This is a genomic window from Marinoscillum sp., from assembly GCF_040222955.1.
Lineage (GTDB): Bacteria > Bacteroidota > Bacteroidia > Cytophagales > Cyclobacteriaceae > Marinoscillum.
Genome location: NZ_JAVKCA010000008.1, coordinates 344,438 through 398,753, shown reverse-complemented (window position 1 = coordinate 398,753; position 54,316 = coordinate 344,438). Strand labels below are relative to the sequence as shown.

General features: G+C 43.8%; 70 protein-coding genes and 4 tRNA genes (1 of these 74 only partly in view). 60 read left to right on the top strand and 14 right to left on the bottom strand.

The features are described from left to right. The first annotated feature begins 19 nt into the window (after positions 1 to 19). Positions 20 to 1,093, top strand: a complete 1,074-nt coding sequence (locus RIH33_RS07765; RefSeq protein WP_406654564.1) for a glycosyltransferase family 4 protein — start codon at positions 20 to 22, stop codon at positions 1,091 to 1,093. Here RIH33_RS07765 and RIH33_RS07760 read toward each other — a convergent pair. Further along, positions 1,074 to 1,847, bottom strand: a complete 774-nt coding sequence (locus tag RIH33_RS07760; RefSeq protein WP_406654563.1) for a glycosyltransferase family 2 protein — start codon at positions 1,845 to 1,847, stop codon at positions 1,074 to 1,076. The two genes, RIH33_RS07765 and RIH33_RS07760, sit on opposite strands and share 20 nt — an antisense overlap. A 237-nt stretch (positions 1,848 to 2,084) precedes the next feature. Between RIH33_RS07760 and RIH33_RS07755 the strand changes: the two genes are divergently transcribed. Genes RIH33_RS07755 through nadD form a run of 4 tightly spaced genes read left to right on the top strand, consistent with a single transcriptional unit; the run spans position 2,085 to position 4,116 of the window. Further along, positions 2,085 to 2,669 carry a sigma-70 family RNA polymerase sigma factor gene (locus RIH33_RS07755; protein ID WP_406654562.1) on the top strand — a complete coding sequence of 195 codons (585 nt, stop codon included), beginning with the start codon at positions 2,085 to 2,087 and terminating at the stop codon, positions 2,667 to 2,669. Between the two features lie 37 nt (positions 2,670 to 2,706). Beyond that, positions 2,707 to 2,973, top strand: coding sequence for an anti-sigma factor (locus tag RIH33_RS07750; protein WP_406654561.1), 267 nt, complete (start codon positions 2,707 to 2,709; stop codon positions 2,971 to 2,973). 4 nt (positions 2,974 to 2,977) lie between these two features. Beyond that, positions 2,978 to 3,547, top strand: coding sequence for a guanylate kinase (gene gmk / locus RIH33_RS07745; RefSeq protein WP_406654560.1), 570 nt, complete (start codon positions 2,978 to 2,980; stop codon positions 3,545 to 3,547). Continuing rightward, complete coding sequence (gene nadD / locus RIH33_RS07740; RefSeq protein ID WP_406654558.1) at positions 3,544 to 4,116, top strand: nicotinate (nicotinamide) nucleotide adenylyltransferase; 573 nt, start codon at positions 3,544 to 3,546, stop codon at positions 4,114 to 4,116. Before gmk ends, nadD begins: the two co-directional genes overlap by 4 nt. 8 nt (positions 4,117 to 4,124) lie before the next feature. Here nadD and frr read toward each other — a convergent pair whose 3' ends face one another. The 3 genes from frr to RIH33_RS07725 all read right to left on the bottom strand — a co-directional run bounded on the left by frr (position 4,125) and on the right by RIH33_RS07725 (position 5,967). Further along, positions 4,125 to 4,685: a ribosome recycling factor gene (frr, locus tag RIH33_RS07735; RefSeq protein ID WP_406654557.1), complete on the bottom strand. Its 561-nt coding sequence runs from the start codon at positions 4,683 to 4,685 to the stop codon at positions 4,125 to 4,127. A gap of 4 nt (positions 4,686 to 4,689) precedes the next feature. Continuing rightward, the gene (gene pyrH / locus RIH33_RS07730) at positions 4,690 to 5,394 is read right to left on the bottom strand and encodes a UMP kinase (protein WP_159585209.1); all 705 of its coding nucleotides are present in this window, start codon (positions 5,392 to 5,394) and stop codon (positions 4,690 to 4,692) included. 75 nt (positions 5,395 to 5,469) lie between these two features. Beyond that, positions 5,470 to 5,967, bottom strand: coding sequence for a biotin/lipoyl-containing protein (locus RIH33_RS07725; protein WP_406654555.1), 498 nt, complete (start codon positions 5,965 to 5,967; stop codon positions 5,470 to 5,472). A gap of 216 nt (positions 5,968 to 6,183) precedes the next feature. Here RIH33_RS07725 and RIH33_RS07720 point away from each other — a divergent pair. The 50 genes from RIH33_RS07720 (at position 6,184) to RIH33_RS07475 (ending at position 40,061) form a co-directional block, all read left to right on the top strand. Further along, positions 6,184 to 6,266, top strand: a tRNA-Tyr gene (locus tag RIH33_RS07720). 14 nt (positions 6,267 to 6,280) lie between these two features. Then, positions 6,281 to 6,353 (top strand) — tRNA-Gly (locus RIH33_RS07715). 29 nt (positions 6,354 to 6,382) lie between these two features. Further along, positions 6,383 to 6,454, top strand: a tRNA-Thr gene (locus tag RIH33_RS07710). A 95-nt stretch (positions 6,455 to 6,549) separates the two neighbouring features. Beyond that, positions 6,550 to 7,737, top strand: coding sequence for an elongation factor Tu (gene tuf / locus RIH33_RS07705; protein ID WP_159585207.1), 1,188 nt, complete (start codon positions 6,550 to 6,552; stop codon positions 7,735 to 7,737). Positions 7,738 to 7,843: 106 nt separating this feature from the next. Then, positions 7,844 to 7,916 (top strand) — tRNA-Trp (locus RIH33_RS07700). Positions 7,917 to 7,934: 18 nt separating this feature from the next. Next, positions 7,935 to 8,126: a preprotein translocase subunit SecE gene (secE, locus tag RIH33_RS07695; RefSeq protein ID WP_159585206.1), complete on the top strand. Its 192-nt coding sequence runs from the start codon at positions 7,935 to 7,937 to the stop codon at positions 8,124 to 8,126. Between the two features lie 3 nt (positions 8,127 to 8,129). Beyond that, entirely contained in the window at positions 8,130 to 8,687 is a 558-nt protein-coding gene (nusG, locus tag RIH33_RS07690; RefSeq protein WP_159585205.1) for a transcription termination/antitermination protein NusG, read from the top strand. A gap of 4 nt (positions 8,688 to 8,691) precedes the next feature. Further along, on the top strand, positions 8,692 to 9,135 hold the full coding sequence (rplK, locus tag RIH33_RS07685) for a 50S ribosomal protein L11 (protein ID WP_406654553.1): 444 nt from the start codon (positions 8,692 to 8,694) through the stop codon (positions 9,133 to 9,135). An 8-nt stretch (positions 9,136 to 9,143) separates the two neighbouring features. Beyond that, the gene (gene rplA / locus RIH33_RS07680) at positions 9,144 to 9,842 is read left to right on the top strand and encodes a 50S ribosomal protein L1 (protein WP_406654551.1); all 699 of its coding nucleotides are present in this window, start codon (positions 9,144 to 9,146) and stop codon (positions 9,840 to 9,842) included. 6 nt (positions 9,843 to 9,848) lie between these two features. Further along, a complete protein-coding gene (rplJ, locus tag RIH33_RS07675; protein ID WP_406654550.1) occupies positions 9,849 to 10,376 on the top strand; it encodes a 50S ribosomal protein L10 in 528 nt (175 codons plus the stop codon). Between the two features lie 30 nt (positions 10,377 to 10,406). Next, the gene (rplL, locus tag RIH33_RS07670; RefSeq protein ID WP_159585201.1) at positions 10,407 to 10,784 is read left to right on the top strand and encodes a 50S ribosomal protein L7/L12; all 378 of its coding nucleotides are present in this window, start codon (positions 10,407 to 10,409) and stop codon (positions 10,782 to 10,784) included. 133 nt (positions 10,785 to 10,917) lie between these two features. Continuing rightward, on the top strand, positions 10,918 to 14,787 hold the full coding sequence (gene rpoB / locus RIH33_RS07665; protein WP_406654548.1) for a DNA-directed RNA polymerase subunit beta: 3,870 nt from the start codon (positions 10,918 to 10,920) through the stop codon (positions 14,785 to 14,787). 51 nt (positions 14,788 to 14,838) lie between these two features. Beyond that, complete coding sequence (gene rpoC, locus RIH33_RS07660; RefSeq protein WP_406654547.1) at positions 14,839 to 19,143, top strand: DNA-directed RNA polymerase subunit beta'; 4,305 nt, start codon at positions 14,839 to 14,841, stop codon at positions 19,141 to 19,143. A 3-nt stretch (positions 19,144 to 19,146) separates the two neighbouring features. After that, positions 19,147 to 19,482: a DUF3467 domain-containing protein gene (locus tag RIH33_RS07655; RefSeq protein ID WP_406654545.1), complete on the top strand. Its 336-nt coding sequence runs from the start codon at positions 19,147 to 19,149 to the stop codon at positions 19,480 to 19,482. A 97-nt stretch (positions 19,483 to 19,579) separates the two neighbouring features. Continuing rightward, a complete protein-coding gene (gene rpsL / locus RIH33_RS07650) occupies positions 19,580 to 19,960 on the top strand; it encodes a 30S ribosomal protein S12 (protein ID WP_159585197.1) in 381 nt (126 codons plus the stop codon). Positions 19,961 to 19,970: 10 nt separating this feature from the next. Beyond that, positions 19,971 to 20,438: a 30S ribosomal protein S7 gene (rpsG, locus tag RIH33_RS07645; RefSeq protein WP_159585196.1), complete on the top strand. Its 468-nt coding sequence runs from the start codon at positions 19,971 to 19,973 to the stop codon at positions 20,436 to 20,438. Positions 20,439 to 20,453: 15 nt separating this feature from the next. After that, positions 20,454 to 22,559 carry an elongation factor G gene (gene fusA, locus RIH33_RS07640; RefSeq protein WP_406654544.1) on the top strand — a complete coding sequence of 702 codons (2,106 nt, stop codon included), beginning with the start codon at positions 20,454 to 20,456 and terminating at the stop codon, positions 22,557 to 22,559. A 12-nt stretch (positions 22,560 to 22,571) separates the two neighbouring features. Further along, entirely contained in the window at positions 22,572 to 22,877 is a 306-nt protein-coding gene (rpsJ, locus tag RIH33_RS07635) for a 30S ribosomal protein S10 (protein WP_159585194.1), read from the top strand. A 168-nt stretch (positions 22,878 to 23,045) separates the two neighbouring features. Beyond that, positions 23,046 to 23,678 carry a 50S ribosomal protein L3 gene (gene rplC / locus RIH33_RS07630; RefSeq protein WP_406654543.1) on the top strand — a complete coding sequence of 211 codons (633 nt, stop codon included), beginning with the start codon at positions 23,046 to 23,048 and terminating at the stop codon, positions 23,676 to 23,678. Positions 23,679 to 23,680: 2 nt separating this feature from the next. Beyond that, positions 23,681 to 24,307, top strand: a complete 627-nt coding sequence (gene rplD, locus RIH33_RS07625) for a 50S ribosomal protein L4 (RefSeq protein ID WP_406654542.1) — start codon at positions 23,681 to 23,683, stop codon at positions 24,305 to 24,307. Position 24,308: 1 nt separating this feature from the next. After that, positions 24,309 to 24,596, top strand: a complete 288-nt coding sequence (gene rplW, locus RIH33_RS07620; RefSeq protein ID WP_159585191.1) for a 50S ribosomal protein L23 — start codon at positions 24,309 to 24,311, stop codon at positions 24,594 to 24,596. A gap of 13 nt (positions 24,597 to 24,609) precedes the next feature. Beyond that, positions 24,610 to 25,431: a 50S ribosomal protein L2 gene (rplB, locus tag RIH33_RS07615; RefSeq protein ID WP_406654541.1), complete on the top strand. Its 822-nt coding sequence runs from the start codon at positions 24,610 to 24,612 to the stop codon at positions 25,429 to 25,431. Continuing rightward, the gene (gene rpsS / locus RIH33_RS07610; protein WP_159585189.1) at positions 25,431 to 25,709 is read left to right on the top strand and encodes a 30S ribosomal protein S19; all 279 of its coding nucleotides are present in this window, start codon (positions 25,431 to 25,433) and stop codon (positions 25,707 to 25,709) included. The genes rplB and rpsS overlap by 1 nt, the downstream gene beginning before the upstream one ends. A 119-nt stretch (positions 25,710 to 25,828) precedes the next feature. Beyond that, complete coding sequence (rplV, locus tag RIH33_RS07605; RefSeq protein ID WP_406654596.1) at positions 25,829 to 26,188, top strand: 50S ribosomal protein L22; 360 nt, start codon at positions 25,829 to 25,831, stop codon at positions 26,186 to 26,188. Further along, entirely contained in the window at positions 26,189 to 26,950 is a 762-nt protein-coding gene (gene rpsC / locus RIH33_RS07600; protein ID WP_159585187.1) for a 30S ribosomal protein S3, read from the top strand. Positions 26,951 to 26,971: 21 nt separating this feature from the next. Further along, positions 26,972 to 27,394, top strand: a complete 423-nt coding sequence (gene rplP, locus RIH33_RS07595; RefSeq protein WP_406654539.1) for a 50S ribosomal protein L16 — start codon at positions 26,972 to 26,974, stop codon at positions 27,392 to 27,394. Continuing rightward, the gene (rpmC, locus tag RIH33_RS07590; RefSeq protein WP_406654538.1) at positions 27,391 to 27,585 is read left to right on the top strand and encodes a 50S ribosomal protein L29; all 195 of its coding nucleotides are present in this window, start codon (positions 27,391 to 27,393) and stop codon (positions 27,583 to 27,585) included. Before rplP ends, rpmC begins: the two co-directional genes overlap by 4 nt. Positions 27,586 to 27,592: 7 nt before the next feature. After that, entirely contained in the window at positions 27,593 to 27,847 is a 255-nt protein-coding gene (gene rpsQ, locus RIH33_RS07585) for a 30S ribosomal protein S17 (RefSeq protein WP_159585184.1), read from the top strand. A gap of 1 nt (position 27,848) precedes the next feature. Next, positions 27,849 to 28,217: a 50S ribosomal protein L14 gene (rplN, locus tag RIH33_RS07580; RefSeq protein ID WP_406654536.1), complete on the top strand. Its 369-nt coding sequence runs from the start codon at positions 27,849 to 27,851 to the stop codon at positions 28,215 to 28,217. Beyond that, complete coding sequence (gene rplX, locus RIH33_RS07575; RefSeq protein WP_406654535.1) at positions 28,217 to 28,561, top strand: 50S ribosomal protein L24; 345 nt, start codon at positions 28,217 to 28,219, stop codon at positions 28,559 to 28,561. Before rplN ends, rplX begins: the two co-directional genes overlap by 1 nt. Continuing rightward, positions 28,554 to 29,108: a 50S ribosomal protein L5 gene (rplE, locus tag RIH33_RS07570; protein WP_159585182.1), complete on the top strand. Its 555-nt coding sequence runs from the start codon at positions 28,554 to 28,556 to the stop codon at positions 29,106 to 29,108. The genes rplX and rplE overlap by 8 nt, the downstream gene beginning before the upstream one ends. Positions 29,109 to 29,113: 5 nt before the next feature. Next, a complete protein-coding gene (rpsN, locus tag RIH33_RS07565) occupies positions 29,114 to 29,383 on the top strand; it encodes a 30S ribosomal protein S14 (RefSeq protein ID WP_159585181.1) in 270 nt (89 codons plus the stop codon). Between the two features lie 85 nt (positions 29,384 to 29,468). After that, positions 29,469 to 29,867 carry a 30S ribosomal protein S8 gene (rpsH, locus tag RIH33_RS07560; protein ID WP_159585180.1) on the top strand — a complete coding sequence of 133 codons (399 nt, stop codon included), beginning with the start codon at positions 29,469 to 29,471 and terminating at the stop codon, positions 29,865 to 29,867. 14 nt (positions 29,868 to 29,881) lie between these two features. Continuing rightward, positions 29,882 to 30,433, top strand: a complete 552-nt coding sequence (gene rplF, locus RIH33_RS07555; protein ID WP_406654532.1) for a 50S ribosomal protein L6 — start codon at positions 29,882 to 29,884, stop codon at positions 30,431 to 30,433. Positions 30,434 to 30,441: 8 nt separating this feature from the next. Continuing rightward, on the top strand, positions 30,442 to 30,789 hold the full coding sequence (gene rplR, locus RIH33_RS07550; RefSeq protein WP_159585178.1) for a 50S ribosomal protein L18: 348 nt from the start codon (positions 30,442 to 30,444) through the stop codon (positions 30,787 to 30,789). Between the two features lie 8 nt (positions 30,790 to 30,797). Continuing rightward, positions 30,798 to 31,316, top strand: a complete 519-nt coding sequence (rpsE, locus tag RIH33_RS07545) for a 30S ribosomal protein S5 (RefSeq protein ID WP_159585177.1) — start codon at positions 30,798 to 30,800, stop codon at positions 31,314 to 31,316. A gap of 4 nt (positions 31,317 to 31,320) precedes the next feature. After that, positions 31,321 to 31,500 carry a 50S ribosomal protein L30 gene (gene rpmD, locus RIH33_RS07540; protein WP_159585176.1) on the top strand — a complete coding sequence of 60 codons (180 nt, stop codon included), beginning with the start codon at positions 31,321 to 31,323 and terminating at the stop codon, positions 31,498 to 31,500. Between the two features lies 1 nt (position 31,501). After that, entirely contained in the window at positions 31,502 to 31,951 is a 450-nt protein-coding gene (gene rplO, locus RIH33_RS07535; protein WP_406654530.1) for a 50S ribosomal protein L15, read from the top strand. Positions 31,952 to 31,954: 3 nt separating this feature from the next. Continuing rightward, entirely contained in the window at positions 31,955 to 33,277 is a 1,323-nt protein-coding gene (gene secY / locus RIH33_RS07530) for a preprotein translocase subunit SecY (protein WP_406654529.1), read from the top strand. After that, the gene (infA, locus tag RIH33_RS07525) at positions 33,277 to 33,495 is read left to right on the top strand and encodes a translation initiation factor IF-1 (protein WP_159585173.1); all 219 of its coding nucleotides are present in this window, start codon (positions 33,277 to 33,279) and stop codon (positions 33,493 to 33,495) included. Before secY ends, infA begins: the two co-directional genes overlap by 1 nt. 5 nt (positions 33,496 to 33,500) lie before the next feature. Next, the gene (gene rpmJ, locus RIH33_RS07520; protein WP_009034194.1) at positions 33,501 to 33,617 is read left to right on the top strand and encodes a 50S ribosomal protein L36; all 117 of its coding nucleotides are present in this window, start codon (positions 33,501 to 33,503) and stop codon (positions 33,615 to 33,617) included. Between the two features lie 3 nt (positions 33,618 to 33,620). Further along, the gene (gene rpsM / locus RIH33_RS07515; protein WP_406654526.1) at positions 33,621 to 33,998 is read left to right on the top strand and encodes a 30S ribosomal protein S13; all 378 of its coding nucleotides are present in this window, start codon (positions 33,621 to 33,623) and stop codon (positions 33,996 to 33,998) included. A 9-nt stretch (positions 33,999 to 34,007) separates the two neighbouring features. Beyond that, a complete protein-coding gene (rpsK, locus tag RIH33_RS07510; RefSeq protein ID WP_159585171.1) occupies positions 34,008 to 34,400 on the top strand; it encodes a 30S ribosomal protein S11 in 393 nt (130 codons plus the stop codon). A gap of 22 nt (positions 34,401 to 34,422) precedes the next feature. Next, positions 34,423 to 35,025: a 30S ribosomal protein S4 gene (gene rpsD, locus RIH33_RS07505; RefSeq protein ID WP_159585170.1), complete on the top strand. Its 603-nt coding sequence runs from the start codon at positions 34,423 to 34,425 to the stop codon at positions 35,023 to 35,025. A gap of 27 nt (positions 35,026 to 35,052) precedes the next feature. Continuing rightward, positions 35,053 to 36,042, top strand: a complete 990-nt coding sequence (locus RIH33_RS07500; protein ID WP_159585169.1) for a DNA-directed RNA polymerase subunit alpha — start codon at positions 35,053 to 35,055, stop codon at positions 36,040 to 36,042. Beyond that, a complete protein-coding gene (rplQ, locus tag RIH33_RS07495; RefSeq protein ID WP_406654525.1) occupies positions 36,042 to 36,626 on the top strand; it encodes a 50S ribosomal protein L17 in 585 nt (194 codons plus the stop codon). The genes RIH33_RS07500 and rplQ overlap by 1 nt, the downstream gene beginning before the upstream one ends. Before the next feature lie 93 nt (positions 36,627 to 36,719). After that, on the top strand, positions 36,720 to 37,829 hold the full coding sequence (gene carA / locus RIH33_RS07490) for a glutamine-hydrolyzing carbamoyl-phosphate synthase small subunit (RefSeq protein ID WP_406654523.1): 1,110 nt from the start codon (positions 36,720 to 36,722) through the stop codon (positions 37,827 to 37,829). Next, positions 37,826 to 39,106 carry a phosphopyruvate hydratase gene (gene eno / locus RIH33_RS07485; protein WP_406654521.1) on the top strand — a complete coding sequence of 427 codons (1,281 nt, stop codon included), beginning with the start codon at positions 37,826 to 37,828 and terminating at the stop codon, positions 39,104 to 39,106. The genes carA and eno overlap by 4 nt, the downstream gene beginning before the upstream one ends. A 116-nt stretch (positions 39,107 to 39,222) precedes the next feature. After that, on the top strand, positions 39,223 to 39,525 hold the full coding sequence (locus RIH33_RS07480; RefSeq protein ID WP_159585165.1) for a septum formation initiator family protein: 303 nt from the start codon (positions 39,223 to 39,225) through the stop codon (positions 39,523 to 39,525). Next, on the top strand, positions 39,522 to 40,061 hold the full coding sequence (locus tag RIH33_RS07475) for a hypothetical protein (RefSeq protein WP_406654519.1): 540 nt from the start codon (positions 39,522 to 39,524) through the stop codon (positions 40,059 to 40,061). The genes RIH33_RS07480 and RIH33_RS07475 overlap by 4 nt, the downstream gene beginning before the upstream one ends. Here the strand turns inward: RIH33_RS07475 and RIH33_RS07470 are convergent. Next, positions 40,058 to 41,776 (bottom strand): helix-turn-helix domain-containing protein, encoded by a 1,719-nt coding sequence (locus tag RIH33_RS07470; protein WP_406654518.1) that lies wholly within the window; start codon positions 41,774 to 41,776, stop codon positions 40,058 to 40,060. The two genes, RIH33_RS07475 and RIH33_RS07470, sit on opposite strands and share 4 nt — an antisense overlap. Positions 41,777 to 41,781: 5 nt before the next feature. Then, positions 41,782 to 42,864, bottom strand: a complete 1,083-nt coding sequence (locus tag RIH33_RS07465) for an Ldh family oxidoreductase (protein WP_406654516.1) — start codon at positions 42,862 to 42,864, stop codon at positions 41,782 to 41,784. 136 nt (positions 42,865 to 43,000) lie between these two features. On the opposite strand from RIH33_RS07465, the gene RIH33_RS07460 reads away from it, so the two are divergent. Continuing rightward, positions 43,001 to 44,581: a DUF4139 domain-containing protein gene (locus RIH33_RS07460; protein WP_406654515.1), complete on the top strand. Its 1,581-nt coding sequence runs from the start codon at positions 43,001 to 43,003 to the stop codon at positions 44,579 to 44,581. On the opposite strand, the gene RIH33_RS07455 is transcribed toward RIH33_RS07460, so the two are convergent. Continuing rightward, on the bottom strand, positions 44,576 to 45,517 hold the full coding sequence (locus RIH33_RS07455; protein WP_406654514.1) for an exopolyphosphatase: 942 nt from the start codon (positions 45,515 to 45,517) through the stop codon (positions 44,576 to 44,578). The genes RIH33_RS07460 and RIH33_RS07455 overlap by 6 nt on opposite strands. Positions 45,518 to 45,760: 243 nt before the next feature. Here RIH33_RS07455 and RIH33_RS07450 point away from each other — a divergent pair, with 243 nt between their 5' ends. From RIH33_RS07450 to RIH33_RS07435, 4 genes are all read left to right on the top strand, one after another. Beyond that, a complete protein-coding gene (locus tag RIH33_RS07450; protein WP_406654594.1) occupies positions 45,761 to 47,275 on the top strand; it encodes an acyl-CoA carboxylase subunit beta in 1,515 nt (504 codons plus the stop codon). An 88-nt stretch (positions 47,276 to 47,363) separates the two neighbouring features. After that, a complete protein-coding gene (locus tag RIH33_RS07445; RefSeq protein WP_406654513.1) occupies positions 47,364 to 48,431 on the top strand; it encodes a M42 family metallopeptidase in 1,068 nt (355 codons plus the stop codon). A gap of 2 nt (positions 48,432 to 48,433) precedes the next feature. Beyond that, positions 48,434 to 49,189, top strand: a complete 756-nt coding sequence (locus RIH33_RS07440; protein WP_406654512.1) for a helical backbone metal receptor — start codon at positions 48,434 to 48,436, stop codon at positions 49,187 to 49,189. 105 nt (positions 49,190 to 49,294) lie between these two features. After that, the gene (locus tag RIH33_RS07435) at positions 49,295 to 49,642 is read left to right on the top strand and encodes a hypothetical protein (protein WP_406654511.1); all 348 of its coding nucleotides are present in this window, start codon (positions 49,295 to 49,297) and stop codon (positions 49,640 to 49,642) included. Positions 49,643 to 49,883: 241 nt separating this feature from the next. Here RIH33_RS07435 and RIH33_RS07430 read toward each other — a convergent pair whose 3' ends face one another. From RIH33_RS07430 to RIH33_RS07400, 7 genes are all read right to left on the bottom strand, one after another. Continuing rightward, positions 49,884 to 50,711, bottom strand: coding sequence for an ABC transporter permease (locus RIH33_RS07430; RefSeq protein ID WP_406654510.1), 828 nt, complete (start codon positions 50,709 to 50,711; stop codon positions 49,884 to 49,886). Further along, positions 50,708 to 51,601, bottom strand: a complete 894-nt coding sequence (locus RIH33_RS07425; protein ID WP_406654509.1) for an ABC transporter ATP-binding protein — start codon at positions 51,599 to 51,601, stop codon at positions 50,708 to 50,710. The genes RIH33_RS07430 and RIH33_RS07425 overlap by 4 nt, the downstream gene beginning before the upstream one ends. Further along, positions 51,598 to 52,107, bottom strand: coding sequence for a hypothetical protein (locus tag RIH33_RS07420; RefSeq protein ID WP_406654508.1), 510 nt, complete (start codon positions 52,105 to 52,107; stop codon positions 51,598 to 51,600). Before RIH33_RS07420 ends, RIH33_RS07425 begins: the two co-directional genes overlap by 4 nt. After that, positions 52,097 to 52,615: a DUF4252 domain-containing protein gene (locus RIH33_RS07415; protein WP_406654506.1), complete on the bottom strand. Its 519-nt coding sequence runs from the start codon at positions 52,613 to 52,615 to the stop codon at positions 52,097 to 52,099. Before RIH33_RS07415 ends, RIH33_RS07420 begins: the two co-directional genes overlap by 11 nt. A gap of 36 nt (positions 52,616 to 52,651) precedes the next feature. Further along, complete coding sequence (locus RIH33_RS07410) at positions 52,652 to 53,074, bottom strand: hypothetical protein (protein ID WP_406654505.1); 423 nt, start codon at positions 53,072 to 53,074, stop codon at positions 52,652 to 52,654. Further along, entirely contained in the window at positions 53,058 to 53,570 is a 513-nt protein-coding gene (locus RIH33_RS07405; RefSeq protein ID WP_406654503.1) for an RNA polymerase sigma factor, read from the bottom strand. Before RIH33_RS07405 ends, RIH33_RS07410 begins: the two co-directional genes overlap by 17 nt. A gap of 173 nt (positions 53,571 to 53,743) precedes the next feature. Beyond that, on the bottom strand, positions 53,744 to 54,316 hold the 3' portion of the coding sequence (locus RIH33_RS07400) for a hypothetical protein (RefSeq protein ID WP_406654502.1). It continues 15 nt past the right edge of the window; only the last 573 of its 588 coding nucleotides appear in the window; its start codon lies off the right edge, out of view — the gene reads right to left on this strand; its stop codon occupies positions 53,744 to 53,746.

Genomic DNA, 54,316 nt, shown 5'->3' with positions numbered 1-54,316 from the left:
GGCCGCCTTTTTTATGGCTATGAAAATACTCTTCACTACATGTCAGGGCGGAGTAGCAGGGTCTACACATTCCATATATTATTTGATCAGAGGGCTCAGCCAAAAAGGGCATGAAATTCACCTGGCTTGCGGGAAGGGAGCATTACTGTGGAATTTGGTGTCGGATCTTGGAGATGTGTATTGTCATGACGTGCCTTTTGATAGCTACCTTGATTTTGGCTCGGTGAGGAGCATTGTTCGAGTTATAAAAAAACATCAAATAGAACTCATCAATGCACAGGGCGGGAAAGACCGCAACCTTACCATCCTGGCCAAATGGGCTTTTGCTTTGGATGTCAAAATTGTGTTTACGCGAAGACAAAGGCCCAGAAATGAGCCCTGGATCAAGCGCTGGTTTCACACCATGGGGACTTCAGGGATTGTGATGGTCAGTGAAGGGCTAAAGGATATTTTTCTAAAAAGGGGCTACCGGGAGGCGCACCTGAAAGTGATTTTTAATGGAGTTCCGAGAGATCTGTTGCTACAGGTCAGTAAAGAAAGGGTTGAAGGACTGAGGGAGGGCTATGGCTTGGTTGGTAAAACCATCTGCTGTGTAAGTAGAAAGAAACTTCAGGGGGAGCTTATAGAAGCACTGAAATACCTACCGGAGGACTACAATATTTTATTTGTGGGCATTGCTCAGGAAGATTTTGCAGAGCTACTGGCAAGGGAAAGACCAAAGCAACGAATCATTTTCACGGGGGTGGTAAGCCATGAACTGGCCCTTCATTACCTCCAGTTGGCAGATGTGAACATTCTGCCCTCACATATGGACGGGTTTGGTCTGGCTCTGGTGGAGGCTATGCTCTGCAGGGTTGCGGTTATAGGTTCCCGGTTTGGTGGGATTCCGGATATTATACAAGATGGAGTGAATGGTTTCCTTTTTAACAATGGGGAGCCTGAGGATTTAGCAATGAAAATTCAACGACTAGTAGAGAGTCAGACCTTGCGCAAGCGATTTGCAGACAAGGCCTTTAAAGATGCTACCGAAAAGTTTTTGGTAGAAAGAACCGTCCTGGAGTATGAAGCTTACTTTAGAAGGCTCGTCGGTTAGTGTCCTCTTTTTGAAGTTGCCTTAGCCTCTTATATTTCAAATATTTCTCCATCATGGCGAGTTTGATAATCTGCCAGCCGTGTTGTCCGTCCAAAAAACCACCTTTGAAGAGATAGCTCTTCACGAGGCAAGTGATTGGGCTCAGTATCATTCTGAAGAGGGCGAACTTTCTCCTTCGACTGAGGTAAGAAGCTGCGCTGATCTCTGCGTATTTTTTTACCTGATTTTCATGCTCAGAGTAGGTGGCAAAAGTGAAATGAAATAGGTCACCCTTGAGCTTTTGGGGGTTAATTCCTTTTTCAGGAAAGACCTTGTCATGTGGGTTGACCCCACTCCAGTTAGCCCGTTGCTTATTCCACAACCTGAGTTTCCAATCGGGATACCAGTCTCCATGTCTGATCCACTTGCCGCAATAAAACGATAATCTGTTCAGTAAATAAGCATGGTTCGGAAATCCGTTTTCTTTTTCATGCAGAATACTATCTGCTAGCTCCTCACTAAGGGCTTCGTCACCATCCAGCGAAAGCACATGGTCGTGCGCAGCCAGAGCGAGAACATGATTTTTCTGGTCAATTTGATTCCGGTATACCCTTTGTTCAAAGCGCACACCCAGGCTCCTGCAAATGTCCGGTGTCCTGTCTGTGGAAAACGAATCGAGTATCACCACCTCGTCAGATACTTTTTGCACACTCCGAATGCAACGCTCGATGTTCCGTGCTTCATTGTAGGTAATGATGATAGTGGAGAGCTTCATTTTGTATCATTCAGAAATCTGCAGAGCAGATCTGGCCGTAAATAACTGAGGGTGCAAATTAATGAGTACTGGTGGGGACTCCGTTTTTGTTGAGTAAATAAGTTCATTCTTATTTAGAATAAGTATAAACTATTTGAAGAGTGTCATCGTAAAAAGGTGTAGGTACATCGAAATGATCTTAAACAAATTGATGTTGAGTTCGATTTTATTATTAGGTAAAAAGAGGAGATCAAAGAAATGAGCGAGGAACAAGCAATCAGGCGCAAGTATTCGGATAAAGAGCGGAAGAACATTTTCGACAATGAATTTCTGCCTCATTTGGATGCTATGTACAATTTCGCCTACAGGCTCACCTTTGACCAGGATGATGCAAAAGACCTGGTTCAGGATACTTTTATGAAGGCATATCGGTTTATCAACTCTTTTCAGCAAGGCACCAACGCCAAAGCCTGGCTTTACAGAATTCTTAAGAATAGCTTCATCAATGACTTCAGAAAGAGAAGTAAGCAACCTGCGAAAGTAGATTATCAAGAAGTAGAGAACTTCTACAATTCGGAAGATGTTGATGAAAGCAGAACTGTAGACCTGCGGATAGATACGGTGAAGGATATGATCGGCGATGAGGTGTCCAACGCACTCAATGCGTTGGCGGTAGATTTCCGAACTGTGATTATCTTGTGTGATCTGGAGGGCTTTACTTATGAGGAAATGGCGAAGATCCTGGACATTCCGATAGGCACGGTCAGGTCCAGGTTGCATAGAGCCAGAAACCTCCTGAAAGAGAAACTGAAGTCATATGCCTTAACTATGGGCTACAAATAATATTTATTTATTTAGTTTGTGAAATAATTGCATCACCATGTCAGACAACTCTGAGAAGAAAGGAACGAATGATTGTAATGAGTTTGCGAAATGCCTCCAGTATCTCCATCTAATGTTGGACAATGAAGCCACAGAAGAGCAGGAGATTTATCTAAAAAACCATATTCATAAGTGCATGGTTTGCTTCGAGCAGTACGAAGTGGAAAAGCAAATCAGAGAGTTATTGAGGAGTAAACTTACCAATCAAAAAGTACCGGCTGACCTGGCGCAAGCTATAAGAAATAAAGTTTTTCAATCAGCCTGATTATATGAGCCGAGGCAAGGCAGTAATTTTCTGTGCACCATCTGGTGCCGGTAAGACCACCATTGTAAAGCATCTCATCGAGACCATCCCCAATTTGAAATTTTCGATTTCCGCGACCACCCGTGCAAAAAGGGCAGGTGTGGAAGAAGACGGTAAAGATTATTATTTCCTTACCCAGGCAGACTTTCGTCGGAAGCTTCAGGCAGGGGAGCTGTATGAGTGGCAGGAGGTATATCCCGGGGTGTTCTACGCCACGCTGAAATCTGAAGTAGAGCGGCTTTGGGCTGAGGGATATCATGTGATCTTTGATGTGGATGTTATAGGAGGAGTGAATCTGAAGGAAGCACTTGGCGACAGGGCCCTATCTGTATTTGTAAATGCCGAGAGTGTGGAGGTACTTCGCCACCGCCTGGAGAAGAGACAAACAGAAACCAAAGAGTCCCTGGAGCGGAGAATAGGCAAAGCAGAAGCAGAAATGCAATTCGCGGAGAAATTTGATTATGAGCTTATAAACAGAGATCTGAAGACAGCCTTCAAAGAAGCAGAGCAGATTGTAAATGATTTTCTCCAATGAAAGTTGGGCTCTTTTTCGGATCGTTCAATCCTATACACGTTGGTCATTTGATTATAGCCAATGTGGCTCATCAGTCCACAGAGCTGGATCAGGTGTGGTTCATTGTGTCGCCACAAAATCCCTTCAAGAAGAATAAGAACCTGCTGCACGAGTTTGATCGGTATGATTTAGTGCAGGCAGCCATTGAGGATGACTACCATTTCAGGGCAAGTGATGTGGAATTTCAGATGCCAAGGCCCAGCTATACAGTGGACACGTTGGCGGTACTTAGTGAAAAATATCCTGATCATGCCTTCACACTGATCATAGGGGAGGATAACCTGGGTTCTTTTCCTAAGTGGAAGAATCATCAGGTGATTTTGGATCATTATGGACTGATTGTTTACCCGAGACCGAACGCTCAGAAATCAGATTTGACAGAACACCCCAATGTCCGGTTGATAGAGGCCCCTGAGATGGACATATCGGCTACCCTGATCAGAAAAATGATAAGGGCAAACCGATCCATCAAATACCTGGTGCCACAACGTGTGGAAGAAATGATCCAGACACGCAAATTGTTTATCTGACCAGTAGATTACAAGGTCATGATGTCCTTCTCCTTCAGCTCCAGAAGCTCATCGAGTTTTTTGGTGTGAAGGTCCGTGATCTTCTGTACTTCTTCTTCGGCCCCTTTGATGGCGTCCTCCGAGGCTCCGTCCTTCAAAAGTTTTTTGAGGGAATCCATTACTTCCTTACGCACATTTCGCACACTGATTTTGCCGTTTTCAGTCTCTGATTTGGCTTGCTTTACCAGAGAGATTCTGCGCTCTTCCGTAAGGGGAGGGATGTTGATTCTGATTAGCTCACCATCATTCTGCGGGTTAAAACCAAGGTTAGAGTTGATAATGGCTTTTTCTATCTCCGGGATCATCTTCTTTTCCCAGGGCTTTATACTCAAAGTTCTGGCGTCAGGTGTAGTCACAGAGGCTACCTGTTGCAGCGGGGTGCTTGCACCATAGTATTCCACTGCGATACCATCCAGCATGTTCGGCATGGCCTTGCCGGCCCTTATTTTGGCCAGCTCGGTGTTGCAGTGACTCACTGCCTTGTCCATCATTTCTTGTGAGTGATCTAAATAAAAATCGATTTCCTCCATTGTATTAATTGATTAAAGTACCCACCTCTTTTCCATCTATGATATCAAATAGATTTCCAGGCTTATTCATGTCAAATACTATAATTGGGAGATTGTTTTCCATGCAAAGGGTAAAGGCGGTCATATCCATGATGCTCAGTCCTTTTTCGTAGGCCTCCTGAAAAGATACGTGGGTGTACTTGGTGGCGGTTGGATCTTTCTCAGGATCAGCCGTGTACACACCATCTACTCTTGTGCCTTTGAGTACCACGTCAGCTTCTGTTTCGATGGCTCGTAGGCTGGCCGTGGAGTCCGTGGTAAAATAGGGATTACCTATGCCCGCACCAAAGATGACAATCCTGTTCTTTTCCAAATGCCGGATAGCTCTGCGCCGGATAAACGGCTCACATACCTGTTCCATTTTTAGTCCTGACATCAGGCGGGTGTACATTCCGTGCTTTTCGAGTGTGCTCTGTAGGGCCATGGCGTTGATGACCGTGGCTAACATACCCATGTAGTCTCCTTGTACCCTGTCTATTCCTGACTTCTCTCCATCCACTCCTCTGAAGATATTTCCTCCTCCGATCACTATGGCCAGTTCAAGGCCTTTTTCGTGAACTCTTTTGATTTCCATAGCATATTGCTCCAGTCTGTTGGGGTCTATGCCATGTTGATTTTCTCCCATGAGGGCTTCGCCACTAAGTTTGAGGAGTATCCTTTTATATTTCATGCAGGGCTATATAATTGTTTGTTGATTAAAATTTCACAAAAGTATAAAGATTACCACATCAAGCGCCCATGATCCTTAAAAAGATACCAGAACTTGATTTTTTTCCACGTTTTGACCCTTTTCAATGTGGATTTTTTGAATTGTGGTGTTCACAGGAGATTTAATGATGTTCTCCATTTTCATAGCTTCCAGAATTAGAATGGTATCCCCTTCCTGAATTTCCTGACCTTCGGATACCACAATGTCAATGATGGTGCCCGGCATTGGAGCATTGATCTCATTAATCACTTCGTTGGCGATCACGTCCATTCCCAGGTCTTCCAGGATTTGTGCGATATGATCCTTGGTACTTACGCTAAATTCTTCTCCATTAATATTTAATGTCAGGGTGCTGCTGTCATGTGACTCAACAACCGAGATCTGATAGACGTGCTGATTTTGGTAAAGAAGAAATTCATTTGAAGACTTCCTGTGTAGGTCGTAAGAGCTTTCTTTGCCGTTGATGAGGGCGCCCCCTTCATGTTCTGCAATTTGAAACTCATTACGTCCATTTACTTCTACTTTTAGTTTCATATCGGTCATGCCATTTTCCAGGCCACTATAATAATGAAAATCAACGAACCGGAGCGGTGAAAAAGGGCCTCGGAAGGTTAAAAACATGCTTTGAAAAAATGATTCCAGATTTACTGGTAAAAATTTGATTAAAATAAAAAAGCGTATAATTTTGCATTCCCTTTTTCAAGGAGAACCGAAAAAGGGGAGTACTTTGATAGAGTAGAAATGTTAGTTGGGGGGATACCAAAGCGGCCAACTGGGACGGACTGTAAATCCGTTGACTTATGTCTTCGAAGGTTCGAATCCTTCTCCCCCCACAAAATGTTAAAAAGCGGGTGTAGCTCAGTTGGTAGAGCGACAGCCTTCCAAGCTGTAGGTCGCCGGTTCGAACCTGGTCACCCGCTCGAATTATCAACCTTTTGAAATTCCCAAAGCCGATGTAGCTCAGGGGTAGAGTGCTTCCTTGGTAAGGAAGAGGTCACGGGTTCAAATCCCGTCATTGGCTCTTGTATCCTCAAGGGGAAACCATTTGGTTGGTAATATTTGGGATATTTTTATTTTGACTTATTTATTTAATATTTAAACCGAGGATTATCAGACATGGCTAAAGCAACCTTTGATCGTTCAAAACCGCACGTTAATATCGGTACTATTGGTCACGTTGACCATGGTAAAACCACATTGACTGCTGCTATTTCTTCTGTACTTGCCTCAAAAGGCCTTGCAGAAATGAAAGACTTTTCTTCAATTGACAATGCACCTGAAGAAAAAGAAAGAGGTATTACTATCAATACTTCACACATTGAGTATCAGACAGAAAAAAGACACTACGCGCACGTGGATTGTCCTGGTCACGCTGACTATGTTAAGAACATGGTTACTGGTGCGGCCCAGATGGACGGAGCTATCATCGTGGTAGCAGCGACTGACGGTCCTATGCCACAGACAAGAGAGCACATCCTGCTTTCTCGTCAGGTAGGTGTACCTGCTTTGGTTGTTTTCATGAACAAAGTGGATTTGGTTGATGATCCTGAGCTTCTTGAGCTTGTAGAAATGGAAATCAGAGAGCTTCTTTCTGATTATGATTTCCCAGGTGATGACATTCCAGTGATCCAGGGTTCTGCGCTTGGTGCACTTAACGGTGAGCCTAAGTGGGTAGAAAAAGTAGAAGAGCTGATGAATGCAGTGGATGAGTTTATTCCACTTCCTCCTAGAGCAGTTGATAAAGAATTCTTGATGCCTGTAGAGGATGTATTCTCGATCACTGGTCGTGGTACTGTAGCTACTGGTAGAATCGAAAGAGGTGTAATCAACTCTGGAGATCCTGTTGATATCATCGGTATGGGAGCTGAAGGTCTTAAGTCTACCATCACTGGTGTGGAGATGTTCAGAAAAATATTGGACAGAGGTGAAGCTGGCGATAACGTTGGTTTGCTTTTGAGAGGTATTGAGAAGAGCGAAATCAGAAGAGGTATGATTATCTGTAAGCCTGGTTCTGTAACTCCTCACGCTAAGTTCAACGCTGAGGTATACGTTCTTTCTAAAGAAGAAGGTGGTCGTCACACGCCTTTCTTCAACAAGTACCGTCCTCAGTTCTACGTAAGAACAACAGACGTTACTGGTGAGATCATGCTTCCTGCTAATGTGGAAATGGTAATGCCAGGTGATAACGTAACCATCGAAGTGAATTTGATCAACCCTATCGCTCTTGAAAAAGGATTGCGATTTGCGATCAGAGAAGGTGGCAGAACTGTAGGTTCTGGTCAGGTTACTGAGATCCTTGACTAATTGAAATTTCAAAACATTGCCATCTGGAAATTAATTCCAGATGGCATTTGTTTATAAATATTGATTCATCTAACTTTGCAGTCCTTTTGGGCTGCATGGTTTTTTTACGGGTGTAGCTCAATTGGTAGAGTAGTGGTCTCCAAAACCATTGGTTGGGGGTTCGAGTCCCTCCTCCCGTGCAATCTTTAAACATAACGATGGATAAGGTAATATCTTTTTTTAAAGAGGCTTATGATGAGTTACTTCACAAAGTAACCTGGCCTAAATACGCTGATCTGCAAAACAGTAGCATCCTCGTTTTGGTCGCTTCTTTAATTTTCGCTCTGATGATAGGGCTTTTCGACTTTGGATTCGAAAATGCCATGAAATGGTTTTATAACGAATTTTAAGGGATGTCTGAGTTCAAATGGTACGTAGTAAGGGCCATAAGTGGCCGTGAGAAGAAGGTAAAGGGTTACCTGGAACAAGAGATCGCGAGGAACGGTATTGAGCAGCTGGTAACGCAGGTGCTTATCCCTTCTGAGAAAGTATACGAAATGAGAAATGGAAAGAAGCGTGTACGTGAGCGCAACTTTTTTCCAGGATATATACTCATACAAGCTGATTTGAGCAATGGCGAGACTCAGCATATTATTACCAATACACCAGATGTAATTGGTTTTCTTGGTGAAGGTTCTACCAGCGCTTCCAAGGATCCTGTCCCACTTCGACAAAATGAGGTGAACAGAATTTTAGGTAGGGTCGATGAAGCCGAGGAGTACGAAGAGAAACTTGATACACCTTTTATAGTGGGTGAGTCGGTAAAAGTTATGGATGGTCCATTCAGTGGCTTTACCGGTACTGTAGAAGAGGTATTTGAGGATCGAAAGAAGTTAAATGTTACAGTTAAAATTTTTGGAAGAAACACTCCTGTAGAGTTGAATTACATACAGGTAGAAAAACAAGAATAATCTAATGGCTAAAGAGATAACAGGTTATTTGAAACTTCAGGTTAGGGGAGGGGCGGCAAATCCTTCTCCACCAGTAGGACCAGCACTTGGTTCTAAGGGACTAAATATCATGGAGTTTTGTAAACAGTTCAATGCAAGAACTCAAGATAAGCAGGGTCAATTGCTCCCGGTAGTTGTTGCGATCTATACTGACAAGTCTTTCGATTTTGTAATTAAAACACCTCCAGCTCCAATATTGATTATGGAAGCTGCTAAGTTGAAAAAAGGTTCTGCTGAGCCAAACCGTGCGAAAGTGGGTTCTATCAGCTGGGATCAGGTGAAAGAGATTGCTGAGTTGAAAATGCAGGATTTGAACGCATTTAAGATTGAATCTGCAATGCGTCAGGTAGCTGGTACAGCTAGAAGTATGGGAGTAAGAGTTTCTGGTAAAGCGCCTTGGGCTAACTAAATAGTACAATGGGAAAGATTACGAAAAATCAGAAAAAAGCTGCAGAGCTTGTTGACGTAAATAAGGAATACTCTATTGAGGAGGCTGCTCAGTTGGTGAAGGACATTACCTTTTCCAAATTTGATGCATCTGTTGATATTGATATTAGACTGGGCGTAGACCCACGTAAAGCGGATCAAATGGTTCGTGGTGTGGTGGCTTTGCCTAACGGGATTGGCAAGGAAGTGAAGGTGCTTGTGCTTTGTACTCCAGATAAGGAGGAAGAGGCTAAGGCTGCTGGAGCTGACTTTGTAGGTCTTGACGACTATATCACCAAAATAGAAGGTGGGTGGACTGCAATTGATGTGATCATCACAATGCCTACAGTAATGGCTAAAGTGGGTAAGTTAGGTAGAGTACTCGGACCACGAGGATTAATGCCGAACCCTAAGTCAGGTACTGTAACCATGGACATTGCTCAGGCAGTGACCGAGGTAAAGGCTGGTAAGATTGACTTCAAAGTTGATAAAACAGGAATTATCCATACAAGCATTGGTAAGATCTCCTTCGATCGGGAGAAGATCATGCAAAATGCAGTGGAAATGATTCAAACTGTGGCGAAGTTGAAACCTTCTTCTGCCAAGGGTACATATTTTAAATCAATCACACTATCCAGTACGATGAGTAAGGGTATAGCTGTTGATAAAAATAGCATAGCTGGACTATAAGACGTTATGACTAGAGAAGAAAAAGCACAAGTGATTGCTGGTTTAACAGAAAAACTTCAGCAAACAGACCACTTCTACATCACTGACACATCAGGCCTTACTGTTGCACAAATCAACAAGTTTAGAGAGATGTGCTTCAAAAAAGGTGTAGAGTACAAGGTTGTGAAAAATACTTTGATCAAGAAAGCCCTTGATAATCTTGACAATGACTATTCATCATTGGATAGCACATTAAAAGGATTCTCGGGGATCATGTTTGTGAATGAAAACGCAAACGTTCCTGCTAGGGTCATTAAAGACTTCAAGAAGGAAGACAAAGATCAGAGACCTAAGTTTAAGGCTGCTTCCATAGATTCAGATATTTTCATCGGTGAAGACCAGTTGGAGATTTTGAGTAACCTCAAGTCGAAACAGGAACTTATTGGTGAGGTTATTTCATTACTTCAGTCACCTGCTAAGAATGTTATCTCCGCTCTACAGAGTGGTCAGCATACTTTAGCCGGTCTAGTAAAAACACTTTCAGAAAGAGAATAAGATTTTTAACAAAATTAATTGACAATTAAAATGGCAGATTTAAAAGAATTCGCTGAGCAACTAGTAAACCTTTCAGTAAAAGAGGTAAGTGAACTAGCTACAATCCTTAAAGATGAGTATGGTATTGAGCCTGCAGCTGCAGCAGCTCCTGTAATGGTAGCTGGTGGTGGTGATGGTGGAAGTGCTGCTGAGGAAAAATCATCTTTTGATGTTGTACTTAAGTCAGCTGGTGCAGCTAAGCTAGCAGTAGTGAAATTGGTAAAAGAACTTACAGGTCTTGGACTAAAAGAAGCTAAAGAACTGGTAGACGGTGCTCCAAGTAACGTAAAAGAAGGCGTAGCTAAAGATGAGGCTGAGGCGCTTAAAAAGCAGCTTGAAGAAGCTGGTGCCGAGGTTGAGCTAAAATAATTTGATTTTCATCAACTAAGGTTTAGGCCTGGCTCCCATCCCGATATACATCGGGATAAGGATCAGGTCTTTTCCTGTTTGTATCTACTACATATTGTTCTTGATCCTTATTTTGAACTAAACAGATAAAGCTTTGGCTAAAAATACATCTGAGAGAGTTAATTTCTCTTCTATAAAATCTGTAATCGATTATCCTGATTTCCTTGACGTACAGCTGAAGTCATTCGTTGACTTTTTCCAGCTGGACACTCCTTCTGAGAAAAGAAACTCCGAAGGACTGTACAAAGTGTTCATGGAGAACTTTCCTATCAGTGATTCCAGAGAAAATTTCGTGCTGGAATTTGTCGATTATACTGTTGACCCTCCAAAGTACTCAGTTGATGAGAGCATCGAAAGAGGTTTGACGCACTCTGTTCCCCTCAAAGCTAAGCTTCGTTTGCTTTGCAATGATGAGGAGAATGAAGATTTTGAGACCATAGAGCAGGAAGTCTTCTTGGGGAATATCCCATATATGACTGCAAAAGGGTCTTTCGTAATCAATGGGGCTGAGCGAGTGATCGTTTCGCAGTTGCACAGGTCTCCGGGTGTGTTCTTTGCGCAAAGCAAGCACACGAATGGAACACACTTGTACTCCGCAAGGATCATTCCTTTTAAGGGATCCTGGATTGAGTTTGCTACAGACGTTAACAACGTGATGTATGCCTATATCGATCGTAAAAAGAAGTTTCCTATTACCACACTTCTCAGATCGATAGGATATGGATCAGATAAAAAAATATTAGATCTCTTTGGCCTGTCCGAAGAGATTGATGCTACTGAAAAGGAGCTGAAAAAAGTGATAGGTCGCAGACTGGCCGCCAGGGTACTACGTACCTGGACAGAGGATTTTGTGGATGAAGACACCGGAGAAGTTGTTTCCATTGATAGAAATGAAGTGATTCTCGAAAGAGATGGCATCATTTCTGAGGATGATATTGAGACCATTTTGGAGTCCGGCAGCAAGTCAATTGTCCTTCACAGGAAGGATGTGAACATCACGGATTACTCTATCATATACAATACGCTTCAGAAGGATAATTCCAACTCTGAGAAGGAAGCCGTTGAGCAGATTTATCGTCAGTTGAGAAATACTGATGCTCCTGATGAGCAGACTGCCCGGGATATTATTCAAAATCTCTTCTTCAGTGATAAGCGTTATGATCTGGGTGAAGTTGGTCGATACAGAATCAACAAAAAGCTAGGATTGGACATAGGATACGATAAGAGAACCCTCACCACTGAGGATATCATTCTTATCGTGAAGTACCTGATCGGGTTGATCAATAGCAAGGCAGTAGTCGATGATATTGACCACTTGAGCAACAGAAGGGTTAGAACTGTGGGTGAGCAATTGTATGCACAGTTTGGTGTGGGTCTTGCCAGAATGGCCAGAACCATCCGTGAGCGAATGAATGTTCGGGATAATGAAGACTTCAAGCCAGTTGATTTGATCAACGCGCGTACGTTGTCTTCAGTGATCAATTCATTCTTTGGTACCAACCAGCTCTCTCAGTTTATGGATCAGACCAATCCATTGGCAGAGATTACGCATAAAAGAAGAATGTCGGCACTAGGACCTGGTGGTCTTTCCAGAGAAAGAGCAGGTTTCGAGGTACGTGACGTTCACTATACACACTATGGCAGACTTTGTACCATCGAAACTCCTGAAGGGCCAAACATTGGTTTGATCTCCTCACTTTGCGTACACGCCAAGGTGAACCAGATGGGTTTCATTGAGACACCTTATAGGGATGTGGTAGAAGGAACTGTGGATATGACAGGTAGTGTAAACTATCTCACTGCAGAGGAAGAAGATACCTATAATATAGCCCAGGCCAATGCGCCTTTGGATGACAAAGGAAACTTCCTGAATGATAAAGTAAAGGCACGTTTCGAAGGGGATTTCCCGGTAGTGGATCCCAAAGATTTGAAGTATATGGATGTGGCACCGAATCAGATTGTATCGGTAGCAGCCTCTATGATTCCTTTCCTTGAGCATGATGATGCCAACCGTGCATTGATGGGCTCTAACATGCAGCGCCAGGCAGTACCATTGTTGAAGCCTCAGGCTCCAATTGTTGGAACTGGTTTGGAAAAGCGTGTTGCTATTGATTCACGTGCATTAGTGATCGCTGAAGGAGACGGTGAAATCGAATATGTAGACGCTAAGAAGATAGTTGTCAGATATGAGCGAACTGAAGAAGATTTGCTTATCTCTTTCAATAGTCCAAGTGTTACTTATGAGCTCATTAAGTTCAGAAGAACTAACCAGGATACTTGTATCAACCTGAAGCCGATTGTTACCAAAGGTGATAAAGTATATAAAGGTCAACCTTTGTGTGAAGGTTTTGCTACCGAAAATGGTGAGCTGGCCCTTGGAAGAAACCTGATGGTGGCATACATGCCATGGCAGGGGTACAACTTTGAGGATGCGATTGTAATTTCTGAGAAGGTGGTAAGAGAGGATATTTTCACCTCTATCCACATCGACGAATACGACCTTGAAGTAAGAGATACCAAGAGAGGAGAAGAAGAGCTTACTTCTGAGATACCAAACGTAAGTGAGGAAGCTGTTAAGAACCTTGACGAAAATGGTATTATCAGAATTGGTGCTGAGATCAAAGAAGGAGATATCCTGATTGGTAAAATCACACCAAAAGGGGAAACCGATCCTACTCCGGAAGAAAAGCTATTGCGTGCCATCTTTGGAGACAAAGCGGGTGACGTAAAAGATGCTTCATTGAAAGCTTCACCTTCATTGAGAGGTGTGGTGATTGATACTAAACTCTTCTCAAGACCTAAGAAGGATAAAGACCTTAGATCAAGAACGAAGAAAGAGGTAGAAATGCTGAAAAACCGTTACAGCGGTGAGCTTACTGAGATCAGAAATCAAATGATCGACAAGTTGGCGAAGCTTCTCGAAGGAAAAACTTGCCAGGGAATCAAACATAAGTTTGGTGAAGAGGTAATGTCTAAAGGAACCAAGTTCAACAGAAAAAACATTGAGGCAAATCTATTCCCACCTAAGAATGCTTACAGGGATGAGAGTAACTACAATGTTCCTGAAGAAGCCAATTTGATTTCAGATTTGATCATCGAAGATTGGGCAACCGATCAGCATACTAATGATCTCATCTTCAGAATGGTCAAGAATTATATCAATGCAAGAAACGAAGTATCAGGTATTTTCAAAAGAGAGCGCTTTACGCTTGAGGTTGGAGATGAACTTCCAGCAGGCATTGTTCAGTTGGCCAAAGTCTATGTTGCTAAGAAACGTAAACTGAAAGTAGGTGATAAGATGGCGGGTCGTCACGGAAACAAGGGTGTTGTAGCCAAGATTGTCCGTGATGAAGACATGCCTTTCATGGAAGATGGAACTCCGGTGGATATTGTGTTGAACCCGCTTGGTGTACCTTCTCGTATGAACATCGGTCAGATTTACGAAACTGTACTGGGTTGGGCCGGTTTAAGATTGGGTAAGAAATATGCTACTCCAATTTTTGACGGTGCTACTGAGGATGAAGTTCAGAGCGAACTGAAGGATGCAGGATTACCATCATTTGGTCGTACTTATCTATATGATGGTTTGAGCGGAGTTCGCTTCGATCAGCCTGTTACGGTAGGTGTGGCTTATATGCTGAAACTTGGTCACCTGGTAGATGATAAGATGCACGCAAGAAGCATCGGACCATACTCACTGATCACACAGCAACCACTCGGTGGTAAGGCACAGTTTGGTGGTCAGAGATTTGGAGAGATGGAGGTATGGGCACTTGAGGCATTCGGTGCTGCCCATGTATTGCAGGAAATCCTTACCATTAAGTCGGATGACGTGATTGGTAGAGCAAAAGCCTACGAGGCGATTGTGAAGGGTGAAAACATGCAGAAGCCAAACATCCCTGAATCGTTCAATGTATTGGTTCACGAGCTTCGTGGATTGGCACTTGAAATTACCTTAGACTAATAAATTGGATAACAGCCCCGCTCTGCGGGGCTATACATAGATCATTTAATTATGGCGTTCAGAAAAAATAAAAAACTGTCTAACGATTTTTCTAAAGTTACGATTAGTCTGGCATCTCCAGAGTCGATTTTAGAAAGCTCGCATGGTGAAGTTACTCAGCCTGAAACGATTAACTACAGAACCTACAAGCCTGAAATGGGTGGGTTGTTCTGTGAGCGAATCTTTGGTCCTGTTAAAGACTGGGAATGTCATTGTGGAAAATATAAGCGAATCCGATATAAAGGGATTATTTGCGACCGTTGTGGAGTAGAGGTGACTGAGAAAAAGGTCAGAAGAGAGCGAATGGGTCACATCGAATTGGTAGTGCCTGTTGCGCATATCTGGTACTTTCGTTCGCTTCCCAACAAAATAGGTTACCTCTTGGGGCTTCCTACTAAGAAATTGGATCAGATCATTTACTACGAGCGATATGTAGTCATTCAGTCTGGTATCAAGGAAGAAGATGGTATCAATGAAATGGATTTTCTCACTGAAGAGGAGTATCTGGATATTCTGGATAAACTTCCCCGTGAGAACCAGCTTTTGGATGACGATGATCCACAGAAATTCATCGCCAAAATGGGCGCTGAGGCATTGGAAATGCTGTTGTCAAGAATTGAACTTGATGAGCTTTCTTATCAGCTTCGTCACCAGGCGGCTACGGATACTTCTCAGCAAAGAAAAGCTGAAGCACTTAAGAGATTGAGAGTGGTGGAAGCATTCAGAGATGCCAAAACCAGAATTGAGAATAAGCCCGAATGGATGATCATTAAGATGGTTCCGGTGATACCACCAGAACTACGTCCTTTGGTGCCTCTTGATGGTGGAAGATTTGCTACGTCAGATTTGAACGACCTTTACAGAAGGGTGATCATTCGTAACAATCGTCTGAAGAGATTGATTGATATCAAAGCACCCGAAGTAATCCTTCGAAATGAAAAAAGGATGCTTCAGGAAGCCGTGGATTCACTTTTTGATAACTCAAGAAAGGTGAACGCTGTAAGATCTGATGGAAACAGAGCTTTGAAGTCTTTGAGTGATATGCTCAAAGGAAAGCAAGGTCGATTCCGTCAAAACCTCCTGGGTAAAAGGGTTGACTACTCTGGTCGTTCTGTTATCGTGGTTGGACCTGAGCTCAAAATGCACGAGTGTGGGCTTCCTAAGGACATGGCAGCCGAGCTGTTCAAGCCTTTTGTGATCAGAAAGCTGATCGAGAGGGGTATTGTAAAGACTGTAAAGTCTGCTAAGAAGATTGTAGACAGAAAGGATCCTGTTGTTTGGGACATTCTTGAGAATGTACTGAAAGGACACCCTGTACTTCTTAACCGGGCTCCTACACTTCACAGGTTAGGTATTCAGGCTTTCCAGCCTAAATTAATAGAAGGAAAAGCGATTCAGCTACACCCATTGGTTTGTACAGCATTCAACGCCGATTTTGACGGTGACCAGATGGCTGTTCACGTACCGCTTGGACATGAAGCTGTTCTTGAGGCGTCATTGTTGATGCTTTCATCTCACAATATTCTTAACCCTGCCAACGGAGCGCCTATTGCGGTGCCTTCTCAGGACATGGTTTTAGGACTTTATTATATCACAAAGGGCCGAAGAAGCACTCCTGAAAAGCCAGTAATTGGTGAAGGACTCTCTTTCTACAGTGCAGAAGAAGTGATCATTGCCATCAATGAGGGCAAAGTATCTCAGCATGCTTATGTGAAAGTGAGAACTAAGGTGAGAAATGAGAATGGTGAGCTTGAGACCAAGATTATTGAGACCGTGGCCGGACGAGTCCTGTTCAATTTGCATGTGCCGGAAGAAGTGGGTTTTGTGGATGAACTTCTGACAAAGAAAAAACTACAGAAGATTATATCTACTGTATTCAAAATCACTGGAATGGCCAAAACGGCTCATTTTCTTGATGATATTAAAGAATTGGGATTCCAGACAGCCTATAAAGGAGGTCTTTCTATGGGTCTTGATAACATTCAGATTCCGGCAGAGAAGGAAGCGCTTGTGGCTCAGGCCAAAGAAGAAGTGGAAGCTGTATGGAATAACTACCTGATGGGTCTGATCACAGACAATGAGCGTTACAACCAGGTGATTGACATTTGGACAAGAACGAACACGTTGCTGACCAATACGCTGATGCAGCAGTTGGAAGAAGACGATCAGGGATTCAACTCCATCTACATGATGATGCACTCTGGAGCCCGGGGTTCAAGAGAGCAGATTCGTCAGCTTGGAGGAATGAGAGGGCTGATGGCCAAGCCTCAAAAGAATCTTCAGGGTTCTGTAGGTGAGATCATTGAAAACCCTATTCTTTCTAACTTCAAAGAAGGGCTGGATGTAATAGAGTACTTCATCTCTACACACGGTGCCAGAAAAGGTCTTGCGGATACAGCTTTGAAAACTGCGGATGCCGGTTACCTCACCAGACGATTGGTGGATGTGGCTCAGGACATGGTGGTGAACGAGGAAGACTGTGGTACTTTGAGAGGCTTATCAGTACAGGCACTAAAGGACAACGAGGAGATCGTAGAATCTCTTTTCGAGAGAATTCTTGGAAGGGTTTCCGTACACGATATCTATGATCCAATTACCGAAGAACTCATTGTTGAGTCAGGTACCGAGATCACCGAAGAAGTGGCTGTTAAAATTGATGAAACCAGCATCGAAGAGGTGGAGATCAGGTCCGTATTGACCTGTGAGACTAAGCAGGGAGTTTGTGCGAAATGCTATGGACGTAACCTTGCAAGTGGTCGTATGGCCAACATGGGAGAGTCTGTCGGAGTGATTGCTGCACAGTCGATCGGGGAGCCTGGTACTCAGCTTACATTGAGAACTTTCCACGTAGGAGGTACAGCTTCTAACATTGCCGTGGATGCCAACATTAAAGCCAAATTTGATGGTTTTATCGAATACGATGAGCTACGAACCGTAGATTCTGTAGACGAAGAGGGCAACAAGGTGAAGAAAGTGATGGGCCGATCAGGAGAGATCAAGATTCTTGACAATAAGAAGGAAAGAGTATTGATTACAAACCATGTGCCTTATGGTGCCATCCTTAAAGTAAGTGATGGCGATAAGATTGCCAAAGGCGATGAAATATGTAACTGGGATCCATACAATGCCGTGATCATGGCCGAGTTTGACGGTAAAGCAGAATTTGATTCTATCATTGAAGGAGTTACCTACAAAGAGGAGTCAGATGAGCAGACAGGTCACAGAGAGAAAGTAATTATAGATACTAAAGATAAGACCAAGAACCCGGCTGTTGTTGTGGCGGGTAAGGATGAATCCAAAGGGTATAACATACCAGTAGGCGCTCACCTTGCAGTGGATGTTGGAGATAAGATCAAAGCAGGGCAGGTATTGGCTAAGATTCCTAGAAAGACTGGTAAGTCAAGAGATATTACCGGGGGTCTTCCAAGGGTTACAGAGCTCTTCGAAGCGCGTAATCCATCTAACCCGGCTGTGGTGAGTGAAATTGATGGTGTGGTAACTTATGGAGGTATCAAACGTGGTAACCGTGAGATCTTCATCGAGTCGAAAGATGGAGTGAAGAAGCGATACCTGGTGCCATTGTCTAAGCATATTCTGGTTCAGGATAATGACTTTATCCGTGCCGGTGATGCGCTTTCAGATGGTGCGATTACACCTGCGGATATCTTGTCGATTAGCGGACCTACAGCTGTTCAGGAGTATCTCGTGAATGAAATTCAGGAGGTCTACAGACTTCAGGGTGTGAAGATCAACGATAAGCACATTGAGGTGATCGTGAGGCAGATGATGCAAAAGGTAATTATCATCGATGCGGGTGATACCAGCTTCCTGACCAATCAGTCTGTAGATAGATTTGCCTTCATGGAGGAAAATGATAATATCCTTGATAAAAAGGTGGTAATGGATCCAGGTGATTCCGAAACCTTGAAAGCAGGGATGATCATTACCAGCCGGAAGCTGCGTGATGAGAATTCTAACCTGAAAAGGAGGGACATGAAGATTGTTGAGGTCAGAAGTGCTGAGGCGGCCGTTTCTAAGCCGATCCTTCAGGGAATTACTCAGGCATCACTTGGAACTGAAAGTTTCATCTCTGCAGCATCATTCCAGGAAACAACCAAGGTTCTTAGTGAGGCTTCTATTAGAGGCAAAGCAGATTACCTGAGTGGACTTAAAGAGAATGTGATTGTAGGACATCTGATCCCGGCAGGAACCGGAAACAGAAACTTCCTGAACCACATCGTAACCTCTAACGAGGATTATGAAAACCTGGTAGCAGCTAAAGAACAGTTTGCTAATTCAAAAGAACTGGAATCATAAATAATGGATCCTAAAGAAGATAAAAAAGGGGGCAATAAGCCATCCAATCAAATCAATATTGAACTGTCTGAGGAAACAGCCGAGGGCGTTTATGCAAATTTGGCGATGATAGCTCACTCTAGTAGTGAGTTTGTCATCGATTTTATTCGGCTCATGCCGGGTGTGCCAAAAGCCAAGGTTAAATCGCGAATTGTGATTACTCCTGAGCATGCAAAACGCCTTTTAAAGGCACTGGAGGACAATATCAATAAATTCGAAAGCTCATACGGGGACATCAAGAGTGTGGAAGAGACACCAAAGTTCCCAATGAATTTCGGAGGAACTATGGGAGAGGCATAAAATTCTCTACGATAATTCGCATTTCGATTGTGATATAATACCAACTATTTCTATCTTTGCGTTCCCAAAAAATTTGGATAATAAGAAATAAAGCATAATGCCAACTATTCAGCAATTAGTAAGAAAAGGCAGAAAGAAGTTAACTTCTAAATCAAAGTCTCCTGCTCTGGATTCATGTCCACAGCGACGAGGTGTATGCACAAGAGTGTATACCACCACGCCTAAGAAGCCTAACTCTGCCATGAGAAAAGTAGCCAGAGTTAGACTAACTAACGGAAAAGAAGTGAATGCCTATATCCCTGGCGAGGGTCATAACTTGCAGGAACACTCTATCGTGCTTATACGAGGTGGAAGGGTGAAGGATTTACCTGGTGTGAGGTATCACATCATTCGTGGAGCTTTGGATACTGCCGGAGTGAATGGGCGAACACAAAGAAGATCTAAATACGGAGCTAAAAGGCCTAAGGATAAAAAGTAAAATCTGAGAAATGAGAAAAGCTAAGCCAAAGAAGAGGTACATCCTTCCTGATCCTATTTATCAGGATACCTTGGTGACAAAATTTGTTAATAACCTCATGTTGAGTGGGAAGAAGAGTATAGCCTATTCTATTTTCTACGATGCCATCAAATTGGTTGAGTCTAAGACCAAAGAGAATGGAATTGAGACCTGGAAGACTGCATTGAACAATGTGTGTCCTGGAGTGGAAGTGAAGAGCCGTCGAGTTGGTGGAGCTACTTTTCAGGTGCCGATTGAGGTTCGTCCTGAAAGAAAACTTTCTTTGGGTATCAAATGGATGATCAAATACGCCAGACTTAGAGGGGAGAAAACCATGATGGAGCGTTTGGCAGGTGAAATTATTGCTGCATCGAAAGGTGAGGGTGCTTCTATCAAAAAGAAGGACGATACTCACAGAATGGCCGAAGCAAACAAGGCATTCTCACATTTCAGATTCTAAAAATCAAAATCACTAATGGCTAGAGATTTAAAGTACACTAGAAATATTGGTATTGCTGCACACATTGACGCTGGTAAGACCACTACCACTGAACGAATCCTGTTCTACACGGGGGTAACTCACAAAATAGGTGAGGTTCATGATGGAGCGGCTACTATGGACTGGATGGAGCAGGAGCAAGAGCGAGGAATCACTATCACCTCTGCAGCGACCACTGTATTCTGGAAATATAAGAACGACGATTATCACATCAATATTATAGATACTCCGGGTCACGTGGACTTCACTGTTGAGGTGAACAGGTCCTTGAGGGTATTGGATGGTTTGGTTTTCCTTTTTAGTGCAGTAGATGGTGTGGAGCCTCAGTCTGAAACTAACTGGAGACTTGCTGACAACTATAAAGTAGCGCGAATCGGATTCGTCAATAAGATGGATCGTCAGGGTGCTGATTTTTTGAATGTTTGTAAGCAGGTGAAAGAGATGCTTGGAACCAAAGCGGTTCCGTTGCAACTGCCAATCGGATCTGAGGACAAATTTCAGGGTGTTGTTGATTTGGTTTCGAACACAGGTATGGTTTGGAACGAAGATGACTTTGGAATGACCTGGAGCGAAGTGCCTATTCCTGAGGATATGCTTGAGGAGGTTGCTGAGTATAGACAAGCGCTTCTGGAGGCTGTTGCAGATTACGATGAGACCCTTTTGGAGAAGTATTTCGAAGATCCGGAGTCCATCACTGAAGATGAAATTATTGCTGCACTTCGTGCTGCGACTATTGACCTGGCTTTTGTGCCAATGCTTTGTGGTTCGGCTTTCAAGAACAAGGGCGTACAAACAATGCTCAACTACGTGATGGAATTGCTTCCTTCACCACTTGATAGAGATAATATTACGGGTACTGATCCTGACACTGAAGAAAAGATTTCAAGAAAGCCTTCTGAAAAAGAGCCTTTCTCGGCACTTGCTTTTAAAATCGCTACTGATCCGTTTGTGGGTAGGTTGTGTTTTATCAGGTCTTATTCTGGACTGCTGAATTCGGGATCTTACGTACACAATATGCGTACGGACAAGAAGGAGCGTATTTCGCGAATTTTCCAGATGCATGCCAACAAGCAGAACCAGATTGATGCTTTGCATTGCGGAGATATTGGAGCCGTAGTTGGGTTTAAAGATATTAAGACTGGAGATACCCTTTGTGATGAGAAGCATCAAATCATATTGGAGTCAATGGTATTCCCGGAGCCAGTTATTGGTTATGCTATCGAGCCTAAACAACAGGCGGATGTAGATAAGTTGGGAATGGCGATCTCTAAATTGGTGGAAGAGGATCCTACCTTGCAGGTGGAAACAGATCAGGAGACTGGTCAGACTATTCTGAGAGGAATGGGTGAGCTTCACCTGGATATCATTATCGATAGACTTAAGAGAGAGTTTAAAGTAGAGATCAATCAGGGAGCACCTCAGGTTGCATACAAAGAGTCTGTCAATGCCACTGTGGAGCATAAAGAGGTTTATAAGAAGCAAACTGGTGGTCGTGGTAAATTCGCGGACATTGTGTTCGAACTAGGGCCTGTTGATGAAGACTTCACAGGAGAAGGACTTCAGTTCCAGAACGACATTGTGGGTGGTGTGATTCCAAGAGAATTTATTCCAGCTATTGAAAAAGGCTTTAAGGAAGCTATGAAGAACGGTCCTTTGGCCGGTTTCCCGGTTGATTCCTTGAAAGTGAGACTTTTCCATGGTTCATTCCACGATGTGGATTCTGATGCTTTGTCTTTTGAATTGGCTGCAAGGGCCGGTTTCAGGGCTGCTGCAAGCAAAGCGAAGCCTGCTCTGCTGGAGCCTATAATGGCAGTGGATGCAGTGACACCAGATGAATATACTGGATCTATCACTGGTGACTTGAATAGAAGACGAGGGATGATGAAGGGAATGGATACAAAAGGTACTTCACAAGTGGTGAAGGCAGATGTTCCGCTTTCTGAGCTCTTCGGGTATGTTACTGACCTTAGAACAATGAGTTCGGGTAGGGCCACAGCGTCACTTACCTTTGCTCACTATGCTCAGGTACCTACTGGTATTGCAGATGCAGTTATCAAAAAGACAAAAGGAGAAGCGGTTTAATTAACACAGATCATGAACCAAAAAATTAGAATAAAACTGAAATCGTACGATCACAATTTGGTGGATAAGTCCTCTGAAAAGATAGTGCGCGCTGTAAAGACTACAGGAGCTGTGGTAAGCGGACCTATTCCCTTGCCAACAGTGAAAGAGAAGTTTACTGTTTTGAGATCGCCTCACGTAAACAAGAAGGCTCGTGAGCAGTTTCAGCTTTGCACATACAAAAGACTGGTAGATATTTATTCTAACAGTGCTAAGACCGTAGATGCATTGATGAAGCTTGAGCTTCCCAGTGGAGTAGACGTAGAGATTAAAGTATAGTTACTTTTCTAGCAAAAGAAGAAGAACCAATAGCTGTGGTGTTATTGGTTCTTTTTTTGTCTCAAAAATTGAATTAAATCTTTTGTTCGGATTATGGAATTGCTATCTTTGCAGTCCTTTTTACGAAAAGTTTATCCGGAAACGGTAAAAGAATAAATATTAAGCAAAATGCCTGGAATAATTGGTAGAAAAATCGGGATGACTAGTGTTTACAATGAGGAGGGTAAGAATCTTGCCTGTACGCTCATTGAAGCTGGTCCTTGTGTGGTGACACAAGTAAAAGATAAAGAGTCTGACGGATATCGTGCAGTTCAATTGGCTTATGGTGAGCGTAAGGAAAAAAACACACCTAAAGCATTGAAGGGGCATTTTGCAAAGGCCAAGACGAGTCCTAAGAGTAAGTTGTTTGAATTCAGAGATTTCAGAGCTGAGTTTGAAGACAAGGTAAAGCTTGGAAATACAATAAAGATCGAAGACGTGTTCGTAGAGCAGGACTTTGTGGATGTTGTTGGGACATCTAAAGGTAAGGGCTTTCAGGGCGTTGTTAAGAGACATGGTTTCGGTGGAGTAGGGCAAGCCACTCACGGTCAGCATAACAGACTTAGAGCACCTGGATCTATTGGAGCATGCTCCTTTCCATCAAGAGTGTTCAAGGGCCTTAAAATGGCTGGCAGAACGGGTGGTGACAGGGTGAAGGTAATGAACCTTAAAGTGGTGAAGATTTATCCTGAGAAAAACCTTGTACTTGTCAGTGGGCCAGTACCTGGTGCTAAGAATTCTTATCTAATACTAGAGAAATAAAGATGAAACTGTCAGTTTTCAATATCAAAGGAGAAGATACCGGAAGGGAAGTGACCCTAAGTAAGGATGTGTTTGGTATCGAACCAAATCAGCATGCGGTATACCTTGAGGTGAAGCAATTTTTGGCTAACCAGAGACAAGGTACACACAAGGTAAAGACTAGAAATGAGATCTCCGGATCTACCAGAAAGATAAAGAAGCAGAAGGGTACAGGAACGGCCAGAGCGGGTAGTATTAAATCACCTGTTTTCAGAGGTGGTGGTACTATGTTTGGCCCTGAGCCACGAGACTATAGCTTTAAGCTTAACAAGAAGGTAAAGCATTTGGCTAAAAAGTCAGCTTTCTCTTCTAAGGCAAAAGATAAGCAAATCAAAATATTGGAGGATTTCTCGTTCGAGAATCCCAAGACTCAGGAGTTTGCCGGTATCCTGGCTAACCTGGAGTTGAACAATAAGAAATCATTACTCATACTGAGTGAGGCAAATAAGAACGTTTTCTTGTCATCTCGTAACCTGAAGAATACGAAAGTATCTACAGCCAATGAGATAAGCACTTATGACTTGGTAAATGCTGAGCAGGTAGTGTTGTTGGAAAGTTCAGTAGAAGTAATTCAAAATACATTAAACTGAGATGGGAGTATTAATAAAACCTTTGGTAACTGAGAAGGCTTCAGCCCTCAACGAGCACGGAAAATACGGCTTTGTGGTGGACAAAAAAGCCAACAAGGTTCAAATTAAGAAAGAGGTGGAAAAAACCTACGGTGTGACAGTTGAGAGTGTCAACACCATGGTTCACCCCGGAAAGTCTAAATCCAGGTATTCAAAGTCTGGTGTGATTGAAGGAAAGACACCCTCTCAGAAGAGAGCTATTGTGAAGGTAGCTGATGGTGATATCATTGATTTTTATAGCGGAATATAAAATAAACAGATAGATGGCTGTTAAGAAACTTAGACCCGTTACACCTGGACAGAGATTTAGAGTAGCACCAGTTTTCGATAAGATTACTAAGACTACTCCTGAGAAGTCTCTTCTAACCTCTAAAGGCAAAAAAGGAGGTAGAAACAATCAGGGTCGGATGACGATAAGAAACGTAGGAGGAGGACATAAGCAAAAGCTTAGGACCATTGATTTCAAGAGAGATAAAGAGGGGATTCCTGCTACAGTAAAAGCAATTGAGTACGATCCAGGAAGAACTGCAAGAATTGCCTTGCTTTTCTATGCAGATGGTGAGAAGCGTTACATCATTGCTCCTGCTAACCTGGAAGTAGGAACAGAGATTATCTCTGGACCTGGCGTGCCTCCTGAAGTGGGTAATGCATTGCCACTATCTGATATTCCTTTGGGTACAATTGTGCATAATGTTGAGCTTAAGCCTGGTAAAGGTGGCGCGATTACAAGAAGTGCGGGCACATACGCTCAGTTGGTAGCACGAGAGGGCAAATATGCCACATTGAAACTTCCTTCAGGGGAGATGAGAATGGTGTTGATTACTTGCTACGCTACGATCGGAATTGTTTCTAACAACGATCACATGAACGTTCGATTGGGTAAGGCTGGTAGAAACAGATGGAAAGGTAGAAGACCAAGAGTAAGAGGTGTGGTAATGAACCCTGTTGATCACCCAATGGGTGGTGGTGAAGGTAGATCATCTGGTGGTCACCCGAGATCCAGAAACGGACTCTACACCAAAGGAAAGAAAACAAGAAAGCCGAATAAATATTCTGATAAGCTGATTATAACTAAGAGAAAATAATGGCAAGATCACTAAAAAAAGGACCTTATATAGACTTCAGACTTGAGAAGAAGGTAGACGCCATGAATGAGTCTGGAAAAAAATCAGTCATCAAAACATGGTCTCGGAGATCAATGATCTCGCCGGATTTTGTTGGTCAGACATTCGCAGTACATAATGGTAATAAGTTTATCCCTGTTTTCGTCACTGAAAACATGGTGGGACACAAGCTTGGTGAGTTTGCTCCTACCAGAAACTTTAGAGGCCATATTGCTAAAAAAGATAAAGGTAGAAGATAATAAAGATGGAAACTGCAGAAAAGAAAGTTAAGAAATCAGTCAGGATTCGTCTTCAAAAGGAAGCGATCAAAAAACACAAAGAAGAAAACGCTGGTAAGTTAGGCGCTGTAAAATCTTCTTTGAAGAATGTGCCAACATCACCTCGTAAGATGAGATTGATTGCGGACATGATCAGAGGTCAAAGAGTCAATGTAGCACTCAACCTTTTGAAATTTGACAATAAGCACGCTTCGGGAACAATGGAGAAATTGCTAATGACAGCTATCGCTGATTGGCAGGCCAGTAATGGAGATGTGAATATTGAGGATGCCGAGCTAGTAGTGAAGGAAGTGTTTGTAGATGGAGGCCGGATGCTAAAGAGATTGCGACCAGCTCCTCAGGGACGGGCGCACAGGATTAGAAAGAGATCTAATCACATCACCATTATCGTGAGTGATGTAAATGAGAGTAATCAGTCTGAAGAAAAAGAAACTAAATAAATGGGACAGAAGGTAAATCCAGTTGGATTCAGATTAGGAATCGTTAAAGGATGGGATTCTGCGTGGTTTGGCGGTAAAGATTTTTCCGATAAAATCGTTGAAGACCACAAAATCAGAGAGTACATCAGTGCCCGTATTCCTAAGGGTGGTATTTCTAAAGTCATTATTGAGCGTACGCTTAAAAGAATTACTCTTACTGTACACACTGCCCGTCCGGGCGTTGTGATTGGTAAAGGTGGATCCGAAGTGGACAAGATCAAGGAAGAGCTCAAGAAGCTGACTGGGAAAGACCTTCAGATCAATATTTTTGAAATCAAAAGACCTGAGTTGGATGCCAAGTTGGTGGGTGAGTCAATTGCTCAACAATTACAGGCTCGAATCTCTTACAGAAGAGCAATGAAGCAGGCTATTGCCTCTGCAATGCGAGTAGGAGCTCAGGGGATAAAAGTAAAGGTGTCTGGTCGTCTTGGTGGAGCTGAGATGGCACGTTCTGAGCAGTATAAAGAGGGTAGAATTCCTTTGCATACCCTTAGAGCTGACATTGACTATGCGATCTCTGAAGCAGCTACGGTATACGGTAAAATCGGTATCAAAGTATGGATCTTCAAAGGTGAGGTATTCGGTAAGAGAGACCTTTCTCCAAACGTGGGCCAGGCAAGTACAGGCGGCGGCAATAGTAATGCCCCGGGACAGCCAGGTGGACCAAGAAGAAGAAGAGGTGGAGCCAATGAAGGCCCAAAGAGGAGACGTGATCGCAAATAATCTCATAAACGCTAAGTAGAAATGTTACAGCCAAAGAGAACCAAATTTAGAAAAAAGCAGAAAGGCCGGGTTAAGGGTATTGCTCAGAGAGGTCATAGATTAGCTTTCGGAAATTTCGGAATAAAATCAATGGAAGCCGGATGGATTACTTCCAGACAAATTGAGGCTTCACGTATCGCGGTTACCAGAGCGATGAAGAGAGAAGGTCAGGTTTGGATCAGGATTTTCCCGGACAAGCCGATCACCAAGAAGCCTGCAGAGGTGAGGATGGGTAAAGGTAAAGGAGCACCGGAATATTGGGTAGCTGTAGTTAAGCCTGGCACCATCATATTCGAAGCATCAGGTATATCTACTGAGCTGGCGAAAGAAGCGTTGAGATTGGCGCAGCAGAAGCTTCCGATCAAAACTAAATTTGTTGTAAGAAGAGACTATACTGGAGAATGAAAAATTCAGAACTAAGAGGTTTGAACCTGGATGAGCTTAAGAATAAGCTCGTTGCTGAGAAGGACAATTATGGCAAATTGAAGTTTGCTCACAGCATCACGCCGATCGAGAATCCTATGAAGATCAGAGAAAGCAGAAAGCTGGTGGCAAGGATTCAAACAGAAATAACAGCCAAAGAAATAAGTAAATAACGCATCGATGGAAAGAAATTTGCGAAAAGAGCGTGTCGGACAAGTGGTTAGCAATAAAATGCAGAAGACCATTACCATCAAAGTGGATAGAAAGGTAAAACACCCTATCTACGGTAAGTTTATCCGAAAGACGACAAAATTTTCTGCGCATGATGAGAACAATGATTGCAATATCGGTGATACCGTGCGCATCATGGAAACTCGTCCGCTGAGCAAGAACAAAAGGTGGAGATTAGTAGAAATACTCGAACGAGCTAAGTAAAATGATACAGCAGGAATCAAGGCTAAATGTAGCAGATAACAGTGGTGCAAAGGAAGTACTTTGTATCAGAGTTTTAGGAGGCACGGGGAAGCGTTACGCCTCAGTGGGAGACACTATTGTTGTGACTGTAAAATCAGCAATCTCTTCCAGTAGTTTAAAGAAAGGAACAGTTTCTAAAGCTGTGATCGTTCGAACCAAAAAAGAGGTAAGAAGAAAAGACGGATCTTACATCCGTTTCGAAGATAATGCTGCAGTGCTTCTCACTGCCAACAATGAGCCCAGAGGTACTCGTATCTTCGGCCCGGTGGCAAGAGAGTTGAGAGAGCGTCAGTACATGAGAATTGTGTCATTAGCACCTGAAGTACTTTAATGATGAATAACCACAAAGCAAATAAGTTTCACATCAGAAAAGGCGATACGGTAAAGGTATTGGCTGGAAACGACAAAGATAAAACTGGTAAGGTCCTGGAGGTCATATCAGATAAGTATAGAGCGATTGTTGAAGGTGTCAACATCGTGACCAAGCACAAGAAGCCTTCTGCTACTTCTCCTGAGGGAGGGAGAGAGCAAACTGAGGCCGCTGTGCACATGAGTAACCTGATGGTGGTAGATCCTGCTACCGGAGAGGCTACTCGATCTGGCAGAAAGCTCAACGAGAGTGGAAAATTGCAGAGATATTCTAAAAAAACAGGAGAATTTATCACTAATGGCTAGACCTAGATTAAAAGAAAAGTATATCCAAGAGATTGCACCTGCATTGAAAGAAAAGTTTCAATACAAGTCAGTGATGCAAGTACCTAAGCTTGTTAAGATCTCTGTGAATAAAGGAATTGGAGCCGCTGTTGCTGATAAAAAGTTAGTGGATGTTGGGGTTGAAGAACTTACTACCATCACTGGACAGAAGGCGGTACCTACTGTTGCTAAACTTTCTATCTCGAACTTTAAGTTGAGAGAAGGTATGCCTATCGGAGCTCGTGTTACCTTGAGAGGGGATAAAATGTATGAGTTTCTTGACAGGCTCATGACAGTGGCCTTGCCACGTGTACGTGACTTCAAAGGGATAAAGCAAAAGGGATTCGATGGCCACGGTAACTATAGCCTTGGTATTGAAGAGCAAATCATCTTCCCTGAGATCAGTATTGATAAGATTAACAGAATCACCGGTATGGACATCACGTTTGTGACTACCGCGGAAACTGATGAAGAAAGTTTAGCACTACTCAAAGCATTCGGAATGCCGTTTGTAGCGGGTAAAAAATAAAAGACATGGCTAAAGAATCGATAAAAGCAAGAGAAAGAAAAAGAGAGAAGTTAGTAGCTCGATATGCGAATAAGCGTGCAGCTTTGAAAGAAGCTGGTGATTATGAAGCATTGGACAAACTTCCAAGAAACTCATCTAAAGTAAGATTGCACAACAGATGTAAGCTTACCGGAAGACCTAAAGGTTACATGAGGAAGTTTGGTATTTCCAGGGTTACATTCAGAGAAATGGCCAACGATGGCAAGATTCCTGGAGTGACAAAAGCTAGCTGGTAATCTTTATTTCGTCTTAGCTTAGATTTTTAAAAATATTCATTTAATTTTGCACCCCGTTTTCGGGGTATTTAATTGTATAAAGATAATGGTAACAGATCCGATTGCAGATTACTTAACAAGGATCAGAAATGCGATAAAAGCAAACCATCGCATTTTAGTGATACCTGCTTCTAATTTGAAGAAGGAAGTAACAAAGGTTTTGCACGAGAAAGGGTTCATCCAGAACTATAAGTTTGAGGATGATGATAAGCAAGGGATCATCAAGATCGCTTTGAAATACAACCCTCAGACTAAACAGTCTGCAATTACTAGCCTGGAAAGGATAAGTAAGCCTGGCTTGCGAAAATATGCTGATGCAGAGAACCTTCCACGAGTGTTAAATGGCCTGGGAATAGCCATTTTATCTACTTCAAAAGGTGTGCTTTCAGATAAAGAAGCCAGAAAAGAGCATGTCGGAGGCGAAGTGCTGTGTTACGTATATTAAAAAATTGATTTAAAATGTCAAGGATAGGCAAAGCACCCATTTCAATACCTGCAGGAATCAGCATTACCGTGGACAAAACCGTGGTAACCGTGAAAGGTCCTAAAGGAGAATTGAAGCAAGAAATTCACCCGGATATGAAGGTGAATATTGAAGGAGATACATTAACTGTAGAAAGACCTACTGAGCAGAAGCGTCACAAGGCTATGCACGGACTATACAGATCACTAATCAACAACATGGTGGTGGGTGTGTCTTCAGGTTATAAAAGAGAGTTGGAGCTTGTGGGTGTTGGGTATAAAGCCGCAGTACAAGATAATATTCTTGAATTGAACCTGGGTTATTCACACAATATCTTCCTTGCCGTACCAGGAGAAATCAATGTAGGCGCTGAAACAGCAAAGGGTCAAAACCCAAAGGTTACAGTGGAAGGCATCGATAAGCAATTGGTAGGTCAGGTGGCTGCTAAGATCAAATCCTTGAGAAAGGTAGAGCCTTACAAAGGAAAAGGTATCAGGTTTGTTGGTGAAATAGTAAGAAGAAAAGCTGGTAAAACCGCTTCTAAATAAGAAATAAGATGGCCGTAACTAAACTAGAGAGAAGAAAGAGAATTAAGCTCGGTATCCGTAGAAAAATCAGCGGTACTGGCACCAGACCAAGGGTGTCTGTCTTCAGAAGCAACAAGGCTATTTATGGTCAGATCATTGACGATGTGAAAGGGGTTACTTTAGCCTATGCATCATCTTTAGAACTGGGCAAAGAGCAGATTAACGTAGAGGTATCCAAGGAGGTTGGAAAGAAACTCGCTGAGAAGGCAAGTGCTGCCGGTATTCAGAGTGTAATCTTCGACAGAAACGGTTACCCATACCATGGTAAAGTGAAGGCATTTGCCGAAGGAGCACGTGAAGGTGGGCTTAAATTTTAAATAAGATTATGTCACAAAGTAATATAAAAGCAGTAAAAGCCAGCGAAATCGACCTTAAAGAAAAGGTGGTTGCTATCAAGCGAGTAGCTAAGGTTGTAAAGGGTGGTCGAAGATTCAGCTTTTCAGCAATCGTAGTAGTGGGTGATGGAAGTGGTGTAGTTGGATACGGTCTTGGTAAAGCAAACGAGGTAACTGACGCCATTACAAAAGGAGTGGATGACGCAAAGAAGAATCTCGTAAGGGTTCCTTTGTTCAAAACTACAGTACCTCACGAAGCTATTGGTAAATTCGGTGGCGGTTTGGTATTACTTAAGCCTGCAGCTCCTGGTACAGGAGTAATTGCTGGTGGTGCGATGCGTGCGGTTTTGGAGAGTGCTGGGATTCACGATGTTTTGGCTAAGTCCAAAGGATCTTCTAACCCACACAACGTGGTAAAGGCTACTTTTGATGCCTTGAACAGGATGAGAGATCCTTATGCAGTTGCAAAACAAAGAGGAGTTACGTTAGATAAAGTCTTTAACGGTTAAGAAAATGGCTAAAGTAATAATTACACAGACCAGAAGTATTGTGAAGCGTCCACAACGTCAGAAGAGGACTATTCAGGCTTTAGGTTTAGGCAAGATCAACAGAAGTGTGGAGAAGGAATTGACGCCACAGATTTCTGGTATGATAAATAAGGTTCAGCATTTAATCGAAGTAAAAGAGCTTTAAGATGAAATTAGAATCACTTAAGCCTGCTAGTGGGGCTACTAAGAATAGAAAGAAGATTGCAAGGGGCCAGGGTTCTGGAAAAGGTGGCACCGCTACAAGAGGTCACAAAGGAGCTCAGTCACGTTCTGGTTATTCTCGAAAAATTGGTTTTGAAGGTGGTCAGATGCCGCTTCAGAGACGAGTGCCTAAATTTGGCTTTAAGAATAACAACAAGATTGTGATGAAACCTCTCAATCTGGATGATTTGCAGGCACTTAGTGAAGCAAAGAAATTGACAGAAATCACTCCTGAAATTTTGAGGGAGAATGGTTTGGCTCAAAAGAGCGACAGAATTAAAGTGTTGGGAAGAGGCGAGTTGAAAGCTAAATTGACGGTTAAGGCCCATAAGTTTTCCAAGACAGCTCAAGAGGCTATTGAGAAAGCTGGTGGTACTGCATCTGTAGAAAAATAATAGATGAAGAAGTTTATACAGACGATAAAGAACATTTTTTCCATTGAGGAGCTGCGGATTAGAATTCTGAATACTATCGGATTCTTGATTATTTTCCGATTGGGATCTTTCGTGGTTCTTCCTGGTGTGGACCCTGCTCAACTTACGGGTGATGCAGGTGGTATTTTTGGACTCTTAAACACCTTCCTTGGGGGAGCTTTCAGTAGAGCTTCAGTTTTTGGATTAGGTATTATGCCATACATTTCTGCTTCCATTGTGTTGCAGTTAATGACTGTGGCTGTTCCTTATTTCCAGAAGCTTCAGAAAGAAGGGGACAGTGGTCGTAAGAAGATCAGCCAAATTACCAGAGTTCTTACCATATTTATCTGTCTGGCACAATCTATTGGATATTTAACAGCGACTATTCCATCAGAGGCTATTGTTTTGGAAAATCAGTTTCTGTTTCAAATTTCATCCATGGTGATTCTTACAGCTGGTACCATATTTTGTATGTGGTTGGGTGAAAAGATCACTGATAAGGGTATCGGTAATGGTATATCCATGCTGATCATGATTGGTATTATTTCTAGGCTTCCTGCATCTCTCTGGTATGAGGTGGTTGAGGTAAAAGGATTACCAGGTGCACTGCTTTCTATCTTAGAACTTGTTGCGCTATTCCTGGTAGTGATGGCTACTGTGGCTCTGGTACAAGCAACCAGAAGGATTCCAGTTCAGTATGCTAAGCAGGTGGTCGGAAATAAGGTGTACGGCGGTCAGCGTCAGTATATCCCTCTAAAGGTAAACTCATCAGGAGTTATGCCGATCATTTTCGCTCAGTCGCTGATGTTTTTGCCAGCACTTTTAGCGGGCATCTGGAGCCAGGATAGCGACATAGCACAGTACATAGGTACTACTTTCTCAGACATTCAATCGTGGCAGTACAATTTACTGTTTGCCACGTTGATCATATTGTTTACATTCTTTTATACTGCTATCACGATTAATCCAAATCAGATAGCGGATGATATGAAGAGGAACGGAGGATTCATACCGGGTATTAAGCCGGGTAAACAGACTTCTGACTTCATTGACAATGTATTAACACGTATTACTTTACCAGGTTCTGTATTCCTGGCAGTGATCGCCATTCTTCCTGCGTTTGCAATGATGGCTGGTGTGAGCACTACTTTTGCTCAGTTTTATGGAGGTACTTCTTTGTTGATCATGGTAGGGGTTATCCTTGATACCTTGCAGCAAATAGAAAGCTACCTTTTGATGAGACATTACGAAGGAATGATGAAATCAGGTAGAGTGAAGGGACGAACTCAAAATACGGCAGTAGCATAATGGCAAAGCAGTCATCCATAGAACAGGACGGTACTATTGTTGAGGCATTATCAAATGCAATGTTTAGAGTAGAGCTTGAGAATGGCCATCAGTTGATTGCACATATTTCAGGTAAGATGAGAATGAACTATATCAAGATTTTGCCTGGAGATAAGGTAAAGCTTGAGATGTCACCATACGATTTGACTAAAGGAAGAATAGTATATCGCTATAAATAGAAATTATGAAAGTTAAAGCATCCATAAAGAAGCGTAGCGTTGATTGCAAAGTGATCCGAAGAAAAGGAAAGCTTTACGTAATCAATAAGAAGAACCCTAAGTTTAAACAAAGACAAGGATAAGAAATGGCTAGAATTGCAGGAGTTGATATACCCGACAATAAAAGAGGTGAGATAGCTCTTACCTATATTTTTGGAATCGGAAAGAGTTCGGCACAAGGTATTTTGGCCGAGGCTGGTGTAGATCCAAACAAGAAAGTTCAGGAATGGAACGATGATGAGTCAGGTGCCATCAGAACGATCATTGCTGAAAATTTCAAAGTGGAGGGTGTATTGAAGTCAGAAGTGCAGCTTAACATTAAGCGCTTGTTGGATATTGGATGCTACCGTGGACTTAGGCATAGAAAAGGTCTTCCTGTAAGGGGTCAAAAGACTAAGAACAATGCCCGTACAAGAAAAGGAAAACGTAAAACTGTAGCTAACAAGAAGAAGGCTGTTAAGTAATCAATAGACATGGCTCAGAAAAGAAAAGATAAGGCAAAAAAGAGAGTAGTAGCTGTAGATGCATTGGGTCAGGCCCACATCCAGGCTACATTTAACAACATCATTATCTCTTTGACCAACGGTCAGGGACAGGTGATCTCTTGGGCTTCGGCCGGTAAAATGGGTTTCAAAGGTTCTAAGAAGAACACTCCATATGCAGCGCAGGTTGCAGCCCAGGATTGTTCGGCTAAAGCTTACGAGCAGGGACTTAGGAAGGTAGAGGTCTTTGTAAAAGGACCAGGTGCAGGTAGAGAGTCCGCAATCAGAACCATCCAGAACAGTGGTATTGAAGTGACAATCATTAAGGATGTTACGCCGATGCCTCACAACGGATGTCGTCCACCGAAAAGAAGAAGAGTTTAATAGCTAAAAATACTGGGATAAAATGGCAAGATATACAGGGCCTAAAACAAAAATATCTAGGAAGTTCGGAGAACCTATCTTCGGAGCCAGCAAGGCTTTGCAGAAGAAGAACTATCCTCCTGGACAGCACGGTAGAGGAAGAAGAAGGAAGCAGTCAGAATATGCAATTCAGCTTGCTGAAAAGCAGAAGGCAAAATACACCTACGGAGTGTTGGAGAAGCAATTCTCTAATATTTTCGAAAAAGCTTCACGTAAAAGTGGAATTACTGGTGAAATCCTTTTGCAACTCCTTGAGGCGCGTTTGGATAACACAGTATTCAGATTGGGTATTGCTCCTACAAGAAGAGCAGCTCGTCAGCTAGTAGGTCACAAGCATATTACCGTCAATGGTGATATCGTAAACATTCCTTCATTCACACTGAAAGAAGGAGATCTTATCGGAGTAAGAGAGAAGTCAAAATCACTGGAAGCCATTTCTGATAGTCTTTCTGGCAATGCCAAAAGATACTCTTGGCTGGAGTGGGATGCCTCTGGCATGGTAGGGAAGTTTTTGAATTCTCCAACCAGAGAAGAGATACCAGAGAACATCAAGGAGCAGTTGATCGTTGAATTGTACTCTAAGTAAGATTTTTCAATAAATAAAGAAAAGAATATGTCAATTCTAGCATTTCAAATGCCGGAGAAAGTGGTGATGGAGAAGGCCGATGATTTTCACGGCTTGTTCACCTTCAAACCTCTCGAAAAGGGCTACGGCGTTACTGTAGGTAATGCCTTGAGAAGAATACTTCTCTCATCTTTGGAGGGTTACGCGATCACCGCCATTAAGATACCTGGAGTTTTGCATGAGTTTTCAACTATCGAAGGGGTAGTAGAAGATGTAAGCGAAATCATCCTGAATCTTAAAATGGTAAGATTTAAGAAAATCTCAGATGTAGCTGATACTACAATCACTGTATCTGTTTCTAACACAAGACAGTTCACGGCCGGAGACATTGCTAAGGGTACCACGTCATTCGAAATCCTTAACCCGGATTTGGTGATTTGCAACCTTGACGAAAAAGCTCAGTTTGAAATTGAAATCAGCGTAGAGAAGGGTAGAGGCTATGTGGCTGCTGATGATAACAAACCTGCTGATCAGAACTTCGGATACATTGCGATCGATTCTATCTTTACACCAATTAAGAATGTAAAGTATAGTGTTGAGAACACAAGGGTAGAGCAAAAGACTGACTATGAGCAGTTGATTCTGGATATAGAAACTGATGGTTCTATACATCCTGAAAATGCGCTGAAAGGAGCCGCTAATATCCTTATTAAGCACTTCATGTTATTCTCAGATCAGAACATGATCTTGGAGTCGCAGGAGCAAGGAGAGCCTGAGCAGGTAGATGAAGAGCTTCTGCATATGAGAAAGTTGTTGAAGACTTCACTTAATGATCTGGATCTGTCTGTGAGAGCATACAACTGCTTGAAGGCTGCGGATGTACGAACTTTGGGAGATTTGGTGAACCTTGAAATATCTGATATGATGAAGTTCAGGAATTTTGGTAAGAAATCCCTGGCAGAACTTGAGCAGCTTGTGGCTGACAAAGGACTAACTTTTGGTATGGATCTTTCGAAATATAAATTGGAAGAAGAATAATGAGACACGGTAAGAAATTTAATCATCTTGGAAGAACAGCATCTCACAGAAAGGCGATGTTGTCGAATATGGCTTCTTCCTTGATTCTACATAAGAGAATCAACACCACTGTAGCAAAAGCGAAAGCTTTGAGAAAGTATGTGGAGCCTTTGATCACAAAAGCAAAGACTGATACCACACACTCTAGAAGAATTGCTTTTTCATATCTGCAGGATAAGGTATCCGTACAGGAGCTTTTCGGCCCTATCGCTGAGAAGATTTCTTCAAGACCAGGCGGATATACCAGAATCATCAAGACCGGTATCAGACTGGGTGACAATGCAGAGATGTGTATGATGGAACTGGTAGACTTCAATGAGTTGTTGCTTCAGGATTCTGATGCAGCTAAAGCGAAGACCAGAAGATCAAGAAGAGGTGGCAAGAAAGCTGAATCTACAACTGCAACTGCGGTAGAAGATGCAGTGGTAGTAGAAGAGCCGGCAGCTGAAGCTGAGGTAACGGAAGAACCAGCTGCAGAAGCGGCTCCAGAAGAGCCTACCAGCGAGGCTTCGGATGACACTGATGAAAAAGAGAAAAGTGAATAACTTGAGTTAAGAGATATAAAAGGGATTGGGTGTTGACCTAATCCCTTTTTTTATGTCTGATTTGTGAACGATAATTTCTTATTTTTGCAAGCCATGAAGCAACCAGAAAGAAAAAAAGCCCTCCTGCTACTAGAAGACGGTTCTGTCTTTGAAGGATATTCAATAGGGAAAACCGGTACCTCCGGAGGCGAAATATGTTTTAACACAGGAATGACAGGCTATCAGGAGATCTACACAGATCCTTCTTACTATGGTCAGATCATTGTGAACACCACACCGCACATTGGTAACTACGGGGTGCATGTTGATGAAGATGAATCAGCTCATCCGATGATCCAGGGCCTGGTAGTGAATGATTTCACCCATCAGTATAGTCGTAAGACAGCCTCTGAAGGCCTCCATGAATACCTGGAAAAACATAACACTGTCGGTATTACAGATGTGGATACGCGTATGCTCGTAAGACATATCCGTACCAAGGGCGCTATGAATGCCGTGATTACCTCAGAGATTTTCGACCTGGATGCGTTAAAGACCAAACTGAGTGAGGTACCTAGTATGGAGTCATTGGAGCTTTCCAGTGTCGTTACTACCAAAGAGGCTTATGAAGTAGGCCAGGAGAATTCGGGCTTAAGAATTGCCGTGATGGATTTCGGGATCAAAAGATCTATTCTTAAGAATTTCGTGAAGCGTGATTGTCATTGCAAAGTATTCCCGGCAAAGACCACCCTTTCGGAAATGGAGGCGTGGAAGCCTGACGGTTACTTTTTATCCAATGGACCCGGCGACCCGGCAGCAATGGACTATGCCGTAGAAACTGTAAAGGGCATACTAGCTAAAAATTACCCTGTTTTTGGTATTTGCCTGGGCAATCAACTTCTGGCGCGGGCGGTGGACATAGATACCTTCAAAATGCATCATGGCCACAGAGGCCTTAATCACCCGGTGAAAAACCTGAAAACAGGCAGGAGCGAAGTGACTTCCCAAAACCACGGGTTTTCGGTGAATATGGACTCTTTAAAAAACTCAACAACAGCAGAACTTACCCACCTCGATTTAAATGATAATACTGTCGAAGGACTCAGGTTGGTCAACAAGCCAGCTTTCTCCGTACAGTATCATCCGGAATCATCCCCAGGACCCCATGATTCTGCCTATTTATTTGACGATTTTATACAACTAATTAAAGATCAGAAATCATGAGTATTATTGAAAGTGTACACGCAAGACAGATTCTGGATTCCAGAGGCAATCCTACTGTGGAGGTAGATGTTTATACCGAAAATGGTTTTATGGGCCGTGCAGCTGTTCCTTCCGGGGCATCTACAGGTGAGCATGAGGCTGTTGAATTGCGCGACGGTGACAAATCCAAATATCTGGGAAAGGGTGTTTTGAAAGCAGTGGAAAATGTGAATGAGCACATCGCCCCTGAGATCGTTGGAATCTCTGTATTTGAGCAGAAGCTCATTGATGATGTGATGATCGAGCTTGACGGCACACACAACAAGAGTAAGTTAGGCGCCAATGCTATTCTTGGTGTTTCTTTGGCTGTAGCCAAAGCGGCAGCTGAAGAGTCTGGTCAGTCACTATATCGCTATTTGGGTGGAGTGAACGCACACGTGTTGCCTGTGCCGATGATGAATATCATTAACGGTGGGTCGCATTCTGATGCGCCGATTGCCTTTCAGGAGTTTATGATCAGGCCAGTAGGCGCACCTTCGTTCAGTGAAGCTTTGCGCATGGGTGCGGAAGTATTTCATAACCTGAAAAGCATTATTAAGGACAAAGGATTAAGTACTGCAGTAGGTGATGAAGGTGGTTTTGCCCCTAACTTCTCCGGAGGTACAGAAGAGGCATTGGATGCCGTATTGAAGGCGATTGATAAGGCTGGCTACAAGGCAGGAAAAGACATCACCATAGCGATGGACTGTGCTTCTTCAGAGTTTTTCGAAGGTGGTAAATACAACTATGCCAAGTTCGAAGGAGAGAGCGGTAAGGTACGTACCAGCGCTGAGCAGGTAGACTACCTGGCCTCTTTGGTGGAGAAGTATCCAATCGACAGTATCGAGGATGGATGTGATGAGAATGACTGGGAAGGATGGAAACTCCTGACGGAGAAAATTGGCAGCAAATGTCAGTTGGTAGGAGATGATCTATTGGTGACCAACGTGAAATTTCTTGAAAAAGGAATCAAAGAAAAGGCTGCGAACTCTATCCTGATCAAAGTAAACCAGATTGGTACTTTGTCAGAAACTTTTGCTGCTATAGAAATGGCTCACAAGGCAGGATGGACTGCAGTGGTTTCGCACAGATCAGGTGAGACGGAGGATAACACCATTGCCGATATCTCTGTGGCATTGAACACTGGCCAGATCAAAACAGGTTCTATGTCAAGATCTGACAGAATGGCCAAGTACAATCAGTTATTGAGAATAGAAGAAGAATTAGGCGATATGGCCAAGTATCCTTCAGCGAAATAATTAGCGAAGTGTAGGCGGAATTTTCCGTCTTAAAATTTTAATAAACTAAAAGAGTTGAACTGCCGTTCTTTTTGGAGAATGGAATTCAGCTCTTTTTTTTATCTTTAAGTCCAACTATGAAGCGCTTCTACGAAAAAGTACCCCGGATATTCAAGAACTTCTACTTCTTATCTGCTTTATTCTTCCTCATCTGGATGCTTTTTTTTGATTCCAATGACATCATTACGCAAATCAAGCTGGGGCATAAGCAAGCCGAGTTAGAGAATGCCAAGGAGTTTTATGAGCATAAAATCGTGGAGGTGAAAAATGACCGTGAAGCACTCCTCAATAACAAGGAATTGCTTGAAAAGCTCGCCCGCGAAAAGTATCTGATGAAAAAGGAGTCTGAGGATCTTTACATCATTGTTGAGGAAGAATGAGAATAAAATTTAGCCTGATTATTTTCCTGGTATTTGGAGTGCTATCAGTATCCAAGGCCCAGTACCGCCAGTCTCGTGGTGGTAGCTTATCCGATAAAGTTTATTTTGGAGGCGGTGGTGGTTTTAGTGGTGGGACACAATATCTCAATTTGAGTGTTTCTCCCCTGGTGGGTTATAAGTTCACCGAGCAATTTTCTGCAGGCCTTCAAATTACTTATCAATACACCAAATTTGGTCAGGCTACGGCATCCAATTACGGGGGTGGGCCTTTCTTGAGGTATAACTTCTCACCTAAATTTTTTGGGTACACACAATATGAGTACCTCAATTTTGGCCTTCTTATACCAGGTACTCCAGAGCCGGAGCGTTATCATTTCAATAGTTGGTTTGTGGGGATTGGTTATTCTGAACCACTTGGGCGTAACATGGCTTTTAATATTACTGCACTTTATAACCTGCTTTATCAGGACGGTTCAAACTCGCCTTATAATAGTCCTTTGCAGTTTAGAGTCGGGATAGTAGCTGGTCTGTTTTAGTCCACAAACAGCCGGGTGAGCCGAATGGTTTCGTAGTCCATCTGCCCGTTCATAGCTTTGAATATGAAGCCAAGTTTCACCCTGCCATCTTTGTCGTAAAACTCTTCCTGGTTTTGATCTTTCAGTTTTTTGATGGTCTTCTCCACTTTAGCGATGGTCCGGTCATCAGGCTTGAACTTGCTCAGATCAATCTCTTTTTCCTCTTCGGTGATTCGTTCCAGGTGCCCGACAATGGTGCCTAGCGAGAGCTCCCTTTCGAAAGCGATTTCTTCAAGCGTTTTACCTTCACCGATGAGTTTTAGCGTTTTTTGATAGGTACTTTCTTTTTTTTCTTTGGTGTAGTACTTCCTTTCCCTTTTCAGATTCGCCTCGATTGCCTCTTCATCATTGGTTCCGTTGGATCGGCTTATGAAGTCCAGAAAGGCAATGCTCAATTCATCTTTCGGGATTTTATTGAGCCAGTCTTCACTTTCTTCAGATAATTCCTGAAACCTGTTGTCGGCTTTTACCGCCAGTGGATCCAACTCTAATGAAATCCGATTGATGCCCCCGAGTATGAGGCCCTCCCAGCTTTTCAGACGAGAGAGTGCTACATAGCCTTGCCCTGCTTCAAAGGTTTTAGATAGGTCCATCTCAGCGTTATCCAGGGTCATTCCCTGGCTTTTGTGCACAGTGATGGCCCAGGCCAGTCGCAGCGGTATTTGTTTGTAGGAGGCCAGAATGGTTTCTTTTTCATCACTCACCGTCCATTCTTCCGGCTTGGCAATCACCGTTCTCCCGGAGTCCATATTGACGATAGGATAGCCTTCTTCCCGATCAAAACCCATGACGGTTCCGGTGCTACCATTGAAATAGCCCTTTTCAGGATTGTTTTTCACAAACATCACCCTGGCATCCTCTTTTAGCTCAAGAGCCGGAGCAGCCAGCACAGATTGTTTTAAGCCTTCCAGGATCTTCGATTTGCCTTTGGTTTCGGCATAAAACACCTGAATAGGGTTTTGATTTTCTTCCAGACGTTTGGCATTCATCGCATCCACATCCGCATTGTGCGTGTAAAGCCGCAGTGCATCGGGAATGGTCCTGGTGTCTTCCAGCTTTTCACGGAGCCTCTCCAGTGAATCATCTGATACATCCTGACTTCTGATTTCTGAAAGAATAAACGACAGGGTATCCTGACCTTGTCTGAATTGTTGTTTCAGGTAGCAGATTTTGAGCTTTGCTTCCACCCATACCGGCGCCATAAAGGCAAACTTTTCGCGGTTGGTCATAGGCGCCCTGCTTACTGGTGGTAGCTGAAAGAAGTCACCCGAGAGGATTACCTGCACGCCGCCAAAGGGTGCTTTGCTTTTGCGAAAATGCTTGAGGATATCACTGATACCTGTCAGTACTTTGCCAGAGAGCATCGAAATCTCATCGATAATGAGCACATGCACCGCCTTGATTCTGTTGACTGTTTGTCTGTTTTTAGCAATCTGATCCAGGTCTTTAGAGGTGATTTCTTCACGAATCCCAATCCCTGACCAGGAGTGTATGGTTTGTCCACCGATGTGCGTGGCAGCGATGCCCGTGGAAGCAGTGATCGCCAGCGGGACCTCCCGTACTCTGAGGTATTCTATATATTGATTGATCAGGTAGGTTTTACCAGTTCCTGCCGAACCTGTGAGGTACACATTCTGTCCTGTTTTTAATATGGCAAGAGCGGTTTCCTGATTCACGTGTTTTATATTTCACCCGGAAATTGTACCCCATATCTGTCGGAGAGCCCCTTCAGGTCGTTGACCACAGCATCTAAAAGTGGTATCCCATCTTTCCTCCGCTCATGCTCCAATTTCCGCTCCGGATCACCAGGGATTAGTACATCGTGGCCTTTCATGATGGGCTCTGCATTCCTGAATCGACCGATCCAGTTGTCCATGTGGGATTTGAATTCTCCAGAAGGCCTAAATCCATCAATGCGCATGGCTCCAAAGAAATGACCTATGCCTTTGCCTACCGGATCAGCAGCCGGTTCCATAAATGCCACAAAAGGAGGCACCCAGGGTCCGTAGTTGGCGCCAGAGAGCACAGCAGATAGGATGTCCACCACTGAAGAGAGTCCATACCCTTTATGTGATCCGTGTTCACGATCTCCACCAAGAGGCAAAAGCGCTCCACCGTCTTTTACTCCATTTGGGTCGGTGGTACTTTGCCCGGAAGCATCCTGTATCCACCCGGTTGGCGCTTGCTTATTTTTACGTTGTAGTATTTCCAATTTACCATTGGCAGCCGTGGTGGTAGCCATGTCAAGTACAAAAGGAGGTTCTTTGTCAGCCGGGATAGCCACGGCTATTGGGTTGGTGCCCAGGAGTCGCTCTTTGCTGAAGGTAGGGGCTACCAGCGGACTGGCATTAGTCATGGCGATGCCTATGCAGTCATCTTTCAGTGCGAGCATGGCGTGATACCCAGCTATTCCATAGTGGTTTGAATTTCTTACAGCTACCCATCCGGACCCAACCTGCTTCGCTTTATCAATGGCCAGATTCATGGCTTCCGGGCCCACTACCAGGCCGAGTCCCGCATCTCCGTCTATAACGCCCGTGCTGGGTGTTTCATGAACGATTTTTATGTCCGGTCGGGTGTTTACCCTGTTTTTATCAATGAGGCGCACATAACCTACAAGCCGGGCAACTCCATGGGAGTCTACTCCCCGGAGATCCGCACTCAGGAGCACCTGGGCGCCCAATCGGGCATCCTTTTCGGGACATCCGGCGGCCTCCAATATAGATTTTGTAAATTGGAATAATGAGTCGTGCGCTACTACCATTCAGTTATTATTAAGTAAAACATAATATCCTTGGCAAGATAATTGGTCGGCAAATTACAACAGAATATATTAAGCATAAAGCATGCTTCAATTTAGCTTCTGAAAAACTAAAATTTTAATCGTTAATCCCAACTTTATGAAATTTATTATCGTGTGTTTTTTGAGTATTGGCCTGTGGTCGGTCTCTGCGAAGGACATTGATTCAAAAGTAGAAAGTGTTACCATTTTCCTCAATCAGGCTCAGGTTTCCCGATCAGCCAGCATCGTCATTGGACCAGAGACGGATCAGCTGGTTTTTACAGGCTTATCCTCCATGCTTGACCCCAATTCAGTACAGGTGAAAGGGGAGGGTAGTTTTATTATTCTGGGTACTTCGTTCAGGCAAAACTATTTGACAGATGAAAACCTTCCGAATGCTGTCATAACACTAAAGGACCAAATTGAATTACTGGAAGGAAAAATTGCCAATGTGGACAACCAGCAATGGGCGCTGAAGTCTGAGGAAGACATGCTCAAAGCCAATCAGGTGATTAAAGGAGCGAATCAGAACCTGGGTGTGAATGAGTTAAAGACCATGGCAGACTATTACCGGACCAGAATTCAAGCCATTAAGGACAAGGGCTATGAGTTGCAGTTGGTGAGAAAGGACCTGGATAAAGAACTAATAAAACTCAAAAATCAACTGGAGGAACAGCATGCTAAGGAGCAAATGGTCTCCGGTGAAGTGGTGATCGATATAAGTACCTCCAGGTCACAAACGGTTCATTTGAATCTCTCTTATGTGGTGTCGGGAGCATCCTGGAATCCTACTTACGATTTTCGGGCAACCTCCTCGTCAGAGAAAATTGATCTACTGTATAAGGCCAATGTTTATCAAAACAGCGGCGAGAAATGGGAGAATGTGAAGTTGACGTTGAGCACTTCGAATCCCTCCATTGGGGGATGGTTGCCTACAGTCCGCCCATGGTACCTCGATTTTTTCAGCGCTGCGCCATATCAAAACAAAGTGTCTATGCCAGCCGCCAGGTCTCAGGCCTTTGATGCCATGCCGATGGAAGAAGAGGTTTTAATGGAGTCTGTGATGGACTACACGCAGCTTACCGAAGGGTTGACTGCCGTGAATTATGAGATTGAACTCCCTGTGACTATGATTTCCGGAGGGAAGGAAATCACTGTGGCCATAAGAGAAGAGCAGGTTGATACGGAATTCCTTTACCAATCCACTCCGAAATTATCAGAACGAGTGTATCTGGTGGCGAAGACCAAAAACTGGCAGGCTTTGAATCTGCTTCCCGGCGAAATGAATGTTTTCTATGAGGGTGGTTTTGTCAATAAAACTTACTTAAATCCCGAAGCTGAGCTGGATGAGTTGAATATTTCTTTAGGGGTAGATCAGGGCCTAAAGATCACCCGCAAACCAGTGCGGGATCTCACGAATGATCAACTTATTGGGAACAAGAGACGCATTAGTTATCAATATGAAATCAAGGTGAAAAACACCAGGTCCAAATCAATTGACATAGAGGTCTTTGATCAGGTGCCGTTGAGCAAAAACACGGACATTGAGATTAGCGAGATCCTATTGGGTGGCGCTCAGCACAACGAAAAGACCGGGTTGCTTACCTGGAGTTTTACGCTGGAGCCTACCATGGAGAAAAACATGAAGTTTGGATACGAAGTGAAATACCCCAAGGATAAACGGGTGTCCGGACTATGATGCCGATTCTTTCTTCAGGGAGTGGAGTGTGCTGAGCAGCACTCCCTCTTTGAGGGCATAAGCAGAGACTCGAATATTTTCTATACCAAGCTGGCTGATCACAAAGTCTATCAACACACAGGCCACCACGATCATATCTACACGCAGGGGAATCATGCCAGGGATTTCCAGGCGTTGTGCCCGGGTTTTAATGAGCAGGTCACTAAAGATGAGACCAAAGGCCTCCAGAGTCAGGGGATACTCTGTTTCTTCATCGGCTTTTCCTATTCCGTTAGCTAGTCTGTAGATATCACTAAGTGTATCAAAAGTGCCCGACGAACCTATGAGGGTTTTGGGTTGGAAAGTAGCACATGCTTCAAATAATTCTTCAAGGTTTTCCTCGAGATAGCTTTTCAGTGAGGCAATTTGTTCGTTTTCAATCGGATCACTTTTCTGAAATTTCTCAACCATTCGCTGACCGCCAATCTCAAAACTTTGCTTCCAGAGCATTTCGGTATCCGTGCCAATAATGAATTCGATACTTCCACCACCAATGTCCATGATCAGAGTGGGTTCTTTGCCGATTGGGAGTGCTCTTTTCACACCGTAGTAGATGTACTCGGCTTCCTGTAATCCTGAGATGATGCGGGTTTCGATCCCCGTCTGATTCTTGATCATTTGCACGAGTTCCTTGCCATTTCGGGCGTTTCTGATGGCACTGGTTGCCGTGGCGAAAACCTGGTCTGCTCCTTCATTTTTGATGATTTCTTTGAAGTGCTCAAGCGTCTTCAATGCCCGGTCTATCGCATCATCGGTGATCATTCCGTGATTGATTCCTTTCTCCCCGATTTTTACTGCTACTTTTTCCCTGAATACTATTCGGAAGTCTCCATTTGCCACTTTCACCAGGATGAGGTGGAAGGTATTGGTACCCATGTCTATTACGGCGATTCTCATTTTCCTCAGAATTTCAGGGCGCAAGATACTATAATCTCCAAATACCCGGGGACGGATATCTTTGGTAACAAATAAATCACGTACTTAATCCTGAGATAAATCAGGTTTTATTTGAACCCATGCATTGATTAACTTGCCGGTGAATTTTCAAACGGCATTAAACCCCAAAATATGAGTTCAGAAAAGCCAAAAACGGCATCTTTTGTCAAATCAACTCACCAGAAAATAGAGGAGCTGGAGCAAATGAATGCAGAAGCCATGCTCGGTGGAGGCCAGTCCCGAATAGATAAGCAACACCAAAAAGGCAAACTCACGGCTCGGGAGCGGATAGATCTGCTACTTGATCCAGGGTCTTTTCAGGAGATCGGAAAGTTCGTAGTGCACAGAGGGAGAGATTTTGGTATTGATAAGCAAAAAATTCTGGGTGATGGTGTGGTGACCGGATACGGGACAGTCAATGGACGACTTATCTACGTGTTTAGCCAGGACTTCACCGTTTTTGGAGGGTCCCTTTCAGAGACTTTTGCCGAAAAGATTGTGAAGATCATGGACATGGCCATGAAAAATGGTGCACCTGTCATTGGACTGAATGACTCTGGAGGGGCAAGAATTCAGGAAGGTGTGGTTTCACTTGGAGGCTATGCGGATATTTTCTACCGAAACACCCGGGCTTCAGGTGTGGTGCCTCAGATCTCTGCCATCATGGGTCCCTGCGCAGGCGGTGCCGTGTACTCCCCCGCCATTACAGACTTTATCTTCATGGTGGAGCAAACCAGCTACATGTTTGTGACTGGTCCCAATGTGGTAAAGACTGTAACTCAGGAGGATGTGACTTCTGAGGAATTGGGTGGTGCCAGTGCCCACAGTGTGAAAAGTGGAGTAACACATTTCTCTTCCAAAAATGAGGCGGCATGTATTTTGGATATTAAGAGACTACTTACCTATATACCCTCGAATTGTGAAGAGGAGCCACCAAGGCTCCCTTATGAGATGAATGGAGATGAGATCATCCCGGCTCTGGATGATATTTTGCCGGATAACCCGAATCAGCCATATGACATCAAAGAGGTGATCAAAGGGGTGGTGGACAAGGGTTCATTCTTTGAAGTACATGAAAAGTTTGCGGACAATATTGTCGTTGGGTTTGCTCATTTAGCCGGACGCAGTATTGGCATAGTAGCCAATCAGCCGATGAGTATGGCGGGTGTGCTGGACAATGATTGTAGCAAAAAAGCTGCGAGATTTGTGCGCTTCTGTGATGCGTTCAATATCCCGCTGTTGGTTCTGGTAGACGTGCCGGGATTCTTGCCTGGGACGGATCAGGAGTGGAACGGCATCATCATGAACGGAGCCAAACTTCTTTACGCTTTCAGTGAAGCAACCGTTCCCAGAATTTCGGTCATCACCAGGAAGGCCTACGGCGGTGCTTATGACGTGATGAACTCAAAACATATCGGCTCTGACATGAACTTTGCATGGCCTACTGCTGAGATTGCTGTGATGGGTGCTCAGGGCGCTTCGGAGATTATTTTCAAAAGAGAAATAGACAAGGCCGAAGATCCGCATCAGAAGCTTCAGGAAAAAATAGATGAATACACCGAGAAGTTTGCTAATCCCTACAAGGCTGCAGAAAGAGGGTTTATTGATGAGGTGATTCTACCTCACAACACCCGGGCCAAGTTGATCAGGGCTTTTGGCATGCTGGAGAATAAGGTGGACAATATGCCCAAAAGAAAGCACGGTAACATTCCCCTGTAAGGAAGGTAGTTTAAGGTTTTCAAAAACATATCGACCTTTCGTGGCTTACTACTAAAGGAGCGGAGAAATAATATTTTCAAACTAATATATGGATAGCAAGAGTAAAGATTTTTTATTCAAATACTTAAACAATGCATCACCCACGGGATTTGAAACCAGTGGACAGGAAATCTGGCTGGATTATATCCGGCCTTATATCGATGACTATTTCACGGATACTTATGGGTCTGTAGCCGCCATCATCAATCCCGAAGCAAAATACAAAGTGGTCATAGAAGCACATGCGGATGAGATCAGCTGGTTTGTGAATTATATCACCGATCAAGGCTATATCTATGTGGTGCGCAATGGTGGTTCGGATCATCAAATAGCACCCTCCAAGCGCGTGAACATTCATACGAAGAAAGGGGTGGTTAAGGGGATTTTCGGATGGCCTGCTATCCATGTCAGAAAAGACAAGGAAGACTCTCCGACCCTGAAGAATATTTTCATAGATGTGGGAGCCGGCACCAAGAAGGAAGTAGAGGAAATGGGTATCCATGTGGGCTCGGTGATCACTTTTGATGATGAGCTGATGGAACTCAATGACAAATACCTGGTAGGGCGTGCTTTGGATAATCGCATCGGTGGTTTCATGATAGCAGAAGTAGCACGCAGGATCAAGGAGAATGGCATCGAGCTCCCCTTTGGCCTTTATGTGGTCAATGCAGTACAGGAGGAAATAGGGCTGAGAGGCGCAGAGATGATTGCTCACAGGATCAAGCCCAACCTGGCCATCATCACCGATGTGACTCATGATACCAATTCTCCCATGTATGATAAAATCACGAGTGGAGACATTAGCTGCGGTGACGGTCCGGCGATTTGCTACGGCCCGGCGGTTCAAAACAACGTGCTGGACATGATCATTGGTATTGCTGAAAAAGAGCAAATTCCTTTTCAGCGTCGGGCAGCTTCGCGCTCCACGGGTACAGATACAGATGCTTTTGCGTACAGCAATGAAGGCGTGGCCTCCGCTTTAATTTCTATCCCGCTGAAGTACATGCACACTACGGTGGAAACTTGTGCCAAGGATGACCTGGAAAACACGATTCAACTCATCTACGAAACCGTCATTCAGGTAAAGGATGGTCAGGATTTTAGGTATATGAAATAACATTGAGCAACCACAAGCTCATATTCAAAGATCAAATGGGGAGGGATGTAGAAATCAACTTTCCTCCCCGTAGGATCATCTCGCTCGTTCCTTCTATTACGGAGCTGCTCATAGATCTTGGAGCAGAAGTGGTTGGAAGAACCAAATTCTGTATTCATCCGAAGGACAAAGTATCACCAATTCCGATCGTAGGAGGGACTAAAAACTTTCGATTTGAGGTGATTGACGACCTGAAACCGGACCTGATAGTAGGGAACAAGGAAGAAAACTACCAAGCAGGGATCACCAGGCTCTCGGAACGGTATCCTGTCTGGATGAGTGACATTACTGAGCTAAATGATGCCCTGGAAATGATCAGGATGCTTTCTGAGGTGACTAACAGGGAGGAGGAGGGTGCTCTCATCCGGGCCCGCTTGCTTGCTCAATTGGACGGTTTGCAAAACTCAAAATCCGGAAGTGTATTGTACCTGATCTGGAAAAAGCCATGGATGGCTGCCGGTAGGGACACCTATGTTCATCATTTCCTGGAGCATCTCGGTTATGACAATGTGGTGTCCGCTTCCAGGTACCCCGAGCTGAGCGAAAGTGAGATCGCTGACCGCTCACCAGACCGGATACTCTTAAGCTCCGAGCCCTTCCCATTTCAGGAGGGGGACCAGAAGGCTCTTCAGTCCATTTTCCCCGATTCATTGATCGAGCTGGTAGATGGTGAGGCCTACAGCTGGTATGGTTCACGCCTGCTCAAGGTAGATCTGTAGACCGTTTTTTCTTATTCATCGATGCCTTGGGCATGATCGGCTAATAACATTCTGTTTTCTTCAGGTGGAAAGATAGATTTGATTAGGTGCTAATTGAGTCAGCGGATGTCAAATAAAGGTGAAAATTTCCAAGCAAATATTGATGAGGGCAGAGATTATTTTAAGAGCATAGTAAGTGCTTTTGTTCGTGAAATGCCCGAAAAATTACGATTTCTTACCCTGGCCTCCCGGCACGGAGACTTTGCGGAAGTGGGATTCATTGCCCATCATATTGCGGCCAGATGTGAGGTGATAGCGGCCAACGAAATTTCGGCTACGGCCAGACAGCTGGAGGTAGAAGCCAATAGCAACTCATCCAATGTCAGCCACAGCGTGCTGTCGCTTGTCAGCGATATGCAGAAACTCATGAAGAAAATGGGCTATGACATGGGCGATCAGAGTCACCACTATTGAAACGGACATACTTCATCCATTCACCCCTGCCAAAGGGAGCCTTTCATTCACTGAAATAATTTGATTTTAAAGCTTAGAGATCAGTTCCATGTGCTCTCCACTTACTAAGTAAGCTGTGGCCACAAGAACGACAATCAGAATTGCCAAGGTTCTGATGAGTCTTTTCGATTGAGTACTCATACGGTTGCGATTAGGTTGTTGGTATCTCAAATTTATGAAAAAGGAATGAGAAAAGAAATGGTTATTTGAGGTCTCTCCTGTTGAGTAGAAAGAGGATCCCACTCAAATAGATAACCAACCAGCCCGAAGCGATAAGTAGTGCTTTCATGGGTACGTTATCCACTATTTCCATGAATAGGTACTTTGGAAAAGGCACCGGAATGAGCCCGTTGAGTGCTTTGATCGGAAGAAATGGGGCGATCTCGGCCCATAGTGATCCCTTAAACCATGGAGATTCTTCCAGAATCAGCGCCAAAATGGGCTCGAACATCAGCGTATAGAGGAACAGTAGTACGATCACAAAACCAGACTTCTTGATGATCAGTGATAGGAGAAAGGCAAGTGAGCAGTAAATTATGATGTCATAAAAGTATGCGGCCAAAAATTCCAGTTCGTCCAGAATGTAACGAGCACCCCACACATGGGAGTAGATGGCACCATTGATCATGCCAGAAATAAACAGAAAGAGGGTGCTGATCAGCGCCAGGGTGGCGATGAAAAGTAATTTGCTTGCCAGATATTCCTTTTTGCTGATTCCGTCAATGACATTTTGCCGAAGGGTATTGTATGTCTGATCATTGTTGACAGAGATGATCACGATGAAGGCCAGGAGAACTTTAAGAAATGAACCCAGGTAGGTGGTGTTTTGCCAGATGTCCGGAAAATCGTAGATGGGCAGTATCGTAGGGTCTATTCCATTGAAGTCTGCCCCTTTGGATTTCAGGTATTCTAATAAAAACATACCTCCGAAGCAAATGACCAATAGTGCCAGCAGGTACATTCCTAGAAGGATCCAGAAGGTCCTGTAATCCCTGATTTTAAGCCATTCCAGTTTGAGTGCCCTGATCATTTTTCCTTAAGTATTTTTAGAAATTCCTGCTCCAGTGAGCGGGTTCTGGTGAGTAGTTTTTTCAAAACAATCCCATGCTCAAAACAGAATTGATTAATGTCTGCAGCCTTCAACTGATCGGTGACTGTCAGTGTCAATTGACCATTGGCTCGTGTGATCTCTGTGATGTTGGTATTGTCAGCCAGGAGTGCTTCCAGCTTCACCAAATCTTCGGTGACCACCTCTATCTCATTGGTTTCCCCCAATATTTCGTCTACGCTGCCTTCATGGAGCTTGAGGCCTCTGCGCAATACGCAGAAATGTGTGCATACTTTCTGTACCTCGTCCAGCAGGTGACTGGCCATGATAATGGTTTTTCCCTCTGCAGCTATGCGCTGTATGAGTTGCCTGATTTCTGCGATGCCCTGAGGGTCCAGGCCGTTGGTGGGTTCGTCCAAAATGAGGACCGGTGGGTCTGCCAGAAGGGCCGCGGCTATGGACAGCCGCTGTTTCATGCCCAGGCTATAGTTTTTGAAGCGATCATCCTTACGCTCATAAAGCCCCACCTGCTCCAGCACCTGTTCTATCCTTTCAGTAGGGCACTGTTTGATATGGGCGGTGATACGGAGGTTTTGCACAGCCGTGAGGTACGGGTAGAAGCAAGGGGTCTCCAGAATGGCCCCTATCTGTTTCCGGGCGTCAATGGGGGACATACCTCCGAACCATTTGTAGTTTCCGGAGGTGGGGGCCACCACATCCAGTATCATCCCAAGGGTAGTGGTTTTTCCACTTCCATTGGGGCCAAGTATTCCGTAGATCTGACCTTCATCTATACTCAGGTGGAGATCTGAAACCGCTACAAATTTCCCGAAGTGCTTGGTCAGTCCGTTTATTTGGAGTGTGTTGCTCAATGTTCGTCGCTTGTAGGGTCTAAAAAATTAAACAGGTCTTCTTTTCTCATGGTGTTGAGGAGTGTGGGGATTTTTTGCCAGGCGATGGCTCCACGCAGGTAAAACGCTACGGCCAGTTCATCCTGCATCAGGTACCCAACAAAGGTATTGGTGCTGGATTGCTCTGATCCAAGGATGGCCAGGGAGAGATCACCACCATAGGCCATGGCATATTCCTCGTAGCCTGCCGAGGCATAGTCTTCTGCAATCTTCCTATAGCCTTTGTCGGCCCGGATGCCACTATCCAGCATATAGATGAGCAGCTTGTCTATGTCCTTGACCAATTCATTATACTCCTGGTTTTTGGTGAGATTGATCATACGGAGAGTGCTGGGATAAAAGGCGTATTTATGCTCGTTCCGATCCTCTACCAGTGTTTTCAGGATATCTTCCTGCGCAAAAAGGGGCCGATAACTCAGCCCCAGTAGGATCATCAGGATCAAGTATTTTCCCGATCTATTTTTCATCTATTTTGCTCAGATTTTCCAGACCATCTACCTTCATCGATTTGGCAATTTTAGAAATGCTTTTCAGGTCGATTTCTCCATAGAGGCTGAGGAGGACGAATCGTTTTTTACCGCCAACCACCATGAGCAGCTCTTCTATTTTTCCAGCTTTCTCTTTGATGGAGAATTTCATGTTTTCCTCCGCATCCTTCACCGACATGAGCTCTTCGTATCCGGCATTTTGAATGTCCATCAGTACTTTGCTGTACATCTTGGCCGCATTACCAATGCTATCCGCCACGATTATTTTCAGGCCTTTGAGCTTGCTCACGGCTTTGAGAAACTCATCCTCCGTGGCGCTACCTGTTTCCAGGTCTGTGAATAGGGAGAACATTTTGCTACTTACGGAGACTTTGGTGAAGGCTTCGTCATCAGCCAGCTCTGTGAAATATTTGTTGACCACCGTGCCCTGAGCCATCAGGCTTACAGAAAACACGCTGAGAATGATTATTAAAAGTCCTTTTTTCATGATTTGAGTATTAAAGTTTTTGAATGACAGAGGTGCTTAGTTCTCACGAATGAGCTCTTCTGCCTTGTTGAGATTGTTTATTTCAGTAGAATAGGTTTTGCCTTCATTGAGTCCGGAGGAGACCATCAGTAGCGCTTTCCGGGTGATCTCAAAGGCTTCCCTGGGATCTTCCACGGCAAATTCACTTTGCTTACGGGCATCCTGTATCACCAGCACCGCCGCCATCAGGCCGATGGTCACTGCTGCAGCCACTGACCATCTGGCTCGCCTTCCGGCACGTCCTGGGTGTGCAAATTTCACTTCCGGATCTGCTTTCAGTCGATTAAGCTCACGAAAGTAAGATCCCTCTGGTGTAAGAGACGGATTTTTGCCAAAGTGCTCCTTGAGCTCCATTTCTTCCTGTATGGAAGATTCACCAGCCCAGTACTTTTCAAGTAATCCTTTAATTCGCGACTCCATATGACTCAATTTTTTCCATTGAAGACCTGATTTTCGTTCGAGCTCTGTGCAGGGCAACCTTCACTTCGCTCAGGTTCAGGGAAAGTACCTCCGCAATTTCCTGATACGGCAACTCCTCTACCTCCCGGAGGTGGTAGATTTCCCGCTGCTTGGGGGAAAGGGTGTCAAGTACCTTTTGCAACCAGTGCATCTGATCAGTCATCAAGGCCTGATAGTCCGCACTGTCATTATTGGGTTGGTCCATTTCCAGATCCGAAATCACTGTAAACCGATTCGTTTTCACCCAGTCGTAACACTGGTTTCGGGTAATGCGCATTGCCCATGCCTCCGGACTCTGGACACCTTCCAACATTTGTCTTTTGGTCCAGATTTTAGCCAAGCACTCCTGTACGACATCCTGTGCAAGCTCCGTCTCTTTTAAGATGGATTTGGCATACCGAAACATTTTGCCTGTAGCCGGTATGATGTGCGTTTCGAAGAGTTGGTTTGGTGACATTCAAAAAGGAGACGCCCTGTTTGATCTAAAGTTACACCGGATGAAAATAAAAAAAGGGAATATGGGGAAATGTGGAAGAATCCAGTGAACAAGATAGCCAGATGAGGACACAGGGCGAAAAAAAGCCACTCCCTGAGGGGAGTGGCTAGCAGCTGATTCTTAATTAATATTATTTAGTAAAGGGGTACCAGTTGTTCTAATTTGTCTATGCCATCCTGCACGATTTGGACACGAATTTCATAGCCATCAAATTGTGACATGTCGATGTTTTTGGTCATCATGCGATCATTGGGCTCCCAGTACATCATCTTCAACAGCTTGTCATAGTTGTCATAGATGAAGATATTCATTGGGTTCATATTGTAGGTGGAGACATTCACCATGAGGGTGGGGTAGTCTCTTTTGAGTGTAATGCTCGCATCCATGATTTCCTTTTCGCTTCTGAGCGCAATAGGTTCAGCCACAGATGTACCATCATATGAAATCACAAATTCATACTCCCCATTTTTTAGTTCTGTCAGCCCGAAGGGTTTTGAAAAGCCCTTGGCGGTGAAGGACTCCTGAATGAGCGTGGTCCCGCGTTTGTCCTGAAGACTCACATTGACTGTTCGGACGAGTGTGTCCGCGAAGAATACGGTATAGATTTTTTCAAGGTCGTTTTTGTAGACCTTGATCATCGGCATTCTTGTCTGTTTTTCGGGATCGCTGGCAGATAGACGCACAGCTACCAGCACAAGTATGGCGTA

Coding starts and splice junctions, on each gene's coding strand:
- RIH33_RS07765 (WP_406654564.1), top strand. CDS start 20: ATGAAAATACTCTTCACTACATGTCAGGGCGGAGTAGCAGGGTCTACA.
- RIH33_RS07760 (WP_406654563.1), bottom strand. CDS start 1,847: ATGAAGCTCTCCACTATCATCATTACCTACAATGAAGCACGGAACATC.
- RIH33_RS07755 (WP_406654562.1), top strand. CDS start 2,085: ATGAGCGAGGAACAAGCAATCAGGCGCAAGTATTCGGATAAAGAGCGG.
- RIH33_RS07750 (WP_406654561.1), top strand. CDS start 2,707: ATGTCAGACAACTCTGAGAAGAAAGGAACGAATGATTGTAATGAGTTT.
- gmk (WP_406654560.1), top strand. CDS start 2,978: ATGAGCCGAGGCAAGGCAGTAATTTTCTGTGCACCATCTGGTGCCGGT.
- nadD (WP_406654558.1), top strand. CDS start 3,544: ATGAAAGTTGGGCTCTTTTTCGGATCGTTCAATCCTATACACGTTGGT.
- frr (WP_406654557.1), bottom strand. CDS start 4,685: ATGGAGGAAATCGATTTTTATTTAGATCACTCACAAGAAATGATGGAC.
- pyrH (WP_159585209.1), bottom strand. CDS start 5,394: ATGAAATATAAAAGGATACTCCTCAAACTTAGTGGCGAAGCCCTCATG.
- RIH33_RS07725 (WP_406654555.1), bottom strand. CDS start 5,967: ATGAAACTAAAAGTAGAAGTAAATGGACGTAATGAGTTTCAAATTGCA.
- tuf (WP_159585207.1), top strand. CDS start 6,550: ATGGCTAAAGCAACCTTTGATCGTTCAAAACCGCACGTTAATATCGGT.
- secE (WP_159585206.1), top strand. CDS start 7,935: ATGGATAAGGTAATATCTTTTTTTAAAGAGGCTTATGATGAGTTACTT.
- nusG (WP_159585205.1), top strand. CDS start 8,130: ATGTCTGAGTTCAAATGGTACGTAGTAAGGGCCATAAGTGGCCGTGAG.
- rplK (WP_406654553.1), top strand. CDS start 8,692: ATGGCTAAAGAGATAACAGGTTATTTGAAACTTCAGGTTAGGGGAGGG.
- rplA (WP_406654551.1), top strand. CDS start 9,144: ATGGGAAAGATTACGAAAAATCAGAAAAAAGCTGCAGAGCTTGTTGAC.
- rplJ (WP_406654550.1), top strand. CDS start 9,849: ATGACTAGAGAAGAAAAAGCACAAGTGATTGCTGGTTTAACAGAAAAA.
- rplL (WP_159585201.1), top strand. CDS start 10,407: ATGGCAGATTTAAAAGAATTCGCTGAGCAACTAGTAAACCTTTCAGTA.
- rpoC (WP_406654547.1), top strand. CDS start 14,839: ATGGCGTTCAGAAAAAATAAAAAACTGTCTAACGATTTTTCTAAAGTT.
- RIH33_RS07655 (WP_406654545.1), top strand. CDS start 19,147: ATGGATCCTAAAGAAGATAAAAAAGGGGGCAATAAGCCATCCAATCAA.
- rpsL (WP_159585197.1), top strand. CDS start 19,580: ATGCCAACTATTCAGCAATTAGTAAGAAAAGGCAGAAAGAAGTTAACT.
- rpsG (WP_159585196.1), top strand. CDS start 19,971: ATGAGAAAAGCTAAGCCAAAGAAGAGGTACATCCTTCCTGATCCTATT.
- fusA (WP_406654544.1), top strand. CDS start 20,454: ATGGCTAGAGATTTAAAGTACACTAGAAATATTGGTATTGCTGCACAC.
- rpsJ (WP_159585194.1), top strand. CDS start 22,572: ATGAACCAAAAAATTAGAATAAAACTGAAATCGTACGATCACAATTTG.
- rplC (WP_406654543.1), top strand. CDS start 23,046: ATGCCTGGAATAATTGGTAGAAAAATCGGGATGACTAGTGTTTACAAT.
- rplD (WP_406654542.1), top strand. CDS start 23,681: ATGAAACTGTCAGTTTTCAATATCAAAGGAGAAGATACCGGAAGGGAA.
- rplW (WP_159585191.1), top strand. CDS start 24,309: ATGGGAGTATTAATAAAACCTTTGGTAACTGAGAAGGCTTCAGCCCTC.
- rplB (WP_406654541.1), top strand. CDS start 24,610: ATGGCTGTTAAGAAACTTAGACCCGTTACACCTGGACAGAGATTTAGA.
- rpsS (WP_159585189.1), top strand. CDS start 25,431: ATGGCAAGATCACTAAAAAAAGGACCTTATATAGACTTCAGACTTGAG.
- rpsC (WP_159585187.1), top strand. CDS start 26,189: ATGGGACAGAAGGTAAATCCAGTTGGATTCAGATTAGGAATCGTTAAA.
- rplP (WP_406654539.1), top strand. CDS start 26,972: ATGTTACAGCCAAAGAGAACCAAATTTAGAAAAAAGCAGAAAGGCCGG.
- rpmC (WP_406654538.1), top strand. CDS start 27,391: ATGAAAAATTCAGAACTAAGAGGTTTGAACCTGGATGAGCTTAAGAAT.
- rpsQ (WP_159585184.1), top strand. CDS start 27,593: ATGGAAAGAAATTTGCGAAAAGAGCGTGTCGGACAAGTGGTTAGCAAT.
- rplN (WP_406654536.1), top strand. CDS start 27,849: ATGATACAGCAGGAATCAAGGCTAAATGTAGCAGATAACAGTGGTGCA.
- rplX (WP_406654535.1), top strand. CDS start 28,217: ATGATGAATAACCACAAAGCAAATAAGTTTCACATCAGAAAAGGCGAT.
- rplE (WP_159585182.1), top strand. CDS start 28,554: ATGGCTAGACCTAGATTAAAAGAAAAGTATATCCAAGAGATTGCACCT.
- rpsN (WP_159585181.1), top strand. CDS start 29,114: ATGGCTAAAGAATCGATAAAAGCAAGAGAAAGAAAAAGAGAGAAGTTA.
- rpsH (WP_159585180.1), top strand. CDS start 29,469: ATGGTAACAGATCCGATTGCAGATTACTTAACAAGGATCAGAAATGCG.
- rplF (WP_406654532.1), top strand. CDS start 29,882: ATGTCAAGGATAGGCAAAGCACCCATTTCAATACCTGCAGGAATCAGC.
- rplR (WP_159585178.1), top strand. CDS start 30,442: ATGGCCGTAACTAAACTAGAGAGAAGAAAGAGAATTAAGCTCGGTATC.
- rpsE (WP_159585177.1), top strand. CDS start 30,798: ATGTCACAAAGTAATATAAAAGCAGTAAAAGCCAGCGAAATCGACCTT.
- rpmD (WP_159585176.1), top strand. CDS start 31,321: ATGGCTAAAGTAATAATTACACAGACCAGAAGTATTGTGAAGCGTCCA.
- rplO (WP_406654530.1), top strand. CDS start 31,502: ATGAAATTAGAATCACTTAAGCCTGCTAGTGGGGCTACTAAGAATAGA.
- secY (WP_406654529.1), top strand. CDS start 31,955: ATGAAGAAGTTTATACAGACGATAAAGAACATTTTTTCCATTGAGGAG.
- infA (WP_159585173.1), top strand. CDS start 33,277: ATGGCAAAGCAGTCATCCATAGAACAGGACGGTACTATTGTTGAGGCA.
- rpmJ (WP_009034194.1), top strand. CDS start 33,501: ATGAAAGTTAAAGCATCCATAAAGAAGCGTAGCGTTGATTGCAAAGTG.
- rpsM (WP_406654526.1), top strand. CDS start 33,621: ATGGCTAGAATTGCAGGAGTTGATATACCCGACAATAAAAGAGGTGAG.
- rpsK (WP_159585171.1), top strand. CDS start 34,008: ATGGCTCAGAAAAGAAAAGATAAGGCAAAAAAGAGAGTAGTAGCTGTA.
- rpsD (WP_159585170.1), top strand. CDS start 34,423: ATGGCAAGATATACAGGGCCTAAAACAAAAATATCTAGGAAGTTCGGA.
- RIH33_RS07500 (WP_159585169.1), top strand. CDS start 35,053: ATGTCAATTCTAGCATTTCAAATGCCGGAGAAAGTGGTGATGGAGAAG.
- rplQ (WP_406654525.1), top strand. CDS start 36,042: ATGAGACACGGTAAGAAATTTAATCATCTTGGAAGAACAGCATCTCAC.
- carA (WP_406654523.1), top strand. CDS start 36,720: ATGAAGCAACCAGAAAGAAAAAAAGCCCTCCTGCTACTAGAAGACGGT.
- eno (WP_406654521.1), top strand. CDS start 37,826: ATGAGTATTATTGAAAGTGTACACGCAAGACAGATTCTGGATTCCAGA.
- RIH33_RS07480 (WP_159585165.1), top strand. CDS start 39,223: ATGAAGCGCTTCTACGAAAAAGTACCCCGGATATTCAAGAACTTCTAC.
- RIH33_RS07475 (WP_406654519.1), top strand. CDS start 39,522: ATGAGAATAAAATTTAGCCTGATTATTTTCCTGGTATTTGGAGTGCTA.
- RIH33_RS07465 (WP_406654516.1), bottom strand. CDS start 42,864: ATGGTAGTAGCGCACGACTCATTATTCCAATTTACAAAATCTATATTG.
- RIH33_RS07460 (WP_406654515.1), top strand. CDS start 43,001: ATGAAATTTATTATCGTGTGTTTTTTGAGTATTGGCCTGTGGTCGGTC.
- RIH33_RS07455 (WP_406654514.1), bottom strand. CDS start 45,517: ATGAGAATCGCCGTAATAGACATGGGTACCAATACCTTCCACCTCATC.
- RIH33_RS07450 (WP_406654594.1), top strand. CDS start 45,761: ATGAATGCAGAAGCCATGCTCGGTGGAGGCCAGTCCCGAATAGATAAG.
- RIH33_RS07445 (WP_406654513.1), top strand. CDS start 47,364: ATGGATAGCAAGAGTAAAGATTTTTTATTCAAATACTTAAACAATGCA.
- RIH33_RS07435 (WP_406654511.1), top strand. CDS start 49,295: ATGTCAAATAAAGGTGAAAATTTCCAAGCAAATATTGATGAGGGCAGA.
- RIH33_RS07430 (WP_406654510.1), bottom strand. CDS start 50,711: ATGATCAGGGCACTCAAACTGGAATGGCTTAAAATCAGGGATTACAGG.
- RIH33_RS07420 (WP_406654508.1), bottom strand. CDS start 52,107: ATGAAAAATAGATCGGGAAAATACTTGATCCTGATGATCCTACTGGGG.
- RIH33_RS07415 (WP_406654506.1), bottom strand. CDS start 52,615: ATGAAAAAAGGACTTTTAATAATCATTCTCAGCGTGTTTTCTGTAAGC.
- RIH33_RS07410 (WP_406654505.1), bottom strand. CDS start 53,074: ATGGAGTCGCGAATTAAAGGATTACTTGAAAAGTACTGGGCTGGTGAA.
- RIH33_RS07405 (WP_406654503.1), bottom strand. CDS start 53,570: ATGTCACCAAACCAACTCTTCGAAACGCACATCATACCGGCTACAGGC.